Here is a 56,475-nt window from a genome sequence, read left to right as displayed (position 1 = left end):
CGGCGACATCAAGGCCGCCACCGACTGGCTCGACCGCATCGACAGCGACGACCCGAAAGTCCAGCTCAGCGTTGCCCTGCGCCGCGCCCAGCTGCTGGCCAAGGGCGGCGACCTGGCCGGGGCGCGCAAGCAGCTGGCGACGCTGCAGCCGCTCGACAAGGCCGAGCAGGCGCAGGTGGTGCTGGTCGAGTCCCAGATCCTGCGCGACGCCGGCAAGAACCAGGAAGCCTTCAAGCTGATGCAGGACGGCGTCAAGCGCTTCCCGGACAACATGGATTTCCTGTACGACTACGCGCTGATGGCCGAAAAGCTCGGCAAGGTCGACGTGATGGAAAAATCGCTGCGCCAGGTGATTGCCAAGGTGCCCGACAACCAGCACGCCTACAACGCCCTCGGCTATTCGCTGGCGGAGCGCAACGTGCGTCTCAAGGAAGCCCATGAATTGATCCAGAAAGCGCTCGGCATGGCGCCCAACGATCCCTTCATCATGGACAGCATGGGCTGGGTGCAATATCGGATGGGTAACCTGAGCGAAGCCGCCGCCCATCTGCGCAAGGCCTATGCGCTGCGCAACGATCCGGAAATCGCGGTCCACCTCGGCGAAGTGCTGTGGAAGATGGGCCAGCAGGAAGATGCCCGCAAGCTGTGGCGCGAAGCCAAGGCCAAGGACCCGCGCAACGATGCCCTGAAGAGCACGCTGACCCGCCTGCGCGTATCGATCTGAAATAATATTGAATTAAACCGAACGGACCGGCGGCCTTGTCCGCCGGTTCTCATTTTTGAGAACCTTTCATATCAAGATGCAGATCCATTCCTCCCTTCGTTTGCTGCCTGTCCTGGCGCTCAGCGCCATCCTGGCCGGCTGCGCCACGTCCGGCCCCAGCCTGCCGGTGCCCAATGTCTCGGTGGCCGCCTACCGCGATACCATCGACCTCAGCGGCAAACTGGCGGTGACTTACCAGAAGGACGGGCAACCGCAACGCCTGAACGGTGCCTATACCTGGACCCAGCGTCCGGGCAGCATCGACGTAGAAATCTTCGGACCGCTGCGCCAGACCCAGGCCGTGCTCCATGTCACGCCCCAGGCCGCCACGCTGACGCTGAACGACGGCAAGACGCGCAGCGCCGCCGACATCGATACCCTGACCACCCAGACGCTGGGCTGGACCCTGCCGGTGAGCGGCTTGCGCGACTGGCTGCAAGGCCACGCCACCGATGCCCAGGGCAAGCCGTTTGCGGCGTCGCCGGCCAACGACAGCGTCGTCACCAAGGATGGCTGGCGTCTGCGCTTTGCCGAGTGGCAGGGCGGCAAGGCGCCGGATGGCACGCCGGTGCCGATGCCGCGCCGCATCAACGCCGAGCGCAGCGCGAGCGCCACGGGCGACGAGCTGGCGCTGACCATCGTCATCGATCCGGCGGCTTGAATGGCACAGGTTTCATTGCGTACCCGCTTGCACGACTGTCCGGCCCCGGCCAAGCTGAACCTGTTCCTGCACGTGACCGGCCGCCGTCCCGACGGCTACCACCTGCTGCAATCGGTATTTCAGCTGATCGACCACGGCGACACGCTGCACTTCGACCTGCGCAGCGACGATCGCATCGTCCGCACGACCGACATGCCCGGCGTGCCGGAAGAGCAGGACCTGATCGTGCGCGCGCTGCGCACGCTACAGGCGGAATATGGGCGCCGCCACGGCAGCCTGCCGCCCGGCATCGACGTCGCCATCGAGAAACGCCTGCCCATGGGTGGCGGGCTCGGCGGCGGCTCATCGGATGCGGCCACCGCGCTGATGGCGGCCAACCATTTATGGCAGGCAGGCTTGTCGACGCCGGAACTGATGGCCCTGGGCTTGCCGCTGGGCGCGGACATTCCCTTTTTCCTGTTCGGCGAAACCGCGTTTGCGGAAGGGGTAGGGGAGGCGCTGCAAGCCGTACCCGGCCCGGATTGCTGGTATGTCGTGGTCGAGCCTGGCGTGTCGGTACCGACTGCAGCAATTTTTACGGCGCCAGATTTGACAAGAAATACGAAGCCCATCATAATAGCGGACTTTTCCAGACGACATGATGATCTACATGATCAGATTGCCTTCGGGAAAAATGATTTGCAAGACGTGGCAGCGAGATTGTTCCCGCCGGTAGCACAGGCGATCGAATGGTTGAGCGGTTACGGAGCGGCCAGGATGACTGGTTCCGGAGCGTGCGTATTCAGCGCGTTTTCCAGTGAGCAAGAAGCTGAAGCAGTACTTGAGAAAGTGCCGCCCCAGTGGAAAGCATGGAAAGCAAAGTCGCTAACGAAACATCCGCTAAAATCGCTCTTGCAAATCAACGAGTTGTAGAATAAAATCTTGCCTGTCGATGCAGCAGCGAAATAAAGTTGCGGTAGCGATAAGGAAGTAAAGTTTCAGCGTAGGGGAATCGCCAAGCTGGTTAAGGCACCGGATTTTGATTCCGGCATACCAAGGTTCGAATCCTTGTTCCCCTGCCAAAGTTTCTTTGCCTGGACTGTCGATGACTCGTGCTCCAGCAGGCAATCTAAAGTGGAGCCGCCTCGAGCGGCCCATTTTTTTTGTAGTGTCGCTTTATCCCTCTCGGTGAGCGGCCCAAGGTTTCTTTCAACGCTTACATCTCTGGGACTCCCATGGCTTACGAAAACCTGATGGTTTTTACCGGCAATGCCAATCCGGCGCTAGCAGAAGGGGTCGCAAAAAGCCTCGGTATTCCTCTCGGCAAAGCCGTCGTCTCGAAATTCTCCGACGGTGAAGTCATGGTCGAGATCAACGAGAACGTCCGCGGCAAGGACGTGTTCGTCCTGCAATCGACCTGCGCGCCCACCAATGACAACCTGATGGAAATCATCCTGATGGTCGACGCTCTCAAGCGCGCCTCGGCTGGACGTATCACTGCGGCAATTCCATATTACGGTTATGCGCGCCAGGACCGCCGCCCGCGTTCGGCACGTGTCGCGATCTCGGCCAAGGTTGTTGCCAACATGCTGGAAGAAGCCGGCGTCGAGCGGGTCCTGATCATGGACGTGCACGCCGACCAGATCCAGGGCTTCTTCGATATCCCGGTCGACAACATCTACGCATCGCCGCTGCTGCTGGGCGACCTGCAGCGCAAGAACTACGACGACCTGCTGGTCGTGTCGCCGGACGTCGGCGGCGTGGTGCGCGCCCGTGCGCTGGCCAAGCGCCTCGGCTGCGACCTGGCGATCATCGACAAGCGCCGCCCGAAGGCGAACGTGTCGGAAGTCATGAACATCATCGGTGAAGTCGAAGGCCGCAACTGCGTGATCATGGACGACATGGTCGACACCGCAGGCACGCTGACCAAGGCCGCCGAAGTCCTGAAAGAACGTGGCGCCAAGAAAGTCGTGGCCTATTGCACGCACCCGGTCCTGTCCGGCCCGGCAATCGACCGCATTTCCAATTCGCCGCTGGACGAGCTGGTCGTGACCGACACGATCCCGCTGAGCCCGGCTGCCCAGGCTTGCGGCAAGATCCGCCAACTGACCTGCGCACCGCTGCTGGCCGAGACCTTCAAGCGTATCGTCAAGGGCGATTCGGTTATTTCGCTGTTTGTCGATTAAAGAATAGATTGAGTACGTCGCCCCTGCGCAGGCAGGGGCCCAAGTTTTGCGCTTTGCCACGAACTTGGGCCCCTGCCTCCGCAGGGGCGACGTTAATGTAGTTTCGTTTTTTCTTGAGCGCGTCATTGCGTGCTCATTCCACGGAAGCCCCTGGTCGCGGGGGCCTCCACAACCGGGTTACGGGCTGGACGCATCCAGCATTCGGACCCTTCATCATTGGAGTTTCACATGAAAGTAGTCGCATTTACCCGCGAACAGCAGGGGACCGGAGCGAGCCGCCGCCTGCGTAACGCTGGCCAGACCCCGGGCATCATCTACGGTGGCGCCGCTGCCCCGGCACTGATCGCCGTCGACGGCAACGCCCTCTGGCACGCTCTCAAGAAAGAAGCATTCCACGGTTCCGTGCTGGACCTGGAAATCGAAGGTCAGACCCAGCAAGTCCTGCTGCGTGACTTCCAGATGCACGCATACAAGCAACTGGTCCTGCACGTGGACTTCCAGCGCGTCGACGCTTCGCAGCCGATCCACACCAAGGTCGCTCTGCACTTCGTCAACGCTGACGTCTCGCCGGCTGTCAAGCTGGGCGGCGCGATCATCTCGCACGTGCTGAACGAACTGGAAGTGTCCTGCCTGCCGGGCCAACTGCCGGAATTCATCACCGTCGACCTGAGCAAGCTGGAAACCGGTGCATCGATCCACGTGTCCGAGCTGACCCTGCCGGAAGGCGTCACCATCGTCGCCCACGGCGACGACCAGACCGTTGCCACCTCGTCGATCCCGCGCGGTGCTGTTTCGGCTGACGACGCTGCTGCTGCCGAGTAATTCTCGCATCGACGGCTACCCGCTTCGGCGGGCAGTCATTGGAAAAACCCGTCGCGACGCAAGTTGCGGCGGGTTTTTTCTTATTCTTCATCTATTTTTTCATCGTTCTTGTCCGCTGCCTGCCGGCGCCGTTTTCCGCGATAATCGAGCCTCACGATTCCATTGACGCTTATTTATGCATATCCGCCTGATCGTCGGCCTCGGCAACCCCGGCCCCGAATACGAACAAACCCGCCACAACGCCGGCTTCTGGCTGGTCGATAATCTCGCCAATTCGCTGCCCGGCTGCCACCTGCAGCGCGAATCGCGTTTTCAAGCAATGGTCGCCAAGACCTCGATCGGCGGCAAGGACGTCTGGCTGCTCGAGCCCCTGACCTTCATGAACCGCTCCGGCCAGTCGGTCGGCGCGCTGGCGCGTTTCTTCAAGGTGGCGCCGGAAGAAATCCTGGTCGTGCACGACGAACTCGACCTGCCGCCGGGCGCGGCCAAGCTCAAGCGTGGCGGCTCGTCGGGCGGGCACAACGGCCTGAAGGACATCACCTCGGCGCTCGGCACCCAGGATTACTGGCGCCTGCGGCTGGGCATCGGCCACCCGCGCACGCTCGGCTTGCAGCAGGCCGTCGCCGATTTCGTGCTGCACCGCCCGCGGCGCGAAGAGCAGACGCTGATCGAGGAAGCGATCGACAAGGCCTTGCGCATCATTCCGATGGTGTGCGAGGGCAAGATGAATGCGGCAACAATGCAGTTGCATACCGATGCCCCGTAGGGTGGACGCGGACGGCGAGTCGGGTTTCCCGTCCACGCGTTCAGCGGCAATCCCGATTAAATCAACCCGCGTGCCAGCGCCTTCAAGGTCATCGCCGGCCGCGAGTGCGATTCCAGTTTCTGGAAAATGGTGTCGACGTGCGCGCGCACGCTCGCCGGACTGATCTTCATGGCGCGCGCCGCTTCGCGGCTGCTCTCGCCCAGGCTGACGTGGCGCAAGACCTCGATCTCGCGCTCCGACAGCAGCCCATCCCGTAGCGGCCGCACCTGGCCGTTCTTCGGCGCCAGCGCGCGCGCCGCTTCGATCACGGCCGCCACCGCATGGCGGTCGAAACGTCCGGCCGCCGCCTGCGCCGTCATCAGCGTCGCCGCCGCCGGCAAGCCGTGCGCATGGCGCCAGGGCCGCGCTGAGCACAGGGCGGTGACGGCGGCGGCCGCCGCGAGTAATCGTTCCTGCATGCCGAGGCTGTCGCCGCGCAGCTTGCGGTAGTAGCCGCTGCCGTCCAGGCGCTCGTAGATGAGCGAGCCGAGCGTGGCATCCGACGCGATCGCCGCAACCTGGGTGCCGGCGCGCGCGGTCCAGAACGGTACTTTCCGCACCTTGTCCCAGTCGGCCGCTTCCAGTTTAGTGCTGCGCGTCCATACCGCGTTCGGCACGGTCACGCGGCCGATGCCATGCAGCAGGGCAGCACGTTGCAAGGGTTTTTCTTCCAGTGCCAGCATGCCTGCCAGCGCCGCGCTGCGGCGCGCCAGTTCGGCCACGCGGCGCGAGTAACCGGCCAGCCAGGGCAGCTTGAGTTCGATCACGTCGGCGACGATGCTCAGCGGGACCAGGCGGTCATGGCCCGCGTAATTGGCGGCGCACGAGGGTTCTTCGAGGGCGTCCAGCCAGGCCTGCGCATGCGGCAGCAGCTTGTTGACCAGCGTGGCCGGATATTTGACCCCGGCGCGCTCCTGGACCAGGCGCAGGGCGCCTTCGGTGCCGTGGGCCGGCGCCAGCATTTCCAGGTCGCCGGCCAGGCGCACATAGAATACCGAGCGCGGCAGGTTCGGCGCGAACATCACATCCTGCATGTCGCCGCGCTGCGGACTGCCGAACAGGTGGCGCAGGCTGTCCTCCACATCGGCGGACAGGCCGAGCAGCACCGCGATGTCGCCCGCCACCTCGCACTGCATCTGGGCGAGGGGAAGCACGTTGGGCAGCGTGAGGTTGGGATTGCCGGGCAGGGTGCGCGTGATCATCGCATGGCGCCCGGCGACGTCGTCCCCGAGCAGGCTGGCGAAGCCGCCGGCGGTGGCCGTGCTGCCCGACCAGCGCAGCAGCGCCACCAGGCGCGTGCTGGTGCAGGCATCGGCTGCGTCGCCGTTTTCCTCGGCCAGCTTGGAGGCCAGGCGCGCGGTGCGGATCGAATGGTCGGACGCCAGCCCCATGCTCAGGTCGCCGACCATGGCCAGCACCTGCACGGCGTCTTCCACGATAATGGTTTCGTCGGCTCCCATGGCCGTAATGTAACGGTCAATGGACAAGTGAACAAGGAGCACGATTCGTTGTGTGCCTGATCACGCGAAAGAGCACCGCGTGCCAACGACAAAAAACCCGCCGAAGCGGGTTTTTCGAGGGTCTGCCTGTCAGTGCGGAGCGCCCATGCTATCTGCGTGGTGCGGCCGCCAATCAAGCAAGCCTGTTAAAGCGCCTAACAAGAACCTCCATGGCTGCGTTGCATCGTCTCGCCGTACTAGCGTACTGTCTTCGACGCTGCGTCGGCGGGCCGCATCCCTTGCCCTGAAGGTTTTGTTAAACGCTTTATTTAGATTGCGCGAATGTTGCTCGCCTTTTCGCCCTTCGGGCTCGGCGAGCGTTCGAACGATACGCGCTGGTTTTCGGCCAGGCTCTTGAAGCCGTCCGACTGGATGTCCTTGAAGTGCGCGAACAGGTCGTCGCCGCCTGCGTCAGGGGCGATGAAGCCGAAGCCCTTGGAATCGTTGAACCATTTCACGGTGCCGGTTTGAGTAGCCATTTGATACCTCTTATATGAGTGTTGAAAGCACGGGCAGCAAAGCGATGCCCGGGAACGCACATGCGACCAAGATAGAAACAGCGGAGAATCGAACAGGAATGCCGTGAAGGCGAGACAGGAAGGAGACCAACGGTAACGACGACTTGATGTAGTGCGAGATGGAATATACAGGTCTCGCACCGATTCACCTAATGATTTCGAATTTATTTTTTCCTTGTAAAAACATGAAGATACGTATCAGGCGCTATCGCCCGGAAGACCGCAAGGCGGTCCTCGCCGCCTTTCGCACCAACGTGCCCGACCACTTCCCGGCATCCGAGGAAGCCTGGCTGCGCTCGGCCCTCGACGAGCCGGACGGGCCGCTGTTCGTCGCCGTCGAAGGCGACCAGGTAGTCGCGTTCGGCGGCTACGAGCTTTCCGATTTCTACAACCTCGGCACCCTGGTGTTCGGCCTGGTGCGCGCCGACCGCCACGGTACCGGTATCGGCCGCGCGCTGCTGCACTACCGGCTGCTGCACATGGCCGGCCGCAAAGGCCGGCCAGGGAGGCCACGCTACGTGACGGTCGACACCCACCCGCACACGGCCGGCTTCTTCCAGCGCTGCGGCTTCGTCGAGATCGCGCGCTGGCCGGGCGGCTATCGCTCCGGGCGCGACCGCGTCGACCTGCGCTTCGAGCTGAGCGACGAGGCGGTGGCCCGTCTGCGCGCCGACGCCGGGCAAGACAAGCTCAGCGCCCGCTGACCACGACCTGGCTGCGCAGATCGCGCATGATGCGTTCCAGCGCCGGCTGCATGGCGCGGTAGTCGTCCGGTGTGCAGGTGGCGCGGCCGTGGCGGAAGGTGAAGCGGCGCTTGACCACGATCGCGCTGCCCTGGCGCGCATAGCTCGACTGGTAATGGATGCCGCCATTCATCAGGCTGGTCGGTTTCGGCAGCGCCAGCACGCGCACGCCCTTCGGCAGGCGAAAGCCGGTTTCGTCCTCGGCGTCGATGGCGGGGCAGACGAAGGCCTGGTAGCGCTCCTTTTCCTGGCCCAGCGTGAACACGGCTTCGCCCAGGCCGCCCCAGACATCGTAGGTGGTGGCCAGCGCGCTCGGTCCCGGCAGGTCGAGGAAATGCTCGCTACTGCCGGACAGGGACAGGCTGTATTCGTCGCTACCATCCTTGCCCGGACTATCCACCTTGCCGGCGTCGAACACGCCTTGTCCCTTCTGGCCGAGGCCCTGCAGCATGCGCCGCACGAACTGGTCGCGCTCGGCCAGGCGGGTCTCGCGCACCGTCTTGCGCCAGGGTTCGGCGCTGGCGCCGCTGGCGGTCTTGCTGACCTTGAAGCGGCTGCGGCCGTCGCGCCCGATGTCGAACCAGGTGGTGGTACGGCTGCGCGCCGGCTGCAGGATCGGCGTCATGGCGAAGCCGCCGCTCGCCAGCAGCAGCGCCGGCTTGCCGAGGATGCCCGCGGGCAGGTAGCCGGCCATCGTCGACTCCGCCGTCGGATCGAGGTAGAGGTCGAGGCTGGGCACGTAGGTGATCATGTGGTTGAACACGCCCAGCGTCGGCGTGTCCGGCAGCTGGTAGGCGTTGCCGCTGTTGACCAGCGCGCCGGTGCTGCCGATGCCGACCGCCGCCAGCATCGCTTCCAGCAGGGCGGCGTGGTCCTTGCAGTCGCCGTAGCGGTTGTCGAGCACGGTGGCGGCCGGATGCGCGACCACGCCGCCGGGGCCGATGTAGACGCCGACGTAGCGGATGTTGCGGCGCACCCAGTCGGACAGCGCCAGCGCCCGCGCACGCGCATCCGGCAGGCCGGCCGTGAGCTGGCGTGCCAGCGTGGCGATGGCGGGGGAGGACGCCGTGGCGCTGCCGGTCCCGGGGGCAGTGTTGGCGCGGAAGGCGCGCGCAAAGGCGGCATAGTCGGTAAACGTCGACACGGCCAGCCGCTTGCCGTAGTCGAGATAGCTGACCGCATCCGCTTCCAGGCGCTGGTTGCCGCCGCCGGCGTAGCGCCACTGGTAGCGCCGGTGTCCCGCCGGGACAACGTCGCGCGGCGACAGCGGCACCGGCACGAAGCCGACGGCGTCCGCGTGCAGCGGCATCGAAGCCGGCATGTCGTAGACCAGCACGAAGTTTTTATTCAGGTAGAACGGCGACGACGACAGGTCTTCGAAATGGCCGGGAAACAGCGGCGTGTTGCGCCGGACAGTGTACCTGACCACCAGCTGGTCGCCCGCCGCCACCTCGGGAAAGACCACGATTTTCAGGCGCGTGTCCTGGAACATGGGGGCGTCGGAGGACGCGGCTTCCTGCTGGTCCTTGATCTGGTCCGGCCGCAGCGGCACCCGCCGCCCGTCGGGCTTCAGCGTATAGGCATCGATGGCGACGACGTCGTCGAGCGTCTTGTTGTAGCTGATGTAGTACTGGCCGTGCTCCTGCACGGCACGCTGTTCGACGATGGTCTTTGCGGCGTCGACGGTGAGCAGATAGGCGCCGCTGGGCTCGACCACGTAATGCTGGATATGGCGGTCGATCACGACCGCGGGATCGGTGCCGGTGTCGCGGATGGCCTCGTGCGCCAGCGCCGGCCCGCAGAAGAGCAGGACACTGAACAATAGCATTGCGAAATATCTATAAAGCATGCAGGCTCCGGACGCATCAGGACAAGCGACCGGATCATGTTACGTTGGCTCAAGTCCCCACCCTTGAGCCAGCGCAAGCGTGCCCTGCTGGACAAACACCCGCTACTCGTAGCGTAGGGCCTCGATCGGATCGAGCCGCGCCGCCTGGCTGGCCGGCACCACCCCGAACACCACGCCCACCGAACCCGAGAACAGCACGGACAAGGCCACCGCCCACCACGGCACCACGGCCGGCGGAAAGTCCGGGATCATGGCCGCGATCGCCACGCCGAGCCCGTAGCCGATCACCAGCCCGATCAGCCCGCCCAGCAGCGACAGCGTCACCGCCTCGATCAGGAACTGCAGCAGGATGTCGCGGCTGCGCGCGCCGATCGCCTTACAGATCCCGATCTCGCGCGTGCGCTCCTTCACCGACACCAGCATGATGTTCATGATGCCGATGCCGCCCACCAGCAGCGCGATGCTGACCACGCCGCCCATCACCAGCGTCACCGTGCTGCTGATCTTGTCGAAGGTTTTTGCGACCTGGTCGGCCGATTCGATCTCGAAATCGTCGCGCTCGTCCGGTTTCAGGCGGTGCGCCTGGCGCATTACCGCGCGCATGCGGCTGCGCGTGGCGTCGAGCCGGGACAGGTCGCGTACCGCCACCGTGATCCGTAGCTGCGGGCGCGTATTGTTGCCGATGATGCTTTGGCCGGTCTTGTAAGGAATGATCAGCACGCTGTCCTGCGACATGCCGAACACCTCGCCGCGCTTTTCCATCACGCCGACGATCTTGAACCACTCGTTGGCATACAGGATGAATTGCCCGACCGGGTTGGCCGGCAGGTGCAGGTCCTCGATCAGCTTTTCGCCGATCACGGCCACGCGGCGCGCGCCGGCATCGTCGGAAGGGCTGATGAAGCGGCCCAGGCGCGCATAACGCTGGTTGACTTCCTGGTAGCTGGCGGTGGTGGCGGTCACCTGCGCCACCGTAGACTGGCCGGTGAAGCGCACTTCGGACATGCCGGGGACGAAGACCGGGCTGAGGTCGCGGATCTCGTCGACGCGCAGGCGCAACTGCTCGACGTCCTCGAAGCGCAGGAAGTTGATCTTGCCGCGCATGACCTCCTTGAACTCGTTGTGCGGCTGGACCGTCAGGCCGTTGCCGCCGAGTCCCATGAACTGGTCGCTGACGCTCTTGGACAAGCCCTGGATGAGGGAAATCACCGTGATCACCGAAGCCACCCCGATGATGATGCCGAGCGAGGTCAGAAAACTGCGCAGGCGGTGCGCCCGGATCGAGGCCAGTGCCGAGCGCACGCTTTCCAGGAACAGGTTCATGCCGCACTCCCTGACGCCGGAGGCGATGCCGTGCCCGTATCCGACATGATCACGCCGTCGCGCAGGCGCACGATGCGCTGGCACTGCTCGGCGATCTCGGGTTCGTGGGTCACCATCACGACGGTCTGTCCGCCCGCATGCACTTCCTTGATCAGCTCCAGGATTTCGAGGCTGGTGGTGGAGTCGAGGTTGCCGGTCGGTTCGTCGGCCAGCAGGATCGACGGCTTGCCGACCAGCGCGCGCGCGATCGCCACCCGCTGGCGCTGGCCGCCGGAGAGTTCGTTGGGCCGGTGGTGCAGGCGCGTGCCGAGACCGACCTTCGCCAGCGCTTGCTCGGCCAGCGCCAGGCGCTCGCGCAGCTTGATGCCGCGGTAGATCAGCGGCTGCGCCACGTTGTCGAGCGCACTGGCGCGCGGCAGCAAATGAAAACTCTGGAAGATGAAGCCGATCTCCTGGTTGCGCACCAGGGCCAGCTCGTCGCTGCTCATGGTCGCTACTTCGCGGCCGTTGAGCCAGTATTCGCCGCTGCTGGGGCGGTCGAGGCAACCGACGATGTTCATCATGGTCGACTTGCCGGACCCGGAGGCGCCGATGAAGGCGACCAGCTCGTTGCGCCGGATGTGCAGGTCGACGCCCTGCAGCGCGTGGACCGTCTGGTCGCCCATCTGGTACTCCTTCCGGACGGCTTGCAGGCGGATCACCGCGACGCCTCCGCGGTCTTGACGTCGGCCGCCTTCTTGGCCGTCACCAGGTCGCCGTCGTGCAGTTCGCGCAGCAGCCGCGCCGGCCCCACCGCGATGGTCTGGCCGGGCGCCAGCCCCTTGGTCACTTCCTGGTTGGCGTCGTCGGACAGGCCCAGCTCCACGGTCGTCTTCTTGACCTTGCCGTCCTGGACCACGTACACGTAACTGACGTTTTTTACACGCTCCCGGTCTTTCCCCGTCTCGGCGATTTCCTCGTTCAGCACCGCCTGGATCGGCACCGCCGGCCTGGGCGCGCTGTTGCCGACCACGATCTCGACGCGGCAGGTCATGCCCGAGCGCAGCGCCAGCTTCGGATCGTCGAGGCGCAGCTTGACCACGTAGCTGCGGCCCTGGCTCTGGGCGCCCGGCAGCGCATTCTTGGGTGCCATGGCGACGCTCTCGACGCGGCCGCTCAGCGGCTGGTCGGGAAAGGCGGCCGGGAACACCTTGGCCTGCTGGCCGACCGCGACCCGGGCGACGTCGGCTTCGTCGACGTTGACCTCGGCCATGATGGAACCGACGTCGGCGATCGTCATCAGCGACGAGCCGGCGATGCCGGTGGCGCTGGCCACCGCCGTCTCGCCGATCTTGATCGGCACCGCGGTCACGGTGCCGTCGATCGGCGCCCGCACCTCGGTCTTGGCCAGGTGCTCGCGCGACTGCGACAGCAGCGCCGCTGCCTGCTCGAGCGTCTCGCGGCTGGCGCGCAGCTCGACCTTGGCCAGGTCGACCTGGTGCACGGCGTCGTCGTACTTCGAGATGTCGATGTACTTGGCCTTGTACAGCTGGCCGGTGCGCTCCAGGCCGCGCTCCTGGTTGGCCAGGTTGATCTGGGCCCGTTCGATCGCGATCGCGGCGTTGCGGCGGTTGGCTTCCTGCTGCGCCACCTCGGCCACGTACACGGTCGGATCGAGCCGCAGCAGGGTCTGGCCGCGCGCCACCTTGTCGCCTTCCTTGACCAGCACGGCGGCCACCTTGCCGATGACCTCGGCCGACAGCTGCACCTCCTGGCGGAATACCAGGTTGCCGGTGGCCAGGATCGACGGGTGGATCTCGAGCTTTTGAACCTGCGCCAGCTCGGCCTCGTGCTGCGCCGTCTTGCCCGAAAACTTGATCGCCACCGGGATCGCCAGGAAAGCCACCACGACGGCGGCGCCCATCAGTTTCTTCTTCATTGCTTATCCCAGCAGGGCGATCTTGGCGGCCCACAGGCCGTAGATGAGCACATAAGGCAGCAGGGCGACCGTCAGGCAGGTGCCGGTCGAGCGGCCGGTCCAGGCTTTCAGGCCGATCACCGCCAGGAAAATGCACCACAGGCTGGTCAGGTTGACGCCGTTGGCAAAGCCCGCCCACGGATGCGAGGCCGGCAGGTGCAGCAACAGGTAGTTCAGCGACACCATGTTCAAGTCCTCGGCCACGACGTGACCGCGCGAACTGATGATCTGGACTGCCGTCAGCGGTACGCTGAGCAGGCTCGGCACGCTGGTCCACACCGAGAAGCCGAACCATTTGCCGTAGCCGATGCTGCTGCCGAGCACCTTGCCCGCGATCAGGTAATACAAGCCGCTGAAGGCATACACGATCAGCGAACCGATGACGCCGCCGATCACCGTGGTCAGCATCATCGATTTTTGCGTCATGTGACGCATCGCCGCCTGCACTTCCGGCTTGGTTTGCGCCGACGCCATGCGGTCGACCAGCCACGGGAAATCGACGGTCGAGATCCACCAGACCATGACGCCCACGCTCAGCACGATCAGCAGCAGCAGGGGCAGCCAGGCATGCGTCTTCGCCTTCAGGCGGGCGAACGTGGAAGAGGGTTCCAGAAAGACATTACCGATATCGAACAGCGCTTGCGTGGCCATGGGGGCTCCTTTGCGATTGACAATCGAGTCTATGCGATTCCGATACTGAAAATACTCACTTATTGTCACAATGTAACTTTATTGCGCCACCTGGTCAACATATGCATGTGACCGGCGCGGTCATGGCCTTCCTGCGATAATTTCCGGATGAGTGCATTGACCTTCCACGCCGGGCCGCTGGCCATGGCCCAGATCCGCGCGCACGGCTTGCGCCCCCAGGACATCGCCGTGGTGCCGGCCGCGGCCGGCGGTCCCAAGGGCCTGATCTTCCGCGCGCTCGACCAGTGGTTGTTCGGCGAGTGGTTCCCGCGTGCGCGGCGCGAACGCCTGCTGATCGGCTCCTCGATCGGCGCCTGGCGCATGGCGGCCGCCTGCCAGCGCGATCCGGTGCGCGCCTTCGAGCGCCTGGGCGAGCTGTACAGCGGCCAGCGCTACACCAGTACCAAGCCCTCGCAGGCGCAGATCGACGAAGTGGTGCAGGGTCTATTGCGTGAATTCGTGCGCGGCCACGAGGACGACATCGTCAGCCATCCGGATTACCGCCTGCACCTGATCACGGTGCGCGGCAAGCGCGGCCTGGCCGCGTCCGGCCATGACAAAGCGGCCGAGCACGGCCGCAAGTATGCCGAGATGCGCGGCTTTGCGGCAGCGGCACTGCACAACCTGGCATCGCGCGACCGTCTGGCACAGCTGATGGACCGCGTGGTGATCGGCGACCGCCGCGCCGATGCGCCCTGGCTGCGCGAGCGTTTCGACACGTTTTCGACGCACTTTGCAGCGCTGACGGCCGAGAACCTGGCCAGCGGCCTGCTGGCGTCCGGCACACTGCCGATGCTGATGAAACCGGTGCGCGACATCGCCGGCGCGCCGCCCGGCCACTACTGGGATGGCGGGATCATCGACTACAACCTGGCGCTGCCGTACGCGCGGCTGGCGCAGCAGGAACCGGCATCGATCGTGCTGTACCCGCATTTCAGCGAGCACATCGTACCGGGCTGGCTGGACAAGGCGCTGCCGTGGCGGCGCGCGGCGCGCGGACCGAATCGCGGCTGGCTGGACAACGTGCTGATCGTGGCGCCGAGCCCGGCCTTCCTGGGCAGCCTGCCGCGCGGAAAACTGATCGACCGCAGCGATTTCAAGTTTTATGGCTTGAACCACGACGCGCGCATCCTGGCGTGGCGCCAGGCGATGGAAGAGGGGGAGAGGTTGCGCGATGAATTTGTGGCCTTCGTGGCACGGCCGGACCCGGAGCGGGTCCGGCCGATTTGAATCAGCGGCCCAGCTTGCGGCGGTTGAGGCACAGCACAGCGACACCCAGGACCAGCAGCGCCAGGCTGCCGGGTTCCGGCACGGCCTTGGTGCCGAAGAATTCCAGTTCGCTCAGCTGGTGACCGTCGCTCGGCGTGACCGTCGACAGCGATTGGTAGCGGAAGATACTGTAGGCGGTCGGCGTCAGGTAATCGCTGCCGGCGAAGTACTGGTTGACCTGCAGGCGCTGCTGCCATGGGCTGGTGCCATCCTTGTTGTATTCGAAGATGGTGGTGTAGTTGACGCCGTCGTTCGAACCCAGGATGCGCCAGATGTCCGAATCGCGGCCGGGAACGTCATTCGCCGACGCCGCGGTGAAGCTGGTCAGGACATAACGCTGGGCGCCGAAGTCGGCTTCCACCCAGCCGTTGGTCGCGCAGCACCATTTGTCTGTGTTGCCGCCGACGCGGTTGTCGAACACGCTGAACGCGGACTCGCCGGCGAAATCGGCCTGGAACGACGCGCGGAAGGTGGCGTTGTAGCCGACGTTCGCATCGGCGCTGCCATCGTTTTCCGGATCGGTCAGGTCATGCCCGACCAATGCGGCCGTACCGGTGCCGCGCACGACCATCGCCTGTGCCGTGGCTGCGAACAGGCAAGCGCCGAGAAGGAAAACGGAAAGAATTTTTTTCATGGATGTAAAGGGATTGGTTGTTGAAACAGGTTTTAATTCCTTCAAGCAATTATTGTTCCCGCTTGGCTATCGTCTTGAAATTAAAAGTCTTTTCCTGAAGCTGGCTAACTGTAGGCAGCCGCGGTGTAAAGATTCTCGACAGAAATTTCGCGTTGTTGCCGGGTCATGGGCTTGTGGCGTTTTTCGGGCACGCCAGGCTGACCGCGGTTACAATGTGGGGTTTCGGGGCGGTCGCGTATACGCCCTTGCGTCCATCGAACCAGAAAGAATTCCTATGAGTCTGAAATGCGGCATCGTCGGCTTGCCCAACGTCGGCAAGTCCACCCTGTTCAACGCCCTGACCAAGGCCGGCATCCCGGCTGAGAACTACCCGTTCTGCACCATCGAACCGAACGTCGGCGTGGTCGAGGTGCCGGACCCGCGCATGCAGGCGCTGGCCGACATCGTCAAGCCGGAGCGTATGGTCAACGCCATCGTCGAGTTCGTCGACATCGCCGGCCTGGTGGCTGGTGCCTCGAAAGGCGAGGGTCTGGGCAACCAGTTCCTGTCGCACATTCGCGAAACCGACGCCATCGTCAACGTGGTGCGCTGCTTCGAAGACGACAACGTGATCCACGTGGCCGGCAAGGTCAGCCCGCTGGACGACATCGAAGTCATCCAGACCGAACTGGCGCTGGCCGACATGGGCGCCGTCGAAAAGGCGATCCACCGCGAGAACAAGAAAGCGCGTTCGGGCGACAAGGATGCGGCCAAGCTGGTCGCCGTCTGCGAGCGCTTGATGCCGCACCTGGACCAAGGCAAGCCAGTGCGTACCGCCGGCCTCGACGCCGACGAGATGGCCCTGATCAAGACGCTGTGCCTGATCACCGCCAAGCCGGCCATGTTCGTGGCCAACGTGTCCGACACCGGCTTCACCAACAATCCGCTGCTGGACCAGCTGACCGCGTACGCTGCTGAACAGAATGCACCGATCGTGGCGATTTCGGCCGCGATCGAAGCGGAGATTGCCGACCTGGACGACGCCGACAAGGCGGCGTTCCTGGGCGACATGGGCATGGAAGAGCCGGGCCTGGACCGTCTGATCCGCGCCGCCTACAAGCTGCTCGGCCTGCAAACCTATTTCACCGCCGGCGTGAAGGAAGTGCGCGCCTGGACCATCCGTGTCGGTGACACCGCGCCGCAGGCGGCTGGCGTGATTCACACTGACTTCGAACGCGGCTTCATTCGCGCGCAGACGATTTCTTATGATGACTACATCGCTTACAAAGGCGAGGCTGGCGCGAAGGAAGCGGGCAAGATGCGCGCTGAAGGCAAGGAATACATCGTCAAGGATGGGGATGTGCTGAACTTCCTGTTCAACGTCTAAGCCGCACGGCTACAAATGGATCCAAAGCCCCTGATGAAGGGGCTTTTTTGCTTGTAGGGTCATCGATCATTCTGTTGATGACCTTGTCTCGTTGGCACCCTTGAACGATGAAGATGAACGATTACACACCCGGGAACGGGGGCCGCGAGATATTGCGTTTCTGGCACCAGGTGGAATTTTTTATTCCATTCGACCTTGAACAGGTCGTGCAGGCCCATGATGCGGACTGGGCGGTCCAGCGCTGTCCGCAAGCCGCCCTGCAACGCGGCGACCGGCTCTTGTGGCGACCCTCCCTGCCGCCCGGGCGCGAACTCACCGGCTTCGATGTCTATATCGGTGTGTTCGACAAATCGTTGCTCGTGGAGGTAACGCGCCAAGCCCTGCAGGCGAACCTGTCGCCGGAGGAGCGTTGGGAACAGGAAGAGCGCGCCGGGCTGGAAGGGCTGACGTGCATGGCGAAGTTCCAGGCCGGACCGCTGGGAGAGCCATTGCTGGACAGCGTGTCGGTCTCGACCGCGCCATGGGCGCTGGGCCGTATCCAGCACAGCAAAGGCCAATTGACGGCACTCGACTTCGATGCATTCCAGAATGGTATCGAGGACTTGAAGGAAGCCCTGATCGAGTTCCGCCGCACGCGCGTGGACCGGCGAGTTCCCCATCCGGACGCCCCAGCGGACAGCAATGCCTCGACAAGGCCCCAGCCCTTGTCGAGCGAGGAACTGCTGGCCCTGCTGTCGATCTTCGAGACGTGGACGGGTTTCCAGCCGGAGGCGGTACGGGACGGCATGCCGGCGATCGTCATTCACGCCAGGAGCGCAGAGGAAAGCCGCAAGAAGCGCAGCGCGCCTCAGGCCACGCTATGGACGGCGGGGCTCGAGGACGAGGAGGACGGCGACGATGCAGGCAAGGCCACGGACGATATCGATGTCGAGATCCTCAACAGTTTCTTTGCCAAGGACATTGCCCGGGCACTCGCGTCGGTGGAGCAAGGCACGTCCGGACGCGCGTTGCAGGCGTATCTTGCCCCGGTCCCGGCGGAACGCCGGCTCGATCTGTACAGCGAGCAGGGCCGAGCCGCGATCTTGCGGATGCTGGCACCGGCCCACCTGCCGGCCGCGCACTGGCTGGATGAGCCGGCGCATGCGATGAGTCTGATGCAGCAATTTGCCATCAACAATATCTTCGACCGGTTGCAGGATGGCGGCATCTTCTCGGTGAACGGCCCGCCCGGCACCGGCAAGACCACACTGCTGCGCGACGTCTTCGCCGAATTGATCACCCGGCGCGCCCGCGTGTTGGCTGGTCTGGCGCGCGCCGGCGACGCTTTTGCCGGCACCGTTGCGGTAGATTTCCAGGGTGAGGGACGCTGCATGGTGTCGCGCTTGCGCGAGGACCTGACCGGCTTTGAAATGGTCGTCGCTTCCTCGAACAATGCGGCGGTCGAAAACCTGTCGCGCGACCTTCCCAAAGCCAAGGCCTTGGGCAAGGCAGGCAAGTCACCTTGGCGTGATGCGCAGGGAAACAGTACCGTCGGTTATCTGAAGCCGGTTGCGCACAACATCGCCGCGCGCACCGACAAGGGTGATTACATGAAGCTCGATGCCGACGATGCGCCATGGGGATTGATCGCCTGCGCCTTGGGCAACAAGGGTAACCGGAGCAGTTTCGCATTCCGTCTGAAGGTCGATGCCCGCCGCGCCGACAAGCCCGTCAAACACTTCGATCCCGCGCTCCACCAGTCCCTGTGGACGTGGCGCGAGAAATACGAAGGGCCTGGCTTTGCCGAAGCGCGTACCCGCTTCACCGCCCTCGACACGGCGCTCCGCGAACGTCTTGCACTGCTGGACCGTTATGCGCAATCGTGCGCCGTGCTGCGTGGGCAGACAAGAGACATTTTTTGTGCACAAGCCGATGTCCGGCTCGAGCAGGCGCTGCAAGCCTACCATGGCGCCGCTGCGGGCTTGGCCGGGCTGGAACGTGAACAAGCGTTGTGTACGGGACAACTGGTGTCGCTGCGTGAGGAAGCGGCGCTGATCGAACAGTCCCGTCCTGCCTGGTGGCTGCGCTGGCTGAAGCGGGCACGTGAACGCACGGCGCAGCAAGAACTGGCCGATAACCGGCGCGAGCAGCGCGATTGGCTGGTACGCCAGCGGGCCTCTGCCGCGACGCAGCGCGAGGCCGAGGAACGGCTGCGCGAAGCCGTTGGCGAGCAGGCACGGGCGCGCCAGGACCTGGCCGTACGCGAGGCCGAATGGAATGGGCTGCAGCGCGATCACGCGGCACTGGCGGCGGCATTTCCGGGGATGGCCGCGCCGTCGTCCGCGGCCGTACTGGAAGAAGACGACTGGCAGATCAGCGGCCTGTGGCATGACGAACAAACCAACCACCTGCGCTCGGCGTTGTTCGCCGCCGCGCTGACATTGCATGAGGCTTGGCTTGCCGAGGTGCTGCGAAAAGGCGGCGGGTTCGGGAGCAATGCCGTGGCGGTAACCCAGTTATTGGGTGGAAAGCAACTGCAGCAGCGCGAGCATGCACTCACGATCTGGCAAAGTTTGTTCATGATCGTGCCCGTCATCTCGAGCACGTTCGCGTCGGTCGCCAGCCAATTCCGGGACCTGGGGCCGGACAGTCTTGGCTGGCTTTTCATCGATGAAGCGGGACAGGCGGTGCCGCAGGCCGCCGTGGGGGCATTGTGGCGCGCCCGACGCGCCGTCGTGGTCGGCGACCCGCTGCAGATCGAACCCGTGTTCACCGTGCCAATCAAACTGATCGATGCGCTGGCCCGGACTGCGCGTCTCGATCCGGCACAGCCGGTCGAGCCCCATCTCGTGTCGGTGCAAGGCCTGGCCGACGAGGCGAATGCAATGGGTGCGTCGATCGACGCCCAGGGGAGCGCCAAATGGATCGGCAGTCCCCTGCGGGTGCATCGTCGTTGCGTCGATCCCATGTTCACGATCGCCAACCAGATCGCCTACGACGGCAAGATGATCTTCTTCGATCCGCACAATCCGGCGGCGCGCTTGCCTCCGGCCGACAGTTTCGACCTGGGGGCCAGCGCATGGGTCGACATCGGCGGGACAGCACAGGACAAACAGGTCGTGCCGGAGCAGGTCGCCCTGGTGCGCCAAGCCATCGTCGACTTGGTCTTGCGGACCGGCGAACTGCCTGCCCTGTACGTGATTTCCCCGTTCCGTCGCATCAAGCAGGCGCTGAGCCGCGCACTCCTCGACAGCGGCGCTTGGCCGGATGGCGCCCAGCCCGCGACGCGCCTGCTGCGCGAATGGTGTCGGGCGCGGATCGGCACGGTCCACACATTCCAGGGCAAAGAGGAGAGCATGGTCTGGCTTGTGCTGGGATGCGATGCCGACACCCGTGCAGCGGCAGCCTGGGCGGCCGGCAAGCCCAATCTGTTCAACGTCGCGCTCACGCGTGCCAAACACCGGTTCTTCCTGATCGGCGACACCGCGGTCTGGGCGGGCCTGCCGCATTTTGCCGAGGCGTCGGCGGCACGCCTGCCGAGAATCCGCCCCGATGTTTTCCTGCAACGGGTACGCTCAGCAGGGACGAGGACAAGTTCGGCGCCTGGGCCGCGCGCTTAGGCCTCGAGAGTCAATCCTCGTCCAGCACGGCCCTGGCGCTCGCCGGGCCGGCAGCCCGGCGGCACCGCTCCGAACAGTACTTGACGTTCTCCCAATCGCGCGCCCATTTCTTCCGCCATGCGAAGGGCAGGGCGCAGTGCGCGCAGGTCTTGGACGGCAGGTCGGATTTTTTGCGCATCTTCATGCAAACATTGTATCGCCATCCACCGTGCGGCACGGTTCAGGCGATCCGGTCCGCCAGGTCCTGCGCCAGCCCGCACACCGTCAGGGTCGGGTTCCACGCCCCCGCCGTCGGGAACAGCGCCGCCCCGGTGACATAGATGTTGCGCAGCCCGTGCGGCCGGTAATCCAGCCCCACCACCGAGCTGGACGGGTCTTCGCCGATCCACAGCGGCGATGCCTCGTCCACGACCAGGTGCGAGCGCACCTGCCGGCGCGGCGGCCGCACGCCTTGCCAGTCACCCGACGGGCCTTCGTCGATCCAGTATTCGACAGCGGCGGGCGCCGCCGCGACGCGGCCGGCCAGCGCGCCGATCGTCCGGCACGCCGCATCGTCCATCACATCCCACAAGGCCGCTTCCATCGGTCCCGCCTGCAGTTGCACCGTCATGTTCGTGGTCGGGTCGGCGCCGCCGTCCGGCCGCATCCAGTTGTCGCCATTCTGCTCGCCGACTTCCGCCAGCGCCGTGCACGCGAACAGCACCCAGTCTTCCGACCCCTGCAACTGGGCCGGGGAAGGCACGGCACCCGGCGCCTCGGCGGCCAGCGTGGCCGCGTCACGCGCCGGTTCCGAGGAAGCAAAGGCACTCACCTGCACCTGATACTGCAAGCCATTCTCTGCCCGCCCATGCAGCACATGCGCCCCCAGTTCCAGCGCCCCGGCCTGGCGAAACGCCGCGCGCGGCACCCGCGCCGTGAAGCGCGACATCAGGTGCCCGGTATAGTGCTTGCCGGCGTTCGGCAGCAGGTCGCCGAAGGAATGCATCAGCAGGGTCGCCGACGGGATCGCACCCATCGCCAGCACGATCTTCGCATCGCCGACGCGGATCGGGCCGCAGCCGGTTTCCAGCGTCGTCACGCGGCCATCGCCGTCGTGCAGTAGCAGTTCGACCGTGCAGCGGTCGACGATCGCCAGCTCGCTGCCCTGGCCCTGCGCGGCCAATGCCTTCTGGCGCTGCTGCAGGCCGAGCAGGGTGCCGACCGTGGAGAATTTGTGGAAGCCGGCGCCCGGTCGTTCGTCGTGCTGCACCGCTAGCGGCGCCGCGCCGGCATCCAGCGCCGAGGGCACCCAGCGTTTGAAATTGTCGCGCAGGCGGGTGTCGAGCTGGCGCTGCAGGCTGCCGTAGACGCTGTCGTCGATGCGGTCGGCGCTCGTCACATGGAGAAAAGCGCGCGCGTCGTCCCAGAAGCCGGGTTGCTGGGTGCGCTCGACCAGGGCTTGCGGCCAGCCGCGCAACTGGTCCGGCCGGGGCGCCGTGCACCAGCCGTGCCAGCAGGTGGAGCGGCCGCCCAGCATCGGGATCATCCCGGCCTGGGCCAGGTGGGCGTCCGTCGCCATCGCCGCGCTGCGGGTCCAGGGGTAGGTGGTGGCGTCGCCGGCGATGGCGCGCAAAGCGGCGGGCAGCGTCTGCACGTGGGCCGGCAGCCAGTAGCCGCCGCGTTCCAGCACCAGGATCGCGGCGTGCGGGTTGCGCGCCAGCGTGCGTTCGATGAAGGCGACGCCGGCGGGGCCGGTGCCGATCACGATGACGTCGTAGTGCGCGGCCTGCACCTGTTGCCAGCCGCTGCAGTAGGCGTTGCCGATGAGCTGGCCGGCGCCCGGCGATTGCGGGCCGGGGGCAGGGTAGCCGCGGGATGGGATGGAATGGGGACGGGTGGACATATGCAGCCTCCTCGAGTGAACGCGCCAGTCGGGCAATGCAATCGGAGTACCCCTAAAAAATAATCCAAGGGAAATGTCACAGTTCCGTCTTGGCTAAGACAGTTGCGATGCATCAAGGGCATCAGGCAGAGGGACTGAGGTATTTACAACACTTCAAATTTTTCGATGTCACACAGCCGTTAAATCCTTGTCATGAAGGTGACATACGCGGCCACTAAGCTCTGCCGGATTCCGTGCCCCATTGCGCGGCCCTCCCATTGAATCCAGGAGCTTTGAAGAATGAACGCGAATACCGATCTGTCCCGCCGCCGCCTGCTGCGTCTTCTCGGCGCCACGCCGATGCTGCCGATCGGCGCCGGCAGCGTGGCCGCCATGCTGTCCGCCTGCGGCGGCGGTGACGACAGCCCGGCAAGCACCACGCCGCCGACCCAGACCACGCCGACGGTGACCCTGGCCGGCGTGTCGTTCAGCTCGATGGCGGCGCCGTCGCTGGCGGATGCCGCCGCAATGGCCACGACCACGGTCGGCTCGACCATGACGGTCAATTTCAGCGACAGCAGCAAGCTCGATTTCAAGCTGTCCTATAAACCCTTCTTCATCACCGGCGATGCGGTGTCGAACGGCAGCGGCGGCACCATCGTCGCCGGCGGCTACTACGACATCAACAACAAGCCGATCATCGACACCACCGTGGCCGGCAGCGAACGCCAGTTCTTCTCTGACTCGCCGGACGGCACCTCGCTGTTGACCGTGCCAAACGCCAGCGTGGCCGGCGTCAAAGGCAACCCGGTGTTCGCCGTGGTGCAGTTCGAGTACACCACCTTCGCCCAGGACGCCAAGACCGACATGTACGGCAAACTGCCGTCGCCGATCGCCGTGCTGACCCTGGACCAGGACAAGACCAGCGGCAAGCTGTCGCTGGTGAAGTACCACAACGTCGATACGTCCGGCGTGAACGGCCTGTGGATCACCTGCGGCGCCAGCCTGTCGCCGTGGGGCACCCACCTGTCGAGCGAGGAATACGAGCCGAACGCCTTCACCGCCGCCAGCGACGCCCAGTTCAAGGCCTACAGCAAGAACCTGTACGGCGACGAAACCAAGGCCAACCCGTACAACTACGGCCACCTGCCGGAAATCACCGTCAACCCGGACGGCACCGCCAGCATCAAGAAGCACTACTGCATGGGCCGCATCTCGCACGAGCTGGTCCAGGTAATGGGCGACAACCGCACCGTGCTGATGGGCGACGACGCCACCAACAGCGGCTACTTCGTGTTCGTGGCCGACAAGGAGAAAGACCTGTCCTCGGGTTCGCTGTACGTGGCCAAGGTCGGTGCCGGCTTCTCGCTGGACCCGGCCGCCGCCGCCGCGCCACTCACCTGGATCAAGCTCGGCTCGGCCACCAGCGACGAAATCCGCGCGCTGGCCGCATCGACCAAGGCGACCGACATCATGGACGTCAAGACCGCCGACCCGCAGGACGCGACCTATTCCAAGGTCACTTCCAACGGCCGCGTCGAGTGGATCAAGCTGAAGCAGGGCATGGAAAAGGCCGCCGCCTTCCTGGAAACCCATCGCTACGCCGCGCTGGTCGGCGCCTCGATGGGCTTCACCAAGATGGAAGGCACGACCGTCAACCTGAAGGACAAGATCGCCTACTCGGCGCTGGCCAACTGCAACGGCTCGATGGTGGCCGGCAGTTCGACCAACGTGCCGGGCAACGGCATCTCGATCCCGAAGGCGCTGACCGCCGGTGCGGTGATGATGCTGAACCTGAAGGGCGGCCAGAAGGACCTGGCTGGCGGCACCATCAACAGCGAGTGGATGCCGGTCGATACCAAGGCGCTGCTGGTCGGCGAAGACATCGCCGCCGACGCCCTCGGCAACACCGCGAACCCGGACAAGATCGCCAGCCCGGACAACCTGAAGTTCTCGGAAAAGATGCGCACCCTGTTCATCGGCGAGGACAGCGGCAACCACGTCAACAACTTCCTGTGGGCCTACAACGTCGACACCAAGACGCTGACCCGCGTCCTGTCGACGCCGTCGGGCGCCGAATCGACCGGCCTGCATGCAGTGGACGACATCAACGGCTGGACCTACATCATGAGCAACTTCCAGCACCCGGGCGACTGGAGCAGCAGCCTGCACGCCAAGGTGAAGGACACGCTGGATCCGCTGGTGAAGGCCAACTACAAGAACAAGTTCGGTGCGGCGGTCGGGTATCTGACTGCAGATCTGAGCCAGTTCAAGTTGGCCAAGGCGTGATGTTTCGGCGGGAGGTCCCGTATGGCATTCCCGCCAATACAATATGACCGTCGCCCCTGCGAAGGCGAGATGGTGCCCCCGGCACCATCTCGCCAAGTTTGTCGAGCAGTCGATATGCAAGCAGAACTTGGGCCCCTGCCTTCGCAGGGGCGACGTTTACAGGTTAACTAAATAATTCGGCAAACGTCCGCGCAGCCTCGTACGGCTCCTCGGCCCCATACACACTGCTGATCGCCGCCACCATATCCGCCCCGCGCCCCACCAGCGGCCGCGTATTCTCCACCGTCATCCCGCCGATCACCACCACCGGCACCCGCAAAGCGGCCTTGGCCCGCGCCACGATATCGGGCGGCGTGCTCACGTCATACACCTTCACGCGCGACGGATAGAAACCGCCGAACGCCACATAACTCGCCCCCGCCGCCTGCGCTGCTTCGGCCAGCGCGAACTGCCCGTAGCACGACGCCCCGACGATGCGGTCCCGTCCGAGCGCCGCCCGCACCTGCGGCACCGACACATCGGTGCCGCCCACGTGCACGCCATCCGCATCCAGGCGCAGGCACAGGTCGAGGTGGTCGTTGATCACCAACGGCCGCTCGTGACGGCGGCACAGCGCGAGCAGCGCGCCCGCCTGTTCCGCGCGCAGCGGGTCGGATGCCGTCTTGTGGCGGTACTGGACCAGCGCCGCGCCGCCTTCCAGCGCGCGGCGTGTCGCCTCCAGCAGGCGGTCGGTGTCGTCCCAGTCGGGCGTGACCAGATAAAGTCCTCGCATTGTCATCTCCTCAAGCCTGGAGCCGGCGCGGGATGCGCTGGCCCGGTGCGATCATGTAAGACGTGGCCAGCGCCTGGTGACAGTAGCGCTGGGCGTTTTCCAGCGCGTCGGCCATGGCCTCGCCCAGCGCCAGCCGCGCCGCGATGGCGGATGCCAGCGTGCAGCCGCTGCCGTGGAATTCACCGGGCAGGCGTGGCCAGCGCCACGCGCGACCATCCCTGCCGCCGGTCCAGCGGTTGACGACCTCGTCGCCCTCGCCGTGGCCGCCGGTCACCAGCACGTGCCGGCAATCGACCGCGCCGATGGCCGCCGCTTCCGGCCCGTTCGGCACCAGCACCGTGGCCAGCGCCAGCAGCGGTGCCAGCGCCGCCAGCGCATCGCCGCGCGCCAGCGGGTCGCCGTGGCCGCTGGCCAGCACCGGGTCGAGCACCAGCGGCAGCGCCGGGTCGCGCTCGCGCAGGCGCGCGACGATGGCAGCGATGGCCTCGGCATTCGCCCGGTTGCCGGGAATGCCGACCTTGACGGCGCGGATCGGCATGCTCGCAGCCAGCAAGGCGGCCTGGCGCGTCAGCAGGCCGGCATCGACCGGCACCACCTCGTGCACCCGGTTGTTGTCCTGCACGGTGAGCGCGGTGACGATGGCCAGCGCATGCGCGCCCTGCGCCGAAATCGCCTCGATGTCGGCCTGGATGCCGGCGCCGCCCGATGGATCGAGGCCGGCGAACACCAGCACGCAGGGCCGGACTGCCTCGGCCATCACACCCGTCCCGCCATCGGCGACGAGGGCGAGGCAGCGAAGCGCCGCGCCATGCGCCCGGCCAGGTACGCTTCGCGCCCGGCTTCGACCGCCAGGCACATCGCGCGCGCCATGCGCACCGGGTCCTGCGCCAGCGCGATGGCGCTGTTCATCAGCACGCCGTCGCAGCCCAGTTCCATTGCCACCGCCGCGTCGGACGCGGTGCCGACGCCGGCGTCGACCAGCACCGGCACCCTGGCCTGGTCGATGATCAGCGACAGGTTCCACGGGTTGAGGATGCCCATGCCGGAGCCGATCAGCGAGGCCAGCGGCATCACCGCCACGCAGCCGATCTCCTCCAGCATCCTGGCCTGGATCGGGTCGTCGCTGCAGTAGACCATCACGTCGAAGCCGTCGCGCACCAGGGTCTCGGCGGCGCGCAGTGTTTCCGGCATGTTCGGGAACAGGGTCTTTTCGTCGCCCAGCACTTCGAGTTTTACGAGCTTGTGCCCGCCGAGCAGCTCGCGCGCCAGCTGCAGCGTGTAGACCGCATCCTTGGCGGTGTAGCAGCCGGCCGTGTTGGGCAGGATGGTGTAGCGCGACGGCGGGACCACGTCGAGCAGGTTCGGCGCATGCGGGTCCTGGCCGATGTTCACGCGGCGGATCGCCACGGTGATGATTTCCGCTGCGGCCGCCTCGGTTGCTTCACGCGTCTGTTCGAGGTCGCGGTATTTGCCGCTGCCGACCAGCAGGCGGGAGCGGTACTGCTTGCCGGCGATGGTCAGCGGCCGGTCTTCACGCATTGCTTCGTTCATAGTGATAAGTCTCCGTACAGGATTCAGCCGCCGCCGATGGCACGCACCACATCGACCTTGTCGTGCGCCGCCAGCGGGGTCGCGGCCCAGCGCTCGCGCTGCACCACGCTGCGGTTCACGGCCAGTGCCAGTGCTTGCCCGGCCAGCCCGAGCGAGGCGACCAGGTCGCGCAGGCTGCCGCCTTCGGGCACCGCGTGGACGGCGCCGTTCAACTCAATTTCAATTTCACTTTCCAGCATGGTCACGCCTTCTGGTACAGCTCTGCGCCGTTGCGCATGAACTCGACCGCCTTCACCTGCATGCCCTGCGCCGCGTAGTCGCGCACTTCCTGCGTGATCTTCATCGAGCAGAAATGCGGGCCGCACATCGAGCAGAAGTGGGCTACCTTGCTGGATTCCTTGGGCAGGGTCTCGTCGTGGAAGGCTTTCGCCTTGTCCGGATCGAGGCCGATGTTGAACTGGTCTTCCCAGCGGAATTCGAAGCGCGCTTTCGACAGCGCGTTGTCGCGGATCTGGGCGCCCGGATGGCCCTTGCCCAGGTCGGCCGCATGCGCCGCGATCTTGTACGTGATGATGCCGTCCTTGACATCGTCCTTGTCGGGCAGGCCGAGGTGCTCCTTGGGCGTCACGTAGCACAGCATGGCGGTGCCGTACCAGCCGATGTTGGCGGCGCCGATGCCGGAGGTGATGTGGTCGTAGCCGGGAGCGATGTCGGTGGTCAGCGGGCCCAGGGTGTAGAAGGGCGCTTCGTGGCACTGCTCCAGCTGCAGGTCCATGTTCTCCTTGATCAGGTGCAGCGGCACGTGGCCCGGACCCTCGATCATGGTCTGCACATCGTGCTTCCAGGCGATCTGCGTGAGTTCGCCGAGGGTGCGCAGTTCGGCCAGCTGGGCTTCGTCGTTGGCGTCGTAGATCGAGCCGGGGCGCAGGCCGTCGCCCAGGCTGAAGGCGACGTCGTAGGCCTTCATGATCTCGCAGATCTCTTCGAAGTGCGTGTACAGGAAGGATTCCTTGTGATGCGCCAGGCACCACTTGGCAATGATCGAGCCGCCGCGCGAGACGATGCCGGTCAGGCGGTTCGCCGTCATCGGCACGAAGGGCAGGCGCACGCCGGCGTGGATGGTGAAGTAGTCGACGCCTTGCTCGGCCTGTTCGATCAGGGTGTCGCGGTACATCTCCCAGGTCAGGTCCTCGGCCTTGCCGTTCACCTTTTCCAGCGCCTGGTACAGCGGCACGGTGCCGATCGGGACCGGGCTGTTACGCAGGATCCACTCGCGCGTCTCGTGGATATGCTTGCCGGTGGAGAGGTCCATCACGGTGTCGCCGCCCCAGCGGATGGCCCAGGTCATCTTTTCGACTTCCTCGCCGATCGACGAGGTGACCGCCGAGTTGCCGATGTTGGCGTTGATCTTCACCAGGAAGTTGCGGCCGATGATCATCGGCTCCGATTCCGGGTGATTGATGTTGTTCGGCAGGATGGCGCGGCCGCGGGCAATCTCGTCGCACACGAATGCGGCCGTGATCTCGCGCGGGATCGCCGCGCCGAACGACTGGCCCGCATGCTGGCGCCCGATCATCTGGGCCATGCGCTTGCCCGTGGGGCCGGCCGCTTCCAGGGTGGCGAGGTATTCCTGGCGCCGCAGGTTTTCGCGCACGGCGACGAATTCCATTTCGGGCGTGATGATCCCCTGGCGCGCGTAATGCATCTGGGTGACGTTGCGGCCGGGGAGGGCGCGGCGCGGCTTGCGCTGCAGGTGGAAGCGCAGCTCGGCCAGCTTGGGGTCGTTCAGGCGCGCGTTGCCGTACTCGGAGGTGGGGCCGGGCAGTTCGGCGGTGTCGCCGCGCTCGCCGATCCAGCCGGCGCGCAGCGGGGCCAGGCCGGAGCGGATGTCGATGCGCGCATCGGGGTCGGTGTAGGGGCCAGAGGTGTCGTACACCCACAGCGGCGGATTCGGTTCATGGCCGAAGGACGCCGGCGTGTCGGCCTGGCGGATTTCGCGCATCGGCACGCGGATGTCGGGACGGCTGCCCGTGACATACACCTTGCGCGAGTTCGGCAACGGGTTGATGGCAGCGGCATCGACGGTGGCGCTGGCGGAGAGGAATTTCGGATCGGCGTTCAAGTGCACTCCTTTGGTCACTGAGGATCGGCGATCCAGCGTGAGGAGTGCGGAGCAGGCTTGCCGGCCGGGAGGCGCGTGCATGCGGACTCTGTAGCTTCCCTTCGCTGGCATTATCCAGATCAGGTTCGAAGGGTATGTCTCACCCGCGCGGTTGATGGCGCAGGACCCCTAGCGTTGTTGTCGCTTCATGCGAATCGAAGGCGACGAGCGGAGTGTACGTCGGTTTTTAAAAGATGGCAATGAGTGATGTTTCGGCCCGCGACGTATGAACGTCATTCCCGCGCAGGCGGGAACCCAAGATGTATGCGTTTCGCTAGCAAACTTGGGTTCCCGCCAAGGGGGCAGCCCAGGCCGGGAACGACGTTTACAATGTGCGGGCCGATTATTATCTTCTGCGGACATCCCACGCCGCTTCGCCAATGCCCACGCTCACCCAACTCATCCTCTACCCGATCAAATCCTGCGCCGGCATGCCGGTCCCCGCCGCCACGCTGCTCGATGCCGGCCTGTCCGCCCTGGGCGTGCACGACCGCGAATGGATGGTGGTGCTGGAGGACGGCCAGTTCCTCACCCAGCGCGAACACCCGCGCATGGCGCTGATCCGGCCGCGTCCGGACGGTGACTATCTGCACGTGAGCATGCCCGGCCAGCCCGACATCAAACTGTCGCTGGCCTGGAGCGGCACCGAAACACCGCGCCGGGTTCGCGTCTGGGACGACCTGGTCGACGCCGCCGATTGCGGCGATGCCGCGGCCGGCTGGTTCAGCGCGGCGCTCGGCACGGCCTGCCGCCTGGTGCGCTTCCGCCGCGACATCCAGCGGCCGACCAGCGTCAAGTGGACCGGCGGCGTCGCCTCGCAGACCCGCTTCGCCGACGGCTATCCGCTGCTGCTGATCGGCCAGGCCTCGCTCGACGACCTGAACCTGCGGCTGCACGGCGCCGGACGGGCGCCGCTGCCGATGGACCGCTTCCGCCCCAACCTGGTGGTCGACGGCCTGGAAGCCTTCGAGGAGGATTACCTCGAGGCGCTGCACGACGCCGACCTCGCGATCCGGCCGGTGAAGCCCTGCGGGCGCTGCCCGATCCCGTCGATCGACCAGGCCACCGCCATCCCCGGCCCCGACCCGCTCGACATCCTGCAAACCTACCGCGCCAACGCGCGCCTGGAAGGCGCGGTGTGCATCGGCATGAACTGCATCGTGGTGCGCGGCGCCGGCACCGAGCTGCGCTTGGGCCAGGAGCTGGACGCGGAATTAGCCTTTTGAAGCGAGCCTTTTGAAGCGAGTTTTTTGATGGCGGCAAGCCCATTGGCGCATTCATTGATCATCCTGCTGCACGGCGTCGGCGCCACCCCGGCCGCCATGGCGCCGCTGGCCGCGCGCATCGCATCGGCGCTGCCGCACGCCGTCATCGCCGCGCCGCCGGCCGCCTTGCCCTACGACCTGGGCGAGCAGGGCTACCAATGGTTCTCGGTCGACGGCATCACCGAAGACAAGCGCCCGGCGCGCATCCGCGCTGCCTTGCCGGCCTTTGTCGACACCATCCGCGGCCTGCAGCGCGTGCACGGTGCGGCGCCCGACAACACCGTGCTGGCCGGCTTCTCGCAAGGCGCGATCATGGCGCTGGAGGCGTGCACGGAGGCTTGGCTTGCGCGCCACGTGGTTGCCATCGCCGGGCGCTTCGCGCCGCTGCCCGCCGCATGGGAAGGGCGCACCACAGTCAGCCTGGTCCACGGCACGATGGACGGCACCGTGCCGGCCGATCACAGCCGCCGCGCGGCCGCGCGCCTGGCCGAACTCGGGGCCGACGTGCACCTCGACCTGGTGCCGCGCGCGGTGCACATGCTGGCGCCGCCAATCGTGGAAGCCGCAATCAATGCGCTGACGCGGCCGCGGCGATTGGCGCCGATCTGACGTTCCGGCAACGCTTGCCTCATCTTTACGCCTTTTCGGTTTCCAAGGCGGCCGAGTTAGCGTAATGTTTGAAGTTATTGCTGAAAGGGAACGAACAATGCATGAGCGTGGTGCCAGTGTGCGCGAGTTAATCGCCGAGAACGAGGCTTTGCGGCGCCAGCTGTCCAGCCTGATCGACCAGGCCGAGAGCAACCACGCCATCATGATGCGGCACCAGGCCTTCGACCTCGAACTGGTGGGCGCCGGCAGCTTCCGCGAGCTGGTCGAGACCATCTTCCGCCAGCTGCCGATCGTTTCCAGCCTCGACATCGTGACCCTGTCGCTGGTCGACACCGGCGCCGATATCTATACCGTGATGCACAAGCTGGGCATGGATTTCGAGACCCTGCCCGGCCTGCTGTTCTGCGAATACCCGGATGCGCTCGGCTACGACCTGGCGGGCGGCGCCACCCCCAAACCGGCCCTGAGCCTGTACAACCCGGCGCTGCACAACATGGCGTTTCCCCAGCCCCCGGCGGGCCTGGCCAGCGTCGCGCTGGTGCCGCTGCTGCGCAACAAGCGCCTGCTGGGCAGCCTGAACCTCGGCAGCCGCGACCCGAGCCGCTTCACGCCCATCCTCGGCACCGATTTCGTCGAGCACATGGGGTCGATCATCGCGATCTGCCTGGAAAACGTGATCAGCAACGAAATGCTGAAGTACATCGGCCTGACCGATGCGCTGACCGGCGTCTACAACCGGCGCTACATGGACCGGCGCCTGGGCGAGGAGATCGCGCGCGCACGGCGCCAGGCCTACCGGCTCTCGTGCATGTACATCGACGTCGATCATTTCAAGCAGGTCAACGACACCTGGGGCCACCAGTCCGGCGACGACGTGCTGCGCGAAGTGGCAGCGCGCATCAAGGCCGAACTGCGCATATCGGATGCGCTGGGCCGCTTCGGCGGCGAGGAATTCGTGGTGGTGCTGATCGACGCCGACCTGGACAACGCCAGCCTGGTCGCCCAGCGCATCCGTGCCAGCGTGGCCGACCAGCCGTTCGTGGTGGGGGAGGGGCAGATGCTGTCGGTGTCGGTCTCGATCGGCGTGGCGACGCTGGACGATTTCGAGCGCGACCATCCGATCGAGGGCGTGGCGCAGCAGCTGGTGGCGCAGGCCGACCAGGCGCTGTACGCCGCCAAGGTCAACGGCCGCAACCGCGTCGTCGCCTACGGCTGACGCTATCTTGGTGCTACCTTAGCAAACGGCCTTCGGCCCGCGTGACGGCCGAGCCGGTCCCACGCAGCACCACCACATCCCCGGCCCGCAACTCGGTATCGCGCCCCGGCTCGATCCGTTCCTGCCCGCGCCGCACCGCCGTCACCTCGGCCCCGACTTCGTCCAATTGCAGCTCGGCGATGCAGCGCCCGACCGCGCCGGCATCCTCCTTCAGCGTTACCGAATGCAGCCTGACCCAGCTGTGCTCGGGATCGTCCGAGACGTCGCCGGCGCCGTGGAAGAAGCCGCGCAGCGAGGCATAGCGCTCGTCGCGCGCGGCCTGCACTCGGTGCACCACGCGCCGCAGCGGCACGCCCATCACCACCAGCGCGTGCGAGGCCAGCATCAAACTCGATTCCAGCGCTTCCGGCACCACCTCGGTGGCCCCGGCCTTTTTCAGCACCTCGAGTTCGGTGTCGTCGTGCGCGCGCACGATCACCGGCAGCGTGGGCGCCAGCTCGTGCACCAGGTGCAGCACCTTGACTGCCAGGCGGGTGTCGGCAAAGGTGATCACCAGCGCGCTGGCGCGGTTGATGCCGGCCGCGATCAGGCTTTCGCGCCGCGTGCAGTCGCCGTACGAGACGTTGACGCCGGCGGTGCGCGCTTCCTGCACCCGTTCGGGATCGAGGTCGAGCGCGTACCAAGGCAGCTTTTCCTCGGACAGCAGCGTGGCCAAGCTCTGGCCGCTGCGCCCGAAGCCGGCGATGATCACGTGCTTCTGGGCCGCCATCGTGCGGCTGGCCAGCTGCGTCAATTGCAGCGATTGCAGCATCCATTCGTTGGAGGCGACCTTCATCGCGATCTTGTCCATGTTGGCGATGATGAAGGGCGCGGCCAGCATCGACAGCACCATCGAGGCCAGCACCAGCTGGATCAGGAAGGGATCGATGAGCTTCGAGCCGGACGCCAGGTTCAGCAGCACGAAGCCGAATTCGCCGGCCTGGGCCAAGGCAAGGCCGGTGCGCATGGCGACGCCGTCCGACGAGCCGAAAGCCTTGGCCAGCGCCGCGATCAGGCCGAATTTCAGCAGCACCGGCAGCACCAGCAACAGCAGCACGACATACCAGTTCTGCAGCACCAGGCGCAGGTCGAGCAGCATGCCGATGGTGATGAAGAACAGGCCGAGCAGCACGTCGCGGAAGGGTTTGATGTCTTCTTCCACCTGATGCTTGTACGGCGTCTCGGAGATCAGCATGCCGGCGACAAAGGCGCCGAGCGCCATCGACAGGCCCGCGTGTTCGGTGATCCAGGCCGCGCCCAGCGTCACCAGGAGCAGGTTCAGCATGAACAGTTCCTGCGAACGGCGCTTGACCACGATGGTGAACCAGCTACGCATCAGCTTCTGGCCGAAGAACAGCAGCAGCGCCAGCACGGCGGCGGCCTTGACCGCGGCCCAGCCCAGGGTCATGGCCAGTTCCTCGGCCGGCCTGGCCAGCGACGGGATCAGGATCAGCAGCGGCACCACGGCCAGGTCCTGGAACAGCAGGATGCCGATGATGCGCCGTCCGTGCTGGCTTTCCAGCTCCAGGCGCTCGGTCAGGAGTTTGGAGACGATGGCGGTGGAGGACATCGCCAGCGCGCCGCCCAGGGCCAGCGCGGCCTGCCAGCCGATGCGGACCGGCAGCGGCAGATACTGGAGCGCGAGCGCGCCCAGCACCGTCACCACGATCGTCAGCGATACCTGGGCCAGCCCGAGCCCGAACACGATGCGCCGCATCGCGCGCAGCTGGGCCAGCGAGAATTCGAGGCCGATCGAAAACATCAGGAACACGACCCCGAATTCGGCCAGGCCGTGGGTCGTAGGGCCGTTGTCGGCGAGCGCCAGGGCGTTGGGTCCGATCAGGACGCCCACCGCCAGGTAACCCAGCATCGGCGGCAGGTGCAGCATGCGGAAGGCGACCACGCCGAGCACGGCGCTGCCCAGTAAAAGTAGGGTGAGTTCGAGGCCTGAAGTCATCCGGTCAACCCGCCTTGTCCGGGAATGTTGTTGTTTGTTACGACTGGCAAGTTTCTTGCTTTCCCAATTCGGCTATACTTTCCATATGAGTGTAACCCATGAAAAAATAATGCTGACAAGTTTTGACGCGGCAAAGGCCCAACGCGCGCTGGAGCTGGCCCGCGACGCCCTGCAGATCGAGGGCGAGGCCATCCGCAAATTGACCGAGCGTCTCGGCCAGGACGACAGCGTGCCGCGCGCGGTCGCGCTGATGGAAGCGTGCAAGGGCCGCGTGGTGGTTTCGGGCATCGGCAAGTCCGGCCACATCGCGCGCAAGATCGCCGCGACCCTGGCCTCGACCGGCACGCCGGCCCTGTTCCTGCACCCGGCCGAAGCCGCCCACGGCGACCTCGGCATGGTCACTCCCCAGGACGTGCTGATCGCGATTTCGTATTCCGGCGAGAGCAGCGAGCTGGCGGTGGTGATCCCGGCGGTCAAGCGCATGGGCGTGCCCGTGATCGCGATGACCGGCAAGCCGGAATCGCGCCTGGCGACCATCGCCGACGTGCACCTCGACGTCTCGGTCGAGAAGGAGGCCTGCCCGTTGAACCTGGCGCCGACCGCCAGCACCACGGTCACTTTGGCGCTGGGCGACGCCCTGGCGGTGGCGCTGCTCGAGCTGCGCGGCTTCAAGTCCGAGGATTTCGCCTTGTCGCACCCGGGCGGCGCGCTGGGCCGCAGGCTGCTGACGCGCGTGCTTGATGTGATGCGCAGCGGCGACGCGGTGCCGAAGGTCGCGCCCGACGCGCTCCTCCTCGATGCGCTGCTCGAAATCTCGAACAAGGGCATGGGCATGACCGCGGTCGTCGACGCCGATGGCCGTCCGGTCGGCGTGTTCACCGACGGCGACCTGCGCCGCCTGATCGCCAAGGTCCAGGATTTCAGCAAGGTCGTGATCCGCGACGTCATGCATGCCGATCCGCGCCGCATTCATCCGGAGCAGCTGGCGGTCGACGCCGTCGCCGTGATGGAAGAGTTCCGCATCAACCAGATGCTGGTGGTCGACGCCGACGATAAACTGGTCGGTGCGCTGCACATCCACGACCTGACCCGCGCCAAGGTGATCTGATGGTGACTCCGCTGGCCCACATGGAACGCGCGGCGCGTGTCAAGGTCATGATCTTCGACGTCGACGGCGTATTGACCGACGGCAGCCTGACCTACAACGCCGACGGCGAAATCACCAAGACCTTCTTCGTGCTGGACGGCCTCGGCATCCAGCTGCTGAACCGCACTGGCGTGCGCACGGCGATCATCAGCGCCAGGAATTCGCCGATCGTCGTCAAGCGCGCGGCCGACCTCGGGATCACCCACGTGTTCCAGGGCCAGCACGACAAGCGCATCGCGTTTGCCGAGCTGCTCGAGAAGACCGGGGTGACGGCCGAGGAATGCGGCTACATCGGCGACGACGTGATCGACCTGCCGCTGCTCACCCGCGTCGGCTTCGCGGTCACGGTGCCGAGCGGCCACCCGGAAGTGCAGCACCGCGCGCACTACGTGACCAGGAACCCGGGCGGACGCGGCGCCGTGCGCGAAGTATGCGACCTGGTGATGCGCGCCCAGGGCACCTACGACCAGGCGCTCGCGCCGTATTTCGGTTGATCGAACGGACGGATAACGGATAACGTCATGGCACAGTACAAACGGACCGCGCACCGGGGCAAGCTCCTGGCCCTGATGCTGAGCGCCCTGTTCCTTGCCTTCGGCAGCTTCTGGCTGCTGCAGATCATGAGCAGCGACGGCGGCGTCGGACCGGTCAACGTGGGCAACGATCCCGACTACATCGTCGAGAACTTCAGCTTCGTGCGCATGGCCGAAACCGGCAAGCCGCGCTACGTGATCTCGGGCGAGCGCCTGACCCACCGCCCGGCCGACAACAGCTCGGTGATCGATAAACCGGTGGTGCAGGGCCTGAACACCGAGCATCCGCCGATGACCATGACCGCCCAGCACGCGCTGGTCAGCCAGAACCAGAACCAGGTCGACCTGAGCGGCGACGTCGACATCCAGCGGCCCGGCGCCGCCAACGCCCGGCCGCTGCGGGTGCGCACCGAGGCGCTGACCTTCCTGCCCGACGAGGACATCGCGAAGACCGACCGGGCGATCGAAATGAAGGTGGGCACGGCGACCGCGCACGGCGTCGGCATGGTCGCCAACAACGCCACGCAACAGGTGGAGCTGGGCGGGCGCGGGAAGATCGTCTTCCCGCCACGCAGCGCACGCTGATATGCACGCAATGAGGAACAGCATCCAATGAACAAGATCTTTGCCACCGCAGCACTGTTCCTGCCCCTGGCCCTGGCCAGCCTGCAGGCATCGGCGGAACGGGCGGATTCGCTCAAGCCGACTTCCATCAAGTTCGCCGATGCCCACATCGACGAGGCCACCCAGACCCGCACCTTCACCGGCGGCGTGGTGCTGACCCGCGGCACGCTCACGGTCATGGCCGACAAGGCGGTGGCCACCGAAACGCCCGACGGCTACAGTTACCTGACCCTGACCGCGGCGCCGGGCAAGTTCGTGAGCTTCCGCCAGAAGAGCGACCGCGGTCCCGACCAGTGGTTCGAAGGACGCGCCGAGCGCATCGAATACGACGACCGCGCCGAACTGGTAAAACTGTTCTCGAAGGCCGTCATCAAACAGAGCGAAGGCCCGACGGTGACCCAGGAAATGGACAGCGAATACATCGCCTACGACAGCCGCAAGGAACTGCTGGTCGGGTACAACGACCCCACCGGCGCCAGCGTGCCGGGCAAGGGCCGCGGCACCATGATCTACCAGCCGCTGCGCAAGACCGCGGCCACCGCCGCGGCCGCGCCGGCGCCGGCCGCGGCACGCTGATATCTACAAGGATCTGCATCCAATGAAAAAAACAATCGCCGTCGTCGCGCTGTCGCTGGCGGCCCTGAACGCCGCGGCCGAGCGCGCGGATGCGCAAAAGCAGGCCGCCATCGAGTTCGACCAGGCCCACATCGACGAAGTCACCCAGATCCGCACCCTGACCGGCCGGGTGGTGCTCACGCGCGGCACCCTGACGGTCAAGTCGGACAAGGCGGTGCTCAAGGAATCGCCCGAAGGCTACATGGTCCTGACCCTGACGGCGGCGCCGGGCAAGGTCGCCAGCTTCCGCCAGAAGCGCGACGGCGGCCCCAACCTGTGGGTCGAGGGCCAGGCCCAGCGCATCGAATACGACGAGCGCACCGAACTCGTGAAGCTGTTTTCTGACGCCACCGTCCGCCAGCTCGAGAACGGCCGCCTGTCGAGCGAGGTGAACGGCGCCTTCATCTCCTACGACAACCGCACCGAACAGGCGAACGTCGGCGGCAACGCCGGTGGCCAGAGCACGCCGGGACAGGGCCGCAACACGCTGATCCTGGCACCGCGCCGCGGCGCCGCGGCCGCACCGGCCACCACCCCGGCGCCGGCCGCGGGCAATGCGGCAGAGTCGTCTTCGTCTTCAGGAAAGCAATAATGGAATTACGCGCAGAAGCCACCGCCATCCAGGCCGGCAGCAGCACCCTTACCGCCAAGGGCCTCCAGAAAAGCTACGGCAAGCGCCTGGTGGTCCGCGACGTCTCGCTGCAGGTCGCCTGCGGCGAAGTGGTCGGCCTGCTGGGGCCGAACGGCGCCGGCAAGACCACCTCGTTCTACATGATCGTCGGCCTGGTGCCCTCGGACGCCGGCAGCATCGACATCAACGGCAACGACGTCACCGGCCTGCCGATCCACCGCCGCGCCTTGCTCGGCCTGTCCTACCTGCCGCAGGAAGCCTCGGTGTTCCGCAAGCTGACGGTCGAGGAAAACATCCGCGCCGTGCTGGAACTGCAGCGCGAGAACGGCAAGGCCTTGTCCAAGGCGCGCATCACCGAGCGCCTGAACGAACTGCTGGCCGAACTGCAGATCGAGAAGCTGCGCGAGAACCCGGCGCTGTCGCTGTCGGGCGGCGAGCGGCGCCGCGTCGAGATCGCGCGCGCGCTGGCGACCAACCCGCGCTTCGTGCTGCTCGACGAACCGTTCGCCGGCGTCGATCCGATCGCGGTGATCGAGATCCAGCGCATCGTGCGCTTCCTGAAGGAGCGCGGCATCGGCGTCCTGATCACGGACCACAACGTGCGCGAGACGCTCGGTATCTGCGACCGCGCTTACATCATCAACCAGGGCGCGGTGCTCGCATCCGGACGCCCCGACGATATCATCGCCAATGAATCGGTCCGCCGCGTCTACCTGGGTGAACATTTCCGGATGTAGTCATGAAACAGACGCTGCAACTCAAGACATCACAGCACCTTGCACTGACCCCGCAGCTGCAGCAGTCGATCCGGCTGCTGCAGCTGTCCACCCTCGAACTGCACCAGGAGATCGAGCAGGTCCTGAGCGATAACCCGCTGCTCGAGCGGCTCGACGATCCGCTCGACCGTTCGGTACGCCTGCTGGCCGACGGCGCCATCAACCACAATGCCGCCACGCCGGGCGAGGCTCCGGCGCCAGGCCAGACCGCGAATGGGGAAGAGGGCAACGGCAGCGGCAGCGGCAGCGGCAGCGAAGGCGACGCGCCGGAAGGCGGCGCAGAAGACGGGGGCGGCGGCGACGGCGATGGCGGCGACTGGGGCGAGCCCGGCCGCGGCAGCGGCGGCGACGACGAAGATGGCCGCCCGCAGCTGGAAGCCAGCCCGGTCACCCTGCGCGAACACTTGATGGAACAGGTGCGCATGACCTGCAGCGCGGCGCGCGACTGTGCGCTGGTCGAGCTGGTGGTCGACGCGCTCGACGACAACGGCTACCTCGAAGAAGCGCTGGACGACATCTACGCGCGCCTGCCGGAAGAGCTGGAAATCGAATTCGACGAGCTGCGCACCGCGCTGGCGATGGTGCAGAGCATGGACCCGCCGGGCGTGGGGGCGCGCAGCGCGGCCGAGTGCCTGGCGCTGCAGATCCGCCGCATGCCGGGCGTGCCGCTGGTCACGCGGCGCATGGCGCTGACCATCGTCGAAAAGTATCTCACCTGGTTCGCGCAGCGCGAATTCAACAAGCTGAAAAAAGCGCTCGACTGCGACGACGAAGACTTGCGCGAAGCCCAGGCCGTCATCCGCCAGTGCAATCCGCACCCGGGCGCGGCCTTCGCTTCCGACGTGTCGGACTATGTGGTGCCGGACGTGATCGTGCGCCGCGCCAAGGACGGCTGGAGCGTGCAGCTGAACCCCGAAGTGATGCCGCGCCTGCGCGTCAACACCCTGTACGCGCAGGCGCTCAAGCAGGGCAAATCGGAGACCCAGCTGGGCGCGCAACTGCAGGAAGCGAAGTGGCTCATCAAGAACATGCGCCAGCGTTTCGACACCATCCTGCGCGTGGCCCAGGCCATCGTCGACCGCCAGCGCAACTTCTTCTCGCACGGCGCGGTTGCCATGCGGCCCCTTGTTTTACGCGAGATAGCTGATACACTAGGTCTACACGAGAGCACAATCTCTCGCGTAACAACGCAGAAATACATGCTGACACCGCACGGCATGTTCGAGCTGAAGTACTTTTTTGGGAGCCACGTGGCGACCGAAGCAGGGGGCGAAGCCTCCTCGACGGCGATTCGTGCGCTCATCGTGCAACTCACAGGAGCCGAAGACCCCAAGAATCCATTATCCGATAGCAAGATCGCGGAAATGCTGGGGGAACAGGGAATGGTCATTGCGCGCCGTACGGTCGCAAAGTATCGCGAAGCGTTAAAAATCCCGCCCGTCAGCCTCCGCAAATCTCTGTAACAGCAGCTGTCCGCTGCGCGCACTTTTTATCAGCGTTCGGACAGCCGCGCATTTTCAGGAGGAGTGTGTATGAATCTCACCATCAGTGGTCATCATCTCGATGTCACCCCGGCCATCCGTGAATACGTGCAGAACAAGCTGGAACGCATTACCCGCCATTTCGATCAAGTGATCGACTCCCACGTCATCCTCTGCATCGACAATCTTACCCAGAAAGACAAACGCCAGAAGGCCGAGATCAACCTGCGTGTTGCCGGCAAGATCCTCCATATCACGAGCGCCGCGCATGACCTGTATGCCGCGATCGACATGTTGATGGACCGCCTCGACCGCCAGGTCGTCAAATACAAACAGATGCTGCAAAATCACAGTCACACCGCGCTCAAGCGCCTGACTGAAGAAGGAGGAGACGAGGCTCCGGCCACGGCATAGACTGCCGGCTGAAGCACCGTAGACTAAGGGCGCATGGGGCGCCCTTTTTGCTTCTTGGCGCGCTCTGCACGTTACAATGTTATTTTAAAATCCATAAAAAATAACATGAGTGACACCGTGGAGACCCGGATCGCCAATGGCACCGGCATCATTACCCTGAACCGGCCGAAAGCCCTGAATTCGCTGTCGCTCGACATGGTGCGGGCATTGACCGACGCGCTGCTGGCCTGGCGCGACGAACCTGCCGTGGCGGCGGTGCTCATCCGCAGCAGCAGCGAAAAAGCCCTGTGCGCCGGCGGCGACATCCGCTTCTTTCACCAGGTCGGGCAGCTTCCGCCGCAGGGCGGCAGCGCGCTGCTCGAGGATTTCTTCACCGAAGAATACGCGCTGAATCACCTGATTCATTTCTATCCGAAACCGTATATTGCGCTGATGGACGGCGTGGTGATGGGCGGCGGCATGGGCATTTCCCAGGGCGGCCCGGAGTGCGCGCTGCGCATCGTGACCGAGCGCACGAAAATGGCGATGCCCGAAGTAAACATCGGCATGTTCCCCGATGTCGGCGGCAGCCATTTCCTGTCGCACGCGCCGGGGCGGCTGGGCTGGTACCTCGGCCTGACCGGCGCCACCATCGGCGCCGCCGACGCGCTCTACGTGGGTCTGGCCGACGTGTTCGTCCCGTCGGCGCAGCTGCCGGCCCTGGATGCGCTGCTGGCGTCGACGCCCGGCGCCGATGTGCCCGCTGCGATCCGCGCCTTTGCCGCACCGTTCGCCGGCCAGGCCGGCAGCAGCGAACTGCAGGCGCAGCGCGACCTGATCGACCGCTGCTTCGGCGCCGCCTCGGTGGCGGACACCATGGCTGCACTCGAACGGGAAACCGACCCGTTCGCGCACAAGGCGCTGGGCGCGATGCGCCAGCGCTCGCCGCTGATGATGTGCGTGACTGCCGAACTGCTGGTGCGCGGCGCTTCGCTCGGCGTGGCCGATTGCCTGCGCCTGGAACGCGCGCTGGTGCGCCGCACCTTCGAGCATGGCGAGATCCTGGAAGGCGTGCGCGCCCTCGTCATCGACAAGGACAATGCGCCACGGTGGAATCCGCCGGCGCTGGCGCAGGTCACGCCCGGGATGGTGGCGGACTTCTTCGCGCCGGTGTGGCCGGCGCATGCCCATCCGCTGCGCCATCTCGACTAGCGCCGTGGACTCCACCTTACTTCAGCCGCCGGCCGGCTGGCGCGCACGCCTGCAGGGCTACCGCTGGACCGAAGCGCTCGCGGGCTGTTCGGCAGCGTCGGTGTTCCGGCTCGATGCGCCCGGCCAGCCGTCGCTGTACCTCAAGACCGAACCGGCCGGGCTGCTGGCCGAACTGCCGGGCGAAGCCGAACGCCTGCGCTGGCTGGCCGCCGCCGGCATCCCCTGCGCGCCGGTACGCGAGTGGGCGGAAGAGGCAGGGCAGTACTGGATGCTGCTGGGCGAACTGCCCGGACGCAACCTGGAAGACGCCGCGTTTGACCCCGCGATCAAAGTGCGCCTGATGGCTGAGGCGCTGCGCCGCCTGCATGCGCTGGACCCCGCCGGCTGCCCGTTCGCCCACCGCGCCGCGCAGCGCATCGGCCTTGCTGGCGCGCGCCTGCAGGCCGGTCTGGTCGACGCGGACGACCTCGACGAGGCGCATCGCGACCTGGCGCCGGCCGACCTGTTCGCGCGCCTGCAGGCGCAGGCCCCGGCGCGCGAGGACCTGGTGGTCACGCACGGCGACGCCTGCCTGACGAACCTGATCGTGCAGGATGCTGACGTGGCAGGCTGGATCGACTGCGGACGCCTCGGCGTGGCCGACCGCTGGCAAGACCTGGCGCTGGCCACGCGCGACATCAGAGAGGTGCTGGGACCCGAGTGGGTCGCGCCTTTCCTGCGCGCGTACGGTACGCAGCCCGACCCGGCGCGCACGGCCTTCTACCGCCTGCTGGACGAGTTTTTCTGAGAGGAGCAAGACATATGGCATACGAAGAAATCGTCGGCGTGGCCGGCGGCGGCCTGATGGGCGTCGGCATCGCTACCAAGTTCGCGCTGGCCGGCCACGCGGTGGTGGTGGTGGAGTCCAGCGCGGAGCGCGCCGCCGGCATCCCGGCCGTGGCGGCCGGCATCCTGGCCGAGCTGCTGGACGCCGGCGTCATTGACAGGGCAGGGCGCGATGGCGCACTGGCGCGCCTGCGCGTCGCCGGCACACTCGATGCGCTGGCCGGCGCCGCCCTCGTGATCGAGGCGATCCCCGAGGTGCTGGCGGCCAAGCACGCGCTGTATGCGCAGCTGGAAGCCGTGCTGGCGCCGGATGCCATCATCGCCAGCAACACCAGCGGTTTTCCGCCGGACGCCCTGGCCGCACACATGCAGCGGCGCGCACGCTTTCTGGTCGCCCACTTCTGGAATCCGCCGCATGCGATCCCGCTGGTCGAGGTGGTGCCGGGCAGCGCCACCGACGCCGCCGTGGTCGACCGCAGCGTGCGGCTGCTGGCGGGCATCGAGGCCGAACCGGTGGTGCTGCAGGCCGCGATCCCGGGCTTCATCGGCAACCGCCTGCAATTCGCCGTGCTGCGCGAAGCCCTGCACATCGTGCGCTCGGGTGCGGCCACGCCGGCGACCGTGGACGCCGTGATGAAAGCCTGCCTCGGACGCCGCTACAGCATCATGGGGCCGTTCGAAAGCGCCGACCTGGGCGGCCTGCACACCCTGGCGGGGATCGGCGCCAACCTGATGCCCGCACTGGCCAAGGACGAGGACGTGCTCGACCTGATGCGTGACCACGTGGACAAGGGCGAGCGCGGCGCCGCCAGCGGCCAGGGCTTCTACACCTGGGACGACGACCGCATCGCGGACCTGAAGGCGCGCCGCCTGCGCCAGCTGAAGGAGACCGCATGTCGTTCTTGATCGTCCTTGCCGCCCTGGCGTTCCTGATGCTGGCCGCCTACCGCGGCTACAGCGTCATTTTGTTCGCCCCGATCGCCGCGCTCGGCGCGGTGCTGCTTACCGAGCCCTCGGCCGTGGCGCCGGTATTCTCCGGCATCTTCATGGAAAAGATGGTCGGCTTCCTGAAGCTGTACTTCCCGGTCTTCATGCTCGGCGCCGTGTTCGGCAAGGTGATCGAGATGTCGGGCTTTTCGAAATCGATCGTGCAGGCGGCGATCCGCTACATCGGCCGCTCGCGTGCGAATGCCGTGATCGTCGCCGTGTGCGCGCTGCTGACCTACGGCGGGGTGTCGCTGTTCGTGGTGGTGTTCGCTGTGTACCCGTTCGCGGCCGAGCTTTACCGGCAGAGCAACATCCCCAAGCGCCTGATGCCGGGCGCGCTCGCCCTCGGCGCCTTTTCGTTCACGATGGATTCGCTGCCGGGCACCCCGCAGATCCAGAACATCATTCCGACCACCTTCTTCAAGACCACCGGCTGGGCCGCGCCGGTGCTGGGCACGATCGGTTCGCTGTTCATCATCGTGGTCGGCCTGGCCTACCTGGAATGGCGCCGCCGCGCCGCGATGGCCAGCGGCGAAGGGTATGGCACGTCGCTGGCCAACGAGCCGCAGGCGATGGACACCGAGGCCCTGCCGCATCCGGCCATCGCCATCCTGCCGCTGATCCTGGTGGGCGTGGCCAACTTCGTGTTCACGCGCATGATCCCGGTCTGGTACGGCAGCGATGCCTACACGGTGCCGGCGTCGGTGCTGCCGGGCGTGCATGCGCCGGTGACCGCGACCGTGAAGACCGTGGTCGCGATCTGGGCGGTCGAAGCGGCGCTGCTGCTGGGGATCGTGCTGGTGGTCTTGAGCGCGTTCCGCCGCATCAGCAAGACGTTCGCCGATGGCTCCAAGACCGCCGTCGGCGGCGCGCTGCTGGCGGCGATGAACACGGCGTCGGAGTATGGCTTCGGCGGCGTGATCGCCGCGCTGCCCGGCTTCATCGTCGTCAGCGACGCCTTGAAGGGGATCCCGAATCCGCTGGTGAATGCGGCGGTGTCGGTCAGTTCGCTGGCCGGCATCACCGGTTCAGCCTCGGGCGGCATGAGCATCGCGCTGGCCGCCATGTCCGACCTGTTCATCCGCGGCGCCGAGGCCGCCCAGATTCCGATGGAAGTGCTGCACCGGGTAGTGTCGATGGCCAGCGGCGGCATGGACACGCTGCCGCACAACGGGGCGGTGATCACGCTGCTGGCGGTGACCGGGTTGACGCACCGCGAGTCTTACCGCGAGATTTTTGCGGTGACGATCATCAAGACGCTGGCGGTGTTCTTCGTGATCGGGGTGTTCTACCTGACCGGGTGGGTGTGAGCAGGGCAGCGTTTCAGCTCAACCCGTGGTGCTGCTCGCGATGCCGCACCACCACCCGCTCGGTATCGCCGAAGTAGGCGCCCAGGCGTTCGGCCATGTACACCGAGCGGTGCTGGCCGCCGGTGCAGCCGACCGCCACCGTCAGGTAGCTGCGGTTGTCCCGCTTGAACGATGGCAGCCACTTGGCGACGAAGGCGCGGATGTCGGACAGCAGTTCGACCGCCTGCGGCTGGGCGTCGAGGAAAGCGATCACGGGCGCGTCCTTGCCGGTCAGCGGGCGCAGTGCGAGGTCGTAATACGGGTTCGGCACCGCGCGCACGTCGAATACGAAGTCGGCGTCCAGCGGCACGCCGTGCTTGAAGGCGAAGGATTCGAAGTACAGCGTCAACGGCGCGTACTCGATCTCGGTCAGTTCCTTGACCCAGGCGCGCAGCTTGTTGGCCGACAGTTCCGAGGTGTCGATCACGTGGCCCAGCTTTTCGATCGGCAGCAGGCGCTCGCGCTCTTCCAGGATGCATTCGATCAGGGTGCGGCGCGACGACGGGTTTGCGCCCGGACGCAGTTCGTGCGACAGCGGATGGCTGCGCCGCGTTTCCGAGAAGCGCGCCACCAGCGAATGGGTGCTGGCGGTCAGGAAGATCACGCGCACTTCATGGTCTTCGCTGCGCAGCGACTGGACCGTCGACGGCAGTTCCGCCAGCGATTCGGCGCTGCGCGCATCGACCGCGACGGCAACGCACTTGTTCTTGTCGCCGTCGATGGTCTTGACCAGCGCCGGCAGCAGGGCAGGAGGCAGGTTGTCGACGCAATAATAACCCGCGTCTTCGAGGACGTTCAGGGCCACGGATTTGCCGGAGCCCGAGATACCGGTGAGGAGGACGATGCGCATGCGGCAATGATACCGCAGTTAGAGCGCCTAACAAATCCTCCATGGCTGCGTTGCATCTTCTCGCCGCGCATTGGCCGACCCGGCGTACTGTCTTCGACGCTGCGTCGGCAGGCCGCATCCCTTGCCCTGGAGGTTTGTTAGACCCTCTCAGTCACTGCTCATCGCCTGCCTTTGCCGCTCCATGAACTCCTGCAGCGTATCGATGCCGCGCAGTTGCAGGATGGTATTGCGCACCGCGGCCTCGAGCAGCACCGCGATGTTGCGGCCGGCCGCGACCGGGATCACGACCTTGCGGATCGGCAGGCCCAGCACGTCCTCGGTCGGGAAATGGAAGGGCAGGCGTTCCACTTCCTCGTCCAGCGCACCTCGCTTGACCAGGTGCACGATCAGCTTCAGACGCATCTTGCGGCGCACCGCGGTCTCGCCAAAGATCGCCTTGATGTCGAGCAAGCCAAGGCCACGCACTTCGAGCAGGTTCTGCAGCAGCGGCGGGCAGCGGCCCTCGATCATATTGGGCGCGATGCGCGAGAATTCCACGGCATCGTCGGCCACCAGGCCGTGCGAGCGCGAGATCAGTTCCAGGCCCAGCTCGCTCTTGCCGAGGCCGGAATCGCCGGTGATCAGCACGCCGACGCCGAGCACGTCCATGAACACGCCATGCATGATCACGCGCTGCGCCAGTTTCTTGGATAAATAGACGCGCAGGAAGTCGATCACCTGCGCCGCCGGCAGCGGCGTCGAGAACAGCGGAATGTTCTGCTCGTCGCAGATGGCGAGGATATCGGGCGGCGTGTCCAGGCCCTGGGCGATGATCAAGGCCGGCGGGCCGCCCGCGATCAGCTCGCCGATCACGTGGCTGCGCGAACCGGATTTCAGGCGCTGGTAATAGTTCAGCTCCTGGTGGCCGAACACCTGGATGCGGCCCGGGTGGATCAGGTTCAGGTGCCCGACCTGGTCGGCGGCCGAGACGGCGTCGCCCGAGATCAGGCGTTCGCCGCCCGGGAAACCGGCGAACCAGCCCAGTTGCAGCGTGTCGCGGTTATCGTCGTACAGCCTTTGGATGGTCAGCGGTGTCTGCAACATAGGCACGTATCAGCCCAGCGCTTGCAGGCTCGGCTGCCAGTTGATGATGCGTTCATGCACCGATCGCGGGTCCATATCGGTGGCCAGCGCCGTGCGGATCGCCTCGTCGGAGAACAGCTCGGCGATCTCCGACAGGATTTCCAGGTGCTGCTGAGTCACGTGGTCGGGAATCAGGAGGAAGAACAACAGCTTGACCGGTTGCCCGTCCGGCGATTCGAACGGGATCGGTTCGACCAGGCGCACGAAGGCGGCCAGCGGTGCCTTCAGGCTCTTGCTGCCCTTGATGCGTCCGTGCGGGACGGCTACGCCATGGCCCAGACCGGTGGAACCGAGGCGCTCGCGCGCAAACAGGTTCTCCGAGACGGTCGAGCGGGCAATGCCGCAGTTGTTTTCGAAAATCAGGCCAGCCTGTTCAAAGGCGCGTTTCTTGCTGGAGACTTCCAGGTCGAGCTGGACGTTTTCGAGCGAGAGGATTTTGCTTAAGTTAGTCATAACACGCTTCGATATTGCGGTGCACCACAAGTGCTTGCGAGCGGGAATTATAGGCCTGTTTTATGGCCGTGTAATTCGATTTCGCACTGGGTTGATCGGGTGTTTCAACCACGCCGTATACGGTAATCAGCGGGCATCGTAGCCAACAAAAGGCCGTACGCAATTTCCTAAACGAAACTGAGGATTTCGCGCAAAAAATACTTACACCGGGACGGTTTCGCCAATTTTTCTAGCGGAAAAAATGCCGCCATGAAATATAGAGATGCCGCACCGGGTTGCCGAAACAGCCATGGAAGCAGCCGCTTCGTGTCGCCGGAAACGGACAATATATGGTGTCGATTGTCCGGCGTAACAGGTGGTGTAGCGAATTATTGACGCGCGGTGCGCAAATTCGATGGTTTGCCGGTGCTGAAGTTGGCGCGCCACGGGTTGATATCGAGGCCGCCGCGCCGGGTGTAGCGGGCATACACCGACAATTTGCTCGGCTTACACTGGCGCAAGATATCGATAAAAATGCGCTCCACGCACTGCTCGTGGAATTCGTTGTGCTCGCGGAAGCCGATCAGGTAGCGCAGCAGGCTTTCCTGGTCGATTTGCGGACCGACATAATGGATTTGCACGCTGCCCCAGTCGGGCTGGCCGGTGACCAGGCAATTCGATTTCAGCAGATGCGAGACCAGGGTTTCTTCGACCGTGGCTTCTTCAAAATTAGCTTTGAGCAACTCTGGCGCCGGGCTGTAATTATCAACCTCGATATCCAGGCGGTCCAGCAGCAAGCCGTCCAGCTCGCCCATTTTGAGCTTGCCGAAATCCTCGGCCGGGGTCAGCGCCACGTGCACCGGCGCGCCGAAGGCATTCGACAGGTCTTCGCGCAGCAGGGCCAGCAGGGCTTCGTGATTGGCCAGGCGGGTCTGGTTAAAGGAATTCAGGTAAAGCTTGAACGATTTCGACTCGACGATATGCGGCGAATCGGCCGGCGCGCTGATCGTTGCGATTGCGACCTGCGGCTTGCCGCGCATGTTCAGCCACGACAGCTCATAGGCATTCCAGATGTCGACGCCGAAGAAGGGCAGCGTGCCGCTCAGGCCGAGCTCGTCACGTTTTTGCTGGCGCGGGATGGGAAACAGCAGCTCGGGTGCGTACTGGGTCTGGTAGGCCGAGGTTTTGCCGAGCGGCGATTGATCGGGTGTATTGGTCATGGTCCTGTCTCGATGTGCCGGGAACGCTCCGGATGCCGGCCCGGCGGCGGCAAAGCGGCGTATCGTACACCTTTCCGCCGCCATGCGGGCGCATGCGTTACACGCGTCGTTACAGGAACAGCTTGTAGACCGGATTCGCGCTCTCGTCCCAATGGCGGTAGCCGAGCGTCGCCAGGAATTGCCGGAACTCATCCATCTCACCGGCCGGCACTTGCAGCCCGACCAGGATGCGTCCCACGTCGCCGCCCTGGTTGCGATAGTGGAACAGCGAGATATTCCAGTTCGGCGCCATGCTGTCCAGGAAACGCATCAGCGCGCCCGGGCGTTCCGGGAATTCGAAGCGGTACAGCAACTCGTCGTTTGCCAGCGGGCTCTTGCCGCCGACCAGGTGGCGGACGTGCTGCTTGGCCAGTTCGTCGTGCGTCAGGTCGAGCGTGCGGAAGCCGTGCTCCTCGAAAGTACGTCCGACCATGCCGGACTCGCTGCGGTTCCCCACCTGCACGCCCACGAACACGTGGGCTTCGCGCGCGTCGCTGATGCGGTAGATGAACTCGGTCACGTTGCGCGGGCCGACCAGGCCGCAGAAGCGCTTGAAGCTGCCGCGCTGCTCGGGAATCGTCACCGCGAACACGGCTTCGCGCGCTTCGCCCACCTCGGCGCGCTCGGCCACGAAGCGCAGGCGGTCGAAATTCATGTTGGCGCCGCAGGCCACCGCCACCAGCGTCTCGTTCTTCACCGGCTGGCGCGACATCTGCGCGCGTTCCACATAGGCCTTGGCGCCGGCGACGGCCAGCGCGCCGGCCGGTTCCAGGATGCTGCGCGTGTCCTGGAACACGTCCTGGATCGCGGCGCAGATGGCGTCGGTGTCGACGATGATCACCTCGTCCACGACTTCCTTGGCGATGCGGAAGGTTTCCTCGCCCACCAGGCGCACCGCGGTGCCGTCCGAGAACAGGCCGACGTCGGGCAGGGTGACGCGCTCGCCGGCCTTCAGGCTCTTGGCCATGGCATCCGAATCGATGGTCTGCACGCCGATGATCTTGATGTCCGGCCGCACCGCTTTCACATAGGCGCCGACGCCGGCCACCAGCCCGCCACCGCCGATCGCGACAAAGATCGCGTGGATCGGACCGGCATGCTGGCGCAGGATCTCCATGCCGATCGTGCCCTGGCCGGCGATCACGTCGGGATCGTCGAACGGATGCACGAAGGTCAGCTTCTGCTCGCGTTCCAGGCTCAGCGCGTGGTTGTATGCATCGGTATACGAATCGCCGTGCAGCACGATCTCGACGTTGGCGCCGCCGCGCGCCTTGACCGCATTGATCTTCACAGGCGGCGTGGTGGTCGGCATCACGATCAGCGCACGGCAGCCGAGGCGGCTGGCCGACAGCGCGACGCCCTGCGCATGGTTGCCGGCCGAGGCGCAGATCACACCGCGCTTGAGCTGCTCGGACGACAGGTGCGCCATCTTGTTGTAGGCGCCACGCAGCTTGAACGAAAACACGCTCTGCATGTCCTCGCGCTTGAAATAGATGCGGTTGCCGATGCGCTGCGACAGCGTCGGTGCCAGTTCGAGCGGGGTTTCTTCGGCCACGTCGTAGACGCGCGCGGTCAGGATTTTCTTGAGGTAGTCGGTGGTCATGGCGGATGGTTTCGTTACTGGGTTCCGGGCGACTGGGACTGTCCTGCTTGGCGGATAACCGAGGCTTGTGCAGTACGGCGGGGCGGCGCAGGGATAGGGCGCGCTCAACCGTGTCGTTACGATAAGGTGCGTCTCATTATAATGGACGCGTCCGGACCCGCCTATTTCCAGAAGTTACCACTCACCACTAACCACTATCGATGATCGAATCCGCCGTCCTCTGGCTGCTGAAAATCCTTGCCGCGCCAAGTGTCGGCCTCACGTCGGTCTTCCTGATCAGCTTCGTGTCGGCGACCCTGCTGCCGCTCGGTTCCGAGCCGGCCGTGTTCGCGGTGGTGAAAGCCAACCCGGCGATGTTCTGGCCGGCCATCCTGGTCGCCACCCTCGGCAACACGCTGGGCGGCATCGTCGACTACTGGATCGGCTACCGCGCGAAAGTGGCGTTTGCCAAGGAGCGCAAGTCGCGCTGGTTCCACTGGCTGGCCAAGTATGGCGCCAAGACCATGCTGCTGTCCTGGGTACCGGGCATCGGCGACCCGCTGTGCACGCTGGCGGGATGGCTGCACCTGCCGTTCTGGCCGAGCGTGGGATATATGGCAATCGGCAAGTTCGGACGCTATATCTTCATGACCGCCACGCTGCTGTATGTGCCGGACGGGTGGTGGAAGTGGCTCGGCGACATGAGTAGCCGCATGTTCGGGTAAGGCGCCAAGCGAAGGGATGATGCCTTCACCATCGTCCAGCCGATTTTTCGGCGTAAAAAGCTGGATTTACCAAAAAGAAATTTGTAGCGGGCCGCGGTTTTCCGTTGTTTCTGCTTCGAAAGCCGTTGCCAAATCGCTCGTGGTCCAGCGTGGTGCACCGCATTAAGCTAGAATGGATGTCCTACGCGTCAGTACGCCAGTCGACTTTCCCATGAACGCTCCCGCAAATATCCACGCCCTGCTCGAAGAGAACGCGCCGGCCCGCCTGCGTGAAATCCCCTATAACTACACCTCGTTTTCCGATCGCGAGATCGTGATCCGGCTGCTGGGCGAGTCCTCGTGGCGCCTGCTCGACGAATTGCGCGGTGCGCGCCAGACCGGCCGTTCGGCACGCATGCTGTACGAGGTGCTGGGCGACATCTGGGTGGTGCGCCGCAATCCGTATCTGCAGGACGACATGCTGGACAACCCCAAGCGGCGCGCCAAGCTGATCGAAGCCTTGCACCACCGCCTGGCCGAAGTCGACAAGCGCCGCCTGACGATCGACGCCGGCGAGAACGCCGATGCTGCCCGCAGCAGCGCGGTCGAGCAGCTGCTGGCCGCCGCCCGCAAGGCGGTCGACGACTTCGGCCGCGAATTTTCCGACATGTACGACCTGCGCAAGCGCGCCAAGGCCGTGCTGGGCCGCTATACCGACAAGCGCAACATCCGCTTCGACGGCATGCACCGCACCTCGCACGTGACCGACGCCACCGACTGGCGCGTCGAATACCCGTTCCTGGTCGTGCTGCCGGACACGGAAGACGAGATGGCCGGCCTGGTCAAGGGCTGCATCGAACTCGGCCTGACCATCATCCCGCGCGGCGGCGGCACCGGCTATACCGGCGGCGCGATTCCGCTGTCGCCGATGTCGGCCGTGATCAACACCGAAAAGTTGATCCACATGAGCGAGGTCGAACTGACCCGCCTGCCGGGTGTGGAGCGCGAGTACGCGACCATCTACACCGGCGCCGGCGTGGTCACCCAGCGCGTGTCGCAGGCGGCCGAGAAGGCCGGCTTCGTGTTCGCGGTCGACCCGACCTCGGCGCACGCCTCCTGCATCGGCGGCAACATCGCGATGAACGCGGGCGGCAAGAAGGCCGTCCTGTGGGGCACCGCGCTCGACAACCTGGCCTCGTGGCGCATGGTCGACCCGAACGGCGACTGGCTCGAGGTCACGCGCGTCGACCACAACCTGGGCAAGATCCACGACACCCCGCTCGCGACCTTCAAGCTGGAATGGACGCATCCGTCGGAAAAGGGCGCACCGAAAGGTGAACCCTTCCGCACCGAGACCCTGTCGATCGAAGGCCGCCGCTTCCGCAAGGAAGGCCTGGGCAAGGACGTCACCGACAAGTTCCTGGCCGGCCTGCCGGGCGTGCAGAAAGAGGGCACCGACGGCTTGATCACCTCGGGCCGCTGGATCCTGCACAAGATGCCGAAGTTTACGCGCACCGTGGCGCTGGAATTCTTCGGCCAGGCGCGCGACGCGATCCCGTCGATCGTCGAGATCAAGGATTACCTGGACAGCTTGCCGAAGAGCGGCAAGCCGGAATTCGAGAGCCTGCGCCTGGCCGGCCTCGAACACCTCGACGAGCGTTACCTGCGCGCGGTCGGCTACGCCACCAAATCCAAGCGCGGCACGCTGCCCAAGATGGCGCTGTTCGGCGACATCGTCGGCGACGACGAGAACGCGGTGGCGCTGGCGGCCTCGGAAGTGGTGCGCCTGGCGAACACGCGTGTGGGCGAAGGTTTCGTCGCCGTCAGCCCGGAAGCGCGCAAGAAATTCTGGCTCGACCGCTCGCGCACCGCGGCGATCGCGCGCCACACCAACGCCTTTAAAATCAACGAGGACGTGGTCATCCCGCTGAATCGCATGGGCGAGTACACCGACGGCATCGAGCGCATCAACGTCGAGCTGTCGATCAAGAACAAGCTGCAGCTGGTCGAGGAACTGCACGCCTGGTTCACGGCCGGCCAGCTGGACGTGAGCAAGGGCGACGATGCCACCGGCGAAGGCGTGTCGAAGGAAGAAATCCTGGGCGACCGTCCGCAACAGGCCGACGAGCTGCTGGGGCAGGTCGCCGCGCGCTGGGGCTGGCTGCTGGCCAACCTCGACCAGCCGCTGACCGAGGTGCGCAGCAAGCTGGCCGACTTCGGCCTGTCGACGCTGTACGAAACTTTCGAGCAGCGCGTGTCCCATCAGCCGGGGGCAACCCTGTTCGACGTGGTGCAGGACCATACGGTGCGCGTCTCGTGGAAGAACGACATCCGCGCGCCGCTGCGCCAGATCTTCAACGGCGCGGCCTATAAACCGATCCTGGATGAAGCGACCGCCATCCACAAGCGCGTGCTGCGTTCGCGCGTGTTCGTGGCGCTGCACATGCACGCCGGCGACGGCAACGTGCACACCAACCTGCCGGTGAACTCGGACGATTACGCGATGCTGCAGGACGCCCATAAAGCCGTCGAGCGCATCATGAAACTGGCGCGTTCGCTGGACGGCGTGATCTCGGGCGAGCACGGCATCGGCATCACCAAACTGGAATTCCTGACCGACGACGAGATCCGCGAATTCCGCGAGTACAAGCAGCGCGTCGACCCGGAAGGCCGTTTCAACAAGGGCAAGCTGCTGAATACCACCGCGGTGGCGGCCGATCTCACCAACGCCTACACGCCGTCGTTCGGCCTGATGGGCCACGAGTCGCTGATCATGCAGCAGAGCGACATCGGCGAGATCGCCAACAGCATAAAGGACTGCCTGCGCTGCGGCAAGTGCAAGCCAGTGTGCACGACCCACGTGCCGCAATCGAACCTGCTTTACTCGCCGCGCGACAAGATCCTGGCGACGTCCGCCCTGATCGAAGCCTTCCTGTACGAGGAGCAGACCAGGCGCGGTGTGTCGATCCGCCACTGGGAAGAGTTCGAGGACGTGTCCGACCACTGCACCGTGTGCCACAAGTGCGTGACGCCGTGCCCGGTCAACATCGACTTCGGCGACGTCTCGATGAACATGCGTAACCTGCTGCGCAAGATGGACAAGCGCAGCTTCAAGCCGGCCAACCGCGCGGCGATGTTCTTCCTGAACGCGACCGACCCGACGACGATCAACGCCACCCGCAAGGCCATGGTCGATATCGGCTTCAAGGCCCAGCGCCTGGGCAACACGCTGCTGAAGGGCCTGGCGAAAGAGACGACCAAGGCGCCGCCGCCGACCACCGGCAAGCTGCCGGTGCGCGAGCAGGTGATCCACTTCATCAACAAGAAGATGCCGGGCAATCTGCCGAAGAAGACGGCGCGCGCGCTGCTGGACATCGAGGACGACAAGGTCATCCCGATCATCCGCAACCCGAAGGTGACCACGGCCGATACCGAAGCCGTGTTCTACTTCCCGGGCTGCGGCTCGGAGCGCCTGTTCTCGCAGGTCGGCCTGGCCACCCAGGCGATGCTGTGGGAAGTCGGCGTGCAGACCGTGATGCCGCCGGGTTATTTGTGCTGCGGCTACCCGCAACGCGGCGCCGGCCAGTTCGACAAGGCCGACAAGATGGTGACCGATAACCGCGTGCTGTTCCACCGCATGGCCAACACGCTCAATTATCTGGACATCAAGACGGTCGTGGTCTCCTGCGGCACGTGCTACGACTCGCTGGCGGGCTACGAGTTCGAGAAGATCTTCCCGGGCTGCCGCATCATCGACATCCACGAATACCTGCTGGAGAAGGGCGTCAGGCTGGAAGGCGTGAGCGGTACCCGCTACATGTACCACGACCCCTGCCACACGCCGATGAAGCTGCAGGATTCGATGAAGACCGTGAATGCGCTGGTGCAGACCGTCGACAACGTCAAGATCGAGAAGAACGACCGCTGCTGCGGCGAGTCCGGCACCTTTGCCGTGTCGCGCCCGGACATCTCGACCCAGGTCCGCTTCCGTAAGGAGCAGGAAATGGAGAAGGGTGCCGATAAACTGCGCGCCGACGGCTTCGAAGGCGAGGTCAAGATCCTGACCAGCTGCCCGTCCTGCCTGCAGGGCCTGTCGCGCTACAACGAGGATGCCGGCACCACCGCCGACTACATCGTGGTCGAGATGGCCAAGCACCTGTTGGGCGAGAACTGGCTGCCCGAGTACGTCGCCAAGGCCAACAACGGCGGTATCGAAAGGGTGCTGGTATGACCCGGCTCGCCGGCTGCGAACTGTGCGAACTTGCCGTTTCCAAGGTAGTTGACAACGACAAGTTCGCCGTGATCCTGGCGGACGAGCCGAATTACCCGGGTTTCGCGCGCGTGATCTGGAAGGACCATGTGCGCGAAGTGAGCGACCTGCTCGACGCAGACCGCTTGCTGCTGAACGAGGCCGTGTGGCAGCTGGAACTGGCGGTGCGCGAGGTGATGCAGCCCCTGAAAGTGAATGTGGCCAGCCTCGGCAACGTGGTGCCGCATCTGCACTGGCACGTGATTCCGCGCTACGCCGACGACGCCCATTTCCCGGCGCCGGTATGGGCGCAGGCGGTCCGCGCGACCGATGCGGCGGTGCTGGACGCGCGCCGGGCGCTATTGCCGCGATTGGCAGAGGCGATCACACGGCGGTTCGCCAAGCAGTAAAATACGCTTATCTCCACCGTCGCCCCTGCGCAGGCAGGGGCCCAAGTTTGCAAGCGTTTCGGCTGCTTGAACAGAACTTGGGTCCCTGCCTTCGCAGGGACGACGGATCAAATGTTGCGGCAATAATTGATCCGCTATCAGATTCAGACACGACCATGGCCAACCCCACCGAACTCACCGTCCACCAACAATCCAAACGTTTCGACATCGCCTTCGACGACGGTGCCAATTTCTCGATCCCGTTCGAACTGCTGCGCGTCTACTCGCCTTCGGCCGCCGTGCAAGGCCACGGCCCCGGCCAGGAAACGTTGCAAGTCGGCAAGCGTGACGTCGGCATTAAGGCCGTCGAGCCGGTCGGCAACTACGGCGTCAAGCCGCTGTTCACCGATGGCCACGAATCCGGCATCTACACCTGGGATTATCTTTACAAGCTGGGCAAGGAGCAGAAGGAACTCTGGCACGACTACGTGGGCCGCCTGCACGCCGCCGGTTATTTCGGCGACAGCGGCCGTGAGCCGGTGGCCGAGCCGGCCGGCGCCAAGTCGGGCGGCGGTTGCGGCAGCGGCAGCTGCGGTTGCCACTGACGCGCTACGCACCGGACGCGTAAAAATGCGCGTCAAAACGAAAAAAGCGCCGGCACATGATGTGCCCGGCGCTTTTTTCATGCCGGTCGAATGGACCGGCGCTCGGGAGGCAATCCCTGCGGGAGAATTACTGCGGCTGGATGTTCGAAGCCTGCTTGCCTTTCGGGCCGGTGGTCACTTCGAAGCTCACACGCTGGTTCTCTTGCAGCGATTTGAAGCCTTGGGCGTTGATCGCCGAGAAGTGCGCAAACAGGTCTTCGCCACCGCCGTCCGGGGTGATGAAGCCGAAGCCTTTTGCGTCATTGAACCATTTAACAATACCAGTCG

At 65.4% G+C, this 56,475-nt stretch carries 52 protein-coding genes, 1 tRNA gene and 1 riboswitch (2 of these 54 only partly in view); of the genes, 31 read left to right on the top strand and 22 right to left on the bottom strand.

The features are described from left to right. The 7 genes from U1H99_RS26375 to pth form a co-directional block, all read left to right on the top strand. Positions 1-724 carry the 3' end of a tetratricopeptide repeat protein gene (locus U1H99_RS26375; protein WP_323144641.1) on the top strand. It extends 1,058 nt beyond the left edge of the window, so only the last 724 of its 1,782 coding nucleotides appear in the window; its start codon lies off the left edge, out of view; its stop codon occupies positions 722-724. A gap of 76 nt (positions 725-800) precedes the next feature. Beyond that, positions 801-1,424: an outer membrane lipoprotein LolB gene (locus U1H99_RS26370; protein WP_323144640.1), complete on the top strand. Its 624-nt coding sequence runs from the start codon at positions 801-803 to the stop codon at positions 1,422-1,424. Next, positions 1,425-2,336 carry a 4-(cytidine 5'-diphospho)-2-C-methyl-D-erythritol kinase gene (ispE, locus tag U1H99_RS26365; RefSeq protein WP_323144639.1) on the top strand — a complete coding sequence of 304 codons (912 nt, stop codon included), beginning with the start codon at positions 1,425-1,427 and terminating at the stop codon, positions 2,334-2,336. 72 nt (positions 2,337-2,408) lie between these two features. Further along, a tRNA-Gln gene (locus tag U1H99_RS26360) sits at positions 2,409-2,485 on the top strand. 153 nt (positions 2,486-2,638) lie between these two features. Further along, positions 2,639-3,589 (top strand): ribose-phosphate pyrophosphokinase, encoded by a 951-nt coding sequence (locus U1H99_RS26355; RefSeq protein ID WP_141835521.1) that lies wholly within the window; start codon positions 2,639-2,641, stop codon positions 3,587-3,589. Positions 3,590-3,817: 228 nt separating this feature from the next. Beyond that, a complete protein-coding gene (locus tag U1H99_RS26350) occupies positions 3,818-4,411 on the top strand; it encodes a 50S ribosomal protein L25/general stress protein Ctc (RefSeq protein WP_323144638.1) in 594 nt (197 codons plus the stop codon). 175 nt (positions 4,412-4,586) lie between these two features. Continuing rightward, positions 4,587-5,177 (top strand): aminoacyl-tRNA hydrolase, encoded by a 591-nt coding sequence (gene pth / locus U1H99_RS26345; protein WP_323144637.1) that lies wholly within the window; start codon positions 4,587-4,589, stop codon positions 5,175-5,177. Positions 5,178-5,233: 56 nt separating this feature from the next. On the opposite strand, the gene U1H99_RS26340 is transcribed toward pth, so the two are convergent. Together U1H99_RS26340 and U1H99_RS26335 are read right to left on the bottom strand one after the other, a co-directional pair. Further along, the gene (locus U1H99_RS26340) at positions 5,234-6,676 is read right to left on the bottom strand and encodes an HD domain-containing phosphohydrolase (protein WP_323144636.1); all 1,443 of its coding nucleotides are present in this window, start codon (positions 6,674-6,676) and stop codon (positions 5,234-5,236) included. Between the two features lie 308 nt (positions 6,677-6,984). Next, positions 6,985-7,194, bottom strand: a complete 210-nt coding sequence (locus U1H99_RS26335; protein WP_141835509.1) for a cold-shock protein — start codon at positions 7,192-7,194, stop codon at positions 6,985-6,987. A gap of 224 nt (positions 7,195-7,418) precedes the next feature. On the opposite strand from U1H99_RS26335, the gene U1H99_RS26330 reads away from it, so the two are divergent. Continuing rightward, on the top strand, positions 7,419-7,937 hold the full coding sequence (locus U1H99_RS26330; RefSeq protein WP_323144635.1) for a GNAT family N-acetyltransferase: 519 nt from the start codon (positions 7,419-7,421) through the stop codon (positions 7,935-7,937). On the opposite strand, the gene U1H99_RS26325 is transcribed toward U1H99_RS26330, so the two are convergent. The 5 genes from U1H99_RS26325 to U1H99_RS26305 form a co-directional block, all read right to left on the bottom strand. Next, positions 7,924-9,804 carry a DUF3857 domain-containing transglutaminase family protein gene (locus U1H99_RS26325; protein WP_323144634.1) on the bottom strand — a complete coding sequence of 627 codons (1,881 nt, stop codon included), beginning with the start codon at positions 9,802-9,804 and terminating at the stop codon, positions 7,924-7,926. The two genes, U1H99_RS26330 and U1H99_RS26325, sit on opposite strands and share 14 nt — an antisense overlap. 123 nt (positions 9,805-9,927) lie before the next feature. Continuing rightward, positions 9,928-11,148, bottom strand: a complete 1,221-nt coding sequence (locus U1H99_RS26320) for an ABC transporter permease (RefSeq protein ID WP_323144633.1) — start codon at positions 11,146-11,148, stop codon at positions 9,928-9,930. Further along, a complete protein-coding gene (locus U1H99_RS26315; RefSeq protein ID WP_323144632.1) occupies positions 11,145-11,849 on the bottom strand; it encodes an ABC transporter ATP-binding protein in 705 nt (234 codons plus the stop codon). The genes U1H99_RS26320 and U1H99_RS26315 overlap by 4 nt, the downstream gene beginning before the upstream one ends. Beyond that, entirely contained in the window at positions 11,846-13,066 is a 1,221-nt protein-coding gene (locus U1H99_RS26310) for an efflux RND transporter periplasmic adaptor subunit (protein ID WP_323144631.1), read from the bottom strand. Before U1H99_RS26310 ends, U1H99_RS26315 begins: the two co-directional genes overlap by 4 nt. Positions 13,067-13,069: 3 nt before the next feature. Continuing rightward, positions 13,070-13,756, bottom strand: a complete 687-nt coding sequence (locus tag U1H99_RS26305) for a YIP1 family protein (RefSeq protein ID WP_323144630.1) — start codon at positions 13,754-13,756, stop codon at positions 13,070-13,072. A 147-nt stretch (positions 13,757-13,903) separates the two neighbouring features. On the opposite strand from U1H99_RS26305, the gene U1H99_RS26300 reads away from it, so the two are divergent. Continuing rightward, positions 13,904-15,025 carry a patatin-like phospholipase family protein gene (locus U1H99_RS26300; protein WP_323144629.1) on the top strand — a complete coding sequence of 374 codons (1,122 nt, stop codon included), beginning with the start codon at positions 13,904-13,906 and terminating at the stop codon, positions 15,023-15,025. Between the two features lies 1 nt (position 15,026). On the opposite strand, the gene U1H99_RS26295 is transcribed toward U1H99_RS26300, so the two are convergent. Next, positions 15,027-15,698, bottom strand: a complete 672-nt coding sequence (locus U1H99_RS26295; RefSeq protein ID WP_323144628.1) for a PEP-CTERM sorting domain-containing protein — start codon at positions 15,696-15,698, stop codon at positions 15,027-15,029. A 274-nt stretch (positions 15,699-15,972) separates the two neighbouring features. On the opposite strand from U1H99_RS26295, the gene ychF reads away from it, so the two are divergent. Together ychF and U1H99_RS26285 are read left to right on the top strand one after the other, a co-directional pair. Beyond that, the gene (gene ychF, locus U1H99_RS26290; RefSeq protein ID WP_323144627.1) at positions 15,973-17,064 is read left to right on the top strand and encodes a redox-regulated ATPase YchF; all 1,092 of its coding nucleotides are present in this window, start codon (positions 15,973-15,975) and stop codon (positions 17,062-17,064) included. A gap of 113 nt (positions 17,065-17,177) precedes the next feature. Then, positions 17,178-20,663, top strand: a complete 3,486-nt coding sequence (locus tag U1H99_RS26285; RefSeq protein ID WP_323144626.1) for a DEAD/DEAH box helicase — start codon at positions 17,178-17,180, stop codon at positions 20,661-20,663. A 10-nt stretch (positions 20,664-20,673) separates the two neighbouring features. Here the strand turns inward: U1H99_RS26285 and U1H99_RS26280 are convergent, their stop codons facing one another. Both U1H99_RS26280 and U1H99_RS26275 read right to left on the bottom strand, forming a co-directional pair. Then, on the bottom strand, positions 20,674-20,847 hold the full coding sequence (locus tag U1H99_RS26280) for a DUF2256 domain-containing protein (protein ID WP_323144625.1): 174 nt from the start codon (positions 20,845-20,847) through the stop codon (positions 20,674-20,676). Positions 20,848-20,883: 36 nt separating this feature from the next. Then, positions 20,884-22,545 carry a GMC oxidoreductase gene (locus U1H99_RS26275; protein WP_323144624.1) on the bottom strand — a complete coding sequence of 554 codons (1,662 nt, stop codon included), beginning with the start codon at positions 22,543-22,545 and terminating at the stop codon, positions 20,884-20,886. A gap of 279 nt (positions 22,546-22,824) precedes the next feature. Here U1H99_RS26275 and U1H99_RS26270 point away from each other — a divergent pair, with 279 nt between their 5' ends. Further along, positions 22,825-24,813: a PhoX family protein gene (locus U1H99_RS26270; RefSeq protein ID WP_323144623.1), complete on the top strand. Its 1,989-nt coding sequence runs from the start codon at positions 22,825-22,827 to the stop codon at positions 24,811-24,813. A 163-nt stretch (positions 24,814-24,976) separates the two neighbouring features. On the opposite strand, the gene thiE is transcribed toward U1H99_RS26270, so the two are convergent. Genes thiE through thiC form a run of 5 tightly spaced genes read right to left on the bottom strand, consistent with a single transcriptional unit; the run spans position 24,977 to position 29,258 of the window. Next, positions 24,977-25,585, bottom strand: coding sequence for a thiamine phosphate synthase (thiE, locus tag U1H99_RS26265; RefSeq protein ID WP_323144622.1), 609 nt, complete (start codon positions 25,583-25,585; stop codon positions 24,977-24,979). 10 nt (positions 25,586-25,595) lie between these two features. After that, positions 25,596-26,342 carry a bifunctional hydroxymethylpyrimidine kinase/phosphomethylpyrimidine kinase gene (thiD, locus tag U1H99_RS26260; RefSeq protein WP_323144621.1) on the bottom strand — a complete coding sequence of 249 codons (747 nt, stop codon included), beginning with the start codon at positions 26,340-26,342 and terminating at the stop codon, positions 25,596-25,598. After that, a complete protein-coding gene (locus U1H99_RS26255) occupies positions 26,342-27,136 on the bottom strand; it encodes a thiazole synthase (RefSeq protein ID WP_375341651.1) in 795 nt (264 codons plus the stop codon). The genes thiD and U1H99_RS26255 overlap by 1 nt, the downstream gene beginning before the upstream one ends. 23 nt (positions 27,137-27,159) lie before the next feature. After that, on the bottom strand, positions 27,160-27,375 hold the full coding sequence (thiS, locus tag U1H99_RS26250; protein WP_323144620.1) for a sulfur carrier protein ThiS: 216 nt from the start codon (positions 27,373-27,375) through the stop codon (positions 27,160-27,162). A gap of 2 nt (positions 27,376-27,377) precedes the next feature. Next, the gene (thiC, locus tag U1H99_RS26245; RefSeq protein WP_323144619.1) at positions 27,378-29,258 is read right to left on the bottom strand and encodes a phosphomethylpyrimidine synthase ThiC; all 1,881 of its coding nucleotides are present in this window, start codon (positions 29,256-29,258) and stop codon (positions 27,378-27,380) included. Positions 29,259-29,337: 79 nt separating this feature from the next. Further along, positions 29,338-29,438: riboswitch (TPP riboswitch) on the bottom strand. 239 nt (positions 29,439-29,677) lie between these two features. Between thiC and U1H99_RS26240 the strand changes: the two genes are divergently transcribed. From U1H99_RS26240 to U1H99_RS26230, 3 genes are all read left to right on the top strand, one after another. Further along, positions 29,678-30,523 carry an MOSC domain-containing protein gene (locus tag U1H99_RS26240; protein ID WP_323144618.1) on the top strand — a complete coding sequence of 282 codons (846 nt, stop codon included), beginning with the start codon at positions 29,678-29,680 and terminating at the stop codon, positions 30,521-30,523. A gap of 42 nt (positions 30,524-30,565) precedes the next feature. Then, on the top strand, positions 30,566-31,171 hold the full coding sequence (locus U1H99_RS26235; protein WP_323144617.1) for an alpha/beta hydrolase family protein: 606 nt from the start codon (positions 30,566-30,568) through the stop codon (positions 31,169-31,171). A 97-nt stretch (positions 31,172-31,268) separates the two neighbouring features. After that, a complete protein-coding gene (locus U1H99_RS26230; protein ID WP_323144616.1) occupies positions 31,269-32,387 on the top strand; it encodes a DUF484 family protein in 1,119 nt (372 codons plus the stop codon). 13 nt (positions 32,388-32,400) lie between these two features. Here the strand turns inward: U1H99_RS26230 and U1H99_RS26225 are convergent, their stop codons facing one another. Next, the gene (locus U1H99_RS26225) at positions 32,401-34,383 is read right to left on the bottom strand and encodes a monovalent cation:proton antiporter family protein (RefSeq protein WP_323144615.1); all 1,983 of its coding nucleotides are present in this window, start codon (positions 34,381-34,383) and stop codon (positions 32,401-32,403) included. Positions 34,384-34,492: 109 nt separating this feature from the next. Between U1H99_RS26225 and U1H99_RS26220 the strand changes: the two genes are divergently transcribed. The 12 genes from U1H99_RS26220 to U1H99_RS26165 all read left to right on the top strand — a co-directional run bounded on the left by U1H99_RS26220 (position 34,493) and on the right by U1H99_RS26165 (position 44,917). Further along, a complete protein-coding gene (locus tag U1H99_RS26220; RefSeq protein ID WP_323144614.1) occupies positions 34,493-35,491 on the top strand; it encodes a KpsF/GutQ family sugar-phosphate isomerase in 999 nt (332 codons plus the stop codon). Then, on the top strand, positions 35,491-36,024 hold the full coding sequence (locus tag U1H99_RS26215) for a KdsC family phosphatase (RefSeq protein WP_323144613.1): 534 nt from the start codon (positions 35,491-35,493) through the stop codon (positions 36,022-36,024). The genes U1H99_RS26220 and U1H99_RS26215 overlap by 1 nt, the downstream gene beginning before the upstream one ends. Before the next feature lie 27 nt (positions 36,025-36,051). Next, positions 36,052-36,648 carry an LPS export ABC transporter periplasmic protein LptC gene (lptC, locus tag U1H99_RS26210; RefSeq protein ID WP_323144612.1) on the top strand — a complete coding sequence of 199 codons (597 nt, stop codon included), beginning with the start codon at positions 36,052-36,054 and terminating at the stop codon, positions 36,646-36,648. Between the two features lie 27 nt (positions 36,649-36,675). Next, on the top strand, positions 36,676-37,263 hold the full coding sequence (lptA, locus tag U1H99_RS26205) for a lipopolysaccharide transport periplasmic protein LptA (protein ID WP_323144611.1): 588 nt from the start codon (positions 36,676-36,678) through the stop codon (positions 37,261-37,263). A gap of 22 nt (positions 37,264-37,285) precedes the next feature. Then, positions 37,286-37,894 carry a lipopolysaccharide transport periplasmic protein LptA gene (gene lptA / locus U1H99_RS26200; protein WP_323144610.1) on the top strand — a complete coding sequence of 203 codons (609 nt, stop codon included), beginning with the start codon at positions 37,286-37,288 and terminating at the stop codon, positions 37,892-37,894. Beyond that, positions 37,894-38,670 (top strand): LPS export ABC transporter ATP-binding protein, encoded by a 777-nt coding sequence (gene lptB / locus U1H99_RS26195; RefSeq protein ID WP_141835342.1) that lies wholly within the window; start codon positions 37,894-37,896, stop codon positions 38,668-38,670. Before lptA (U1H99_RS26200) ends, lptB begins: the two co-directional genes overlap by 1 nt. 2 nt (positions 38,671-38,672) lie before the next feature. Continuing rightward, positions 38,673-40,172, top strand: a complete 1,500-nt coding sequence (locus U1H99_RS26190) for an RNA polymerase factor sigma-54 (protein WP_323144609.1) — start codon at positions 38,673-38,675, stop codon at positions 40,170-40,172. Positions 40,173-40,241: 69 nt separating this feature from the next. Further along, the gene (gene hpf, locus U1H99_RS26185; protein WP_323144608.1) at positions 40,242-40,604 is read left to right on the top strand and encodes a ribosome hibernation-promoting factor, HPF/YfiA family; all 363 of its coding nucleotides are present in this window, start codon (positions 40,242-40,244) and stop codon (positions 40,602-40,604) included. Positions 40,605-40,709: 105 nt separating this feature from the next. Then, entirely contained in the window at positions 40,710-41,795 is a 1,086-nt protein-coding gene (locus U1H99_RS26180; protein WP_323144607.1) for an enoyl-CoA hydratase/isomerase family protein, read from the top strand. Positions 41,796-41,799: 4 nt separating this feature from the next. Then, positions 41,800-42,582, top strand: coding sequence for an APH(3') family aminoglycoside O-phosphotransferase (locus U1H99_RS26175; RefSeq protein ID WP_323144606.1), 783 nt, complete (start codon positions 41,800-41,802; stop codon positions 42,580-42,582). A 14-nt stretch (positions 42,583-42,596) separates the two neighbouring features. Continuing rightward, the gene (locus tag U1H99_RS26170; protein WP_323144605.1) at positions 42,597-43,526 is read left to right on the top strand and encodes a 3-hydroxyacyl-CoA dehydrogenase family protein; all 930 of its coding nucleotides are present in this window, start codon (positions 42,597-42,599) and stop codon (positions 43,524-43,526) included. Further along, positions 43,514-44,917, top strand: a complete 1,404-nt coding sequence (locus tag U1H99_RS26165; RefSeq protein ID WP_323144604.1) for a GntP family permease — start codon at positions 43,514-43,516, stop codon at positions 44,915-44,917. The genes U1H99_RS26170 and U1H99_RS26165 overlap by 13 nt, the downstream gene beginning before the upstream one ends. A gap of 13 nt (positions 44,918-44,930) precedes the next feature. Here the strand turns inward: U1H99_RS26165 and rapZ are convergent, their stop codons facing one another. The 5 genes from rapZ to ilvA form a co-directional block, all read right to left on the bottom strand. Further along, positions 44,931-45,806 (bottom strand): RNase adapter RapZ, encoded by an 876-nt coding sequence (gene rapZ, locus U1H99_RS26160; protein WP_323144603.1) that lies wholly within the window; start codon positions 45,804-45,806, stop codon positions 44,931-44,933. Between the two features lie 147 nt (positions 45,807-45,953). Beyond that, on the bottom strand, positions 45,954-46,889 hold the full coding sequence (hprK, locus tag U1H99_RS26155) for an HPr(Ser) kinase/phosphatase (RefSeq protein ID WP_141835319.1): 936 nt from the start codon (positions 46,887-46,889) through the stop codon (positions 45,954-45,956). 9 nt (positions 46,890-46,898) lie between these two features. Beyond that, entirely contained in the window at positions 46,899-47,381 is a 483-nt protein-coding gene (locus tag U1H99_RS26150) for a PTS sugar transporter subunit IIA (RefSeq protein ID WP_141835316.1), read from the bottom strand. A gap of 368 nt (positions 47,382-47,749) precedes the next feature. Next, the gene (queF, locus tag U1H99_RS26145) at positions 47,750-48,580 is read right to left on the bottom strand and encodes an NADPH-dependent 7-cyano-7-deazaguanine reductase QueF (protein WP_323144602.1); all 831 of its coding nucleotides are present in this window, start codon (positions 48,578-48,580) and stop codon (positions 47,750-47,752) included. A gap of 109 nt (positions 48,581-48,689) precedes the next feature. Further along, complete coding sequence (gene ilvA / locus U1H99_RS26140; protein WP_323144601.1) at positions 48,690-50,330, bottom strand: threonine ammonia-lyase, biosynthetic; 1,641 nt, start codon at positions 50,328-50,330, stop codon at positions 48,690-48,692. A gap of 92 nt (positions 50,331-50,422) precedes the next feature. On the opposite strand from ilvA, the gene U1H99_RS26135 reads away from it, so the two are divergent. The 4 genes from U1H99_RS26135 to U1H99_RS26120 all read left to right on the top strand — a co-directional run bounded on the left by U1H99_RS26135 (position 50,423) and on the right by U1H99_RS26120 (position 56,148). Beyond that, positions 50,423-50,926 (top strand): YqaA family protein, encoded by a 504-nt coding sequence (locus U1H99_RS26135; protein ID WP_323144600.1) that lies wholly within the window; start codon positions 50,423-50,425, stop codon positions 50,924-50,926. A gap of 211 nt (positions 50,927-51,137) precedes the next feature. After that, positions 51,138-55,136, top strand: coding sequence for a DUF3683 domain-containing protein (locus U1H99_RS26130; RefSeq protein WP_323144599.1), 3,999 nt, complete (start codon positions 51,138-51,140; stop codon positions 55,134-55,136). After that, complete coding sequence (locus U1H99_RS26125; protein WP_323144598.1) at positions 55,133-55,564, top strand: HIT family protein; 432 nt, start codon at positions 55,133-55,135, stop codon at positions 55,562-55,564. The genes U1H99_RS26130 and U1H99_RS26125 overlap by 4 nt, the downstream gene beginning before the upstream one ends. Before the next feature lie 155 nt (positions 55,565-55,719). Continuing rightward, positions 55,720-56,148, top strand: coding sequence for a gamma-butyrobetaine hydroxylase family protein (locus U1H99_RS26120; protein ID WP_323144597.1), 429 nt, complete (start codon positions 55,720-55,722; stop codon positions 56,146-56,148). A gap of 127 nt (positions 56,149-56,275) precedes the next feature. Here U1H99_RS26120 and U1H99_RS26115 read toward each other — a convergent pair whose 3' ends face one another. Then, a protein-coding gene (locus tag U1H99_RS26115) for a cold-shock protein (protein WP_141835296.1) crosses the window boundary here: on the bottom strand, positions 56,276-56,475 show its 3' portion. 4 nt of this gene lie beyond the right edge of the window; 200 of the gene's 204 nt are visible here — the last part of the coding sequence; its start codon lies beyond the right edge, outside the window; the stop codon is at positions 56,276-56,278.

Source organism: Massilia phyllosphaerae (assembly GCF_034659755.1).
GTDB lineage: Bacteria > Pseudomonadota > Gammaproteobacteria > Burkholderiales > Burkholderiaceae_D > Telluria > Telluria phyllosphaerae.
This window is presented reverse-complemented; position numbering and strand designations above follow the sequence as displayed.

What these genes read in the sequence shown, in the direction of transcription:
- U1H99_RS26370 (WP_323144640.1), top strand. Translation starts at nt 801, where the DNA reads ATGCAGATCCATTCCTCCCTTCGTTTGCTGCCTGTCCTGGCGCTCAGC.
- ispE (WP_323144639.1), top strand. Translation starts at nt 1,425, where the DNA reads ATGGCACAGGTTTCATTGCGTACCCGCTTGCACGACTGTCCGGCCCCG.
- U1H99_RS26355 (WP_141835521.1), top strand. Translation starts at nt 2,639, where the DNA reads ATGGCTTACGAAAACCTGATGGTTTTTACCGGCAATGCCAATCCGGCG.
- U1H99_RS26350 (WP_323144638.1), top strand. Translation starts at nt 3,818, where the DNA reads ATGAAAGTAGTCGCATTTACCCGCGAACAGCAGGGGACCGGAGCGAGC.
- pth (WP_323144637.1), top strand. Translation starts at nt 4,587, where the DNA reads ATGCATATCCGCCTGATCGTCGGCCTCGGCAACCCCGGCCCCGAATAC.
- U1H99_RS26340 (WP_323144636.1), bottom strand. Translation starts at nt 6,676, where the DNA reads ATGGGAGCCGACGAAACCATTATCGTGGAAGACGCCGTGCAGGTGCTG.
- U1H99_RS26335 (WP_141835509.1), bottom strand. Translation starts at nt 7,194, where the DNA reads ATGGCTACTCAAACCGGCACCGTGAAATGGTTCAACGATTCCAAGGGC.
- U1H99_RS26330 (WP_323144635.1), top strand. Translation starts at nt 7,419, where the DNA reads ATGAAGATACGTATCAGGCGCTATCGCCCGGAAGACCGCAAGGCGGTC.
- U1H99_RS26325 (WP_323144634.1), bottom strand. Translation starts at nt 9,804, where the DNA reads ATGCTATTGTTCAGTGTCCTGCTCTTCTGCGGGCCGGCGCTGGCGCAC.
- U1H99_RS26320 (WP_323144633.1), bottom strand. Translation starts at nt 11,148, where the DNA reads ATGAACCTGTTCCTGGAAAGCGTGCGCTCGGCACTGGCCTCGATCCGG.
- U1H99_RS26310 (WP_323144631.1), bottom strand. Translation starts at nt 13,066, where the DNA reads ATGAAGAAGAAACTGATGGGCGCCGCCGTCGTGGTGGCTTTCCTGGCG.
- U1H99_RS26305 (WP_323144630.1), bottom strand. Translation starts at nt 13,756, where the DNA reads ATGGCCACGCAAGCGCTGTTCGATATCGGTAATGTCTTTCTGGAACCC.
- U1H99_RS26300 (WP_323144629.1), top strand. Translation starts at nt 13,904, where the DNA reads ATGAGTGCATTGACCTTCCACGCCGGGCCGCTGGCCATGGCCCAGATC.
- U1H99_RS26295 (WP_323144628.1), bottom strand. Translation starts at nt 15,698, where the DNA reads ATGAAAAAAATTCTTTCCGTTTTCCTTCTCGGCGCTTGCCTGTTCGCA.
- ychF (WP_323144627.1), top strand. Translation starts at nt 15,973, where the DNA reads ATGAGTCTGAAATGCGGCATCGTCGGCTTGCCCAACGTCGGCAAGTCC.
- U1H99_RS26285 (WP_323144626.1), top strand. Translation starts at nt 17,178, where the DNA reads ATGAACGATTACACACCCGGGAACGGGGGCCGCGAGATATTGCGTTTC.
- U1H99_RS26280 (WP_323144625.1), bottom strand. Translation starts at nt 20,847, where the DNA reads ATGAAGATGCGCAAAAAATCCGACCTGCCGTCCAAGACCTGCGCGCAC.
- U1H99_RS26275 (WP_323144624.1), bottom strand. Translation starts at nt 22,545, where the DNA reads ATGTCCACCCGTCCCCATTCCATCCCATCCCGCGGCTACCCTGCCCCC.
- U1H99_RS26270 (WP_323144623.1), top strand. Translation starts at nt 22,825, where the DNA reads ATGAACGCGAATACCGATCTGTCCCGCCGCCGCCTGCTGCGTCTTCTC.
- thiE (WP_323144622.1), bottom strand. Translation starts at nt 25,585, where the DNA reads ATGCGAGGACTTTATCTGGTCACGCCCGACTGGGACGACACCGACCGC.
- thiD (WP_323144621.1), bottom strand. Translation starts at nt 26,342, where the DNA reads ATGGCCGAGGCAGTCCGGCCCTGCGTGCTGGTGTTCGCCGGCCTCGAT.
- U1H99_RS26255 (WP_375341651.1), bottom strand. Translation starts at nt 27,136, where the DNA reads ATGAACGAAGCAATGCGTGAAGACCGGCCGCTGACCATCGCCGGCAAG.
- thiS (WP_323144620.1), bottom strand. Translation starts at nt 27,375, where the DNA reads ATGCTGGAAAGTGAAATTGAAATTGAGTTGAACGGCGCCGTCCACGCG.
- U1H99_RS26240 (WP_323144618.1), top strand. Translation starts at nt 29,678, where the DNA reads ATGCCCACGCTCACCCAACTCATCCTCTACCCGATCAAATCCTGCGCC.
- U1H99_RS26230 (WP_323144616.1), top strand. Translation starts at nt 31,269, where the DNA reads ATGCATGAGCGTGGTGCCAGTGTGCGCGAGTTAATCGCCGAGAACGAG.
- U1H99_RS26225 (WP_323144615.1), bottom strand. Translation starts at nt 34,383, where the DNA reads ATGACTTCAGGCCTCGAACTCACCCTACTTTTACTGGGCAGCGCCGTG.
- U1H99_RS26220 (WP_323144614.1), top strand. Translation starts at nt 34,493, where the DNA reads ATGCTGACAAGTTTTGACGCGGCAAAGGCCCAACGCGCGCTGGAGCTG.
- U1H99_RS26215 (WP_323144613.1), top strand. Translation starts at nt 35,491, where the DNA reads ATGGTGACTCCGCTGGCCCACATGGAACGCGCGGCGCGTGTCAAGGTC.
- lptC (WP_323144612.1), top strand. Translation starts at nt 36,052, where the DNA reads ATGGCACAGTACAAACGGACCGCGCACCGGGGCAAGCTCCTGGCCCTG.
- lptA (WP_323144611.1), top strand. Translation starts at nt 36,676, where the DNA reads ATGAACAAGATCTTTGCCACCGCAGCACTGTTCCTGCCCCTGGCCCTG.
- lptA (WP_323144610.1), top strand. Translation starts at nt 37,286, where the DNA reads ATGAAAAAAACAATCGCCGTCGTCGCGCTGTCGCTGGCGGCCCTGAAC.
- lptB (WP_141835342.1), top strand. Translation starts at nt 37,894, where the DNA reads ATGGAATTACGCGCAGAAGCCACCGCCATCCAGGCCGGCAGCAGCACC.
- U1H99_RS26190 (WP_323144609.1), top strand. Translation starts at nt 38,673, where the DNA reads ATGAAACAGACGCTGCAACTCAAGACATCACAGCACCTTGCACTGACC.
- hpf (WP_323144608.1), top strand. Translation starts at nt 40,242, where the DNA reads ATGAATCTCACCATCAGTGGTCATCATCTCGATGTCACCCCGGCCATC.
- U1H99_RS26180 (WP_323144607.1), top strand. Translation starts at nt 40,710, where the DNA reads ATGAGTGACACCGTGGAGACCCGGATCGCCAATGGCACCGGCATCATT.
- U1H99_RS26170 (WP_323144605.1), top strand. Translation starts at nt 42,597, where the DNA reads ATGGCATACGAAGAAATCGTCGGCGTGGCCGGCGGCGGCCTGATGGGC.
- U1H99_RS26165 (WP_323144604.1), top strand. Translation starts at nt 43,514, where the DNA reads ATGTCGTTCTTGATCGTCCTTGCCGCCCTGGCGTTCCTGATGCTGGCC.
- rapZ (WP_323144603.1), bottom strand. Translation starts at nt 45,806, where the DNA reads ATGCGCATCGTCCTCCTCACCGGTATCTCGGGCTCCGGCAAATCCGTG.
- hprK (WP_141835319.1), bottom strand. Translation starts at nt 46,889, where the DNA reads ATGTTGCAGACACCGCTGACCATCCAAAGGCTGTACGACGATAACCGC.
- U1H99_RS26150 (WP_141835316.1), bottom strand. Translation starts at nt 47,381, where the DNA reads ATGACTAACTTAAGCAAAATCCTCTCGCTCGAAAACGTCCAGCTCGAC.
- queF (WP_323144602.1), bottom strand. Translation starts at nt 48,580, where the DNA reads ATGACCAATACACCCGATCAATCGCCGCTCGGCAAAACCTCGGCCTAC.
- U1H99_RS26135 (WP_323144600.1), top strand. Translation starts at nt 50,423, where the DNA reads ATGATCGAATCCGCCGTCCTCTGGCTGCTGAAAATCCTTGCCGCGCCA.
- U1H99_RS26130 (WP_323144599.1), top strand. Translation starts at nt 51,138, where the DNA reads ATGAACGCTCCCGCAAATATCCACGCCCTGCTCGAAGAGAACGCGCCG.
- U1H99_RS26125 (WP_323144598.1), top strand. Translation starts at nt 55,133, where the DNA reads ATGACCCGGCTCGCCGGCTGCGAACTGTGCGAACTTGCCGTTTCCAAG.
- U1H99_RS26120 (WP_323144597.1), top strand. Translation starts at nt 55,720, where the DNA reads ATGGCCAACCCCACCGAACTCACCGTCCACCAACAATCCAAACGTTTC.